Source organism: Streptomyces caeruleatus (assembly GCF_001514235.1).
GTDB classification, from domain to species: Bacteria; Actinomycetota; Actinomycetes; order Streptomycetales; family Streptomycetaceae; genus Streptomyces; species Streptomyces caeruleatus.
In genome coordinates, this window is the sequence record NZ_KQ948925.1 from 648,784 (window position 1) to 706,454 (window position 57,671).

42 protein-coding genes (2 of these 42 only partly in view) are annotated in these 57,671 nt (G+C 72.0%); 19 read left to right on the forward strand and 23 right to left on the reverse strand.

Features of this window, described 5'->3' with window-relative positions; translation table 11 throughout:
• Nucleotides 1–584: the beginning of a TerD family protein gene (locus AQJ67_RS07725; RefSeq protein ID WP_062717286.1), read on the reverse strand. 712 nt of this gene lie to the left of the window's left edge; the window shows 584 of its 1,296 coding nt (coding positions 1–584); the start codon lies at nt 582–584; its stop codon lies beyond the left edge, outside the window.
• Between the two features lie 296 nt (nt 585–880).
• Here AQJ67_RS07725 and AQJ67_RS07730 point away from each other — a divergent pair, with 296 nt between their 5' ends.
• The 4 genes from AQJ67_RS07730 (at nt 881) to AQJ67_RS07745 (ending at nt 5,521) form a co-directional block, all read left to right on the forward strand.
• Nucleotides 881–1,318 carry a DUF6643 family protein gene (locus AQJ67_RS07730; RefSeq protein WP_062717287.1) on the forward strand — a complete coding sequence of 146 codons (438 nt, stop codon included), beginning with the start codon at nt 881–883 and terminating at the stop codon, nt 1,316–1,318.
• A 43-nt stretch (nt 1,319–1,361) separates the two neighbouring features.
• Nucleotides 1,362–2,189, forward strand: coding sequence for an MOSC domain-containing protein (locus AQJ67_RS07735; protein ID WP_062717288.1), 828 nt, complete (start codon nt 1,362–1,364; stop codon nt 2,187–2,189).
• Nucleotides 2,190–2,367: 178 nt separating this feature from the next.
• Nucleotides 2,368–2,973, forward strand: a complete 606-nt coding sequence (locus AQJ67_RS07740) for an Rv1733c family protein (protein WP_062717289.1) — start codon at nt 2,368–2,370, stop codon at nt 2,971–2,973.
• Nucleotides 2,974–3,082: 109 nt separating this feature from the next.
• Nucleotides 3,083–5,521, forward strand: coding sequence for a right-handed parallel beta-helix repeat-containing protein (locus AQJ67_RS07745; protein ID WP_062717290.1), 2,439 nt, complete (start codon nt 3,083–3,085; stop codon nt 5,519–5,521).
• Between the two features lie 30 nt (nt 5,522–5,551).
• Here the strand turns inward: AQJ67_RS07745 and AQJ67_RS07750 are convergent, their stop codons facing one another.
• Entirely contained in the window at nt 5,552–7,768 is a 2,217-nt protein-coding gene (locus AQJ67_RS07750) for an alpha/beta hydrolase family protein (RefSeq protein WP_244190383.1), read from the reverse strand.
• 375 nt (nt 7,769–8,143) lie between these two features.
• Here AQJ67_RS07750 and AQJ67_RS07755 point away from each other — a divergent pair, with 375 nt between their 5' ends.
• Both AQJ67_RS07755 and AQJ67_RS07760 read left to right on the forward strand, forming a co-directional pair.
• A complete protein-coding gene (locus AQJ67_RS07755) occupies nt 8,144–8,974 on the forward strand; it encodes a DeoR/GlpR family DNA-binding transcription regulator (protein ID WP_062717292.1) in 831 nt (276 codons plus the stop codon).
• 58 nt (nt 8,975–9,032) lie between these two features.
• A complete protein-coding gene (locus AQJ67_RS07760) occupies nt 9,033–9,512 on the forward strand; it encodes an SRPBCC family protein (RefSeq protein ID WP_062717293.1) in 480 nt (159 codons plus the stop codon).
• On the opposite strand, the gene AQJ67_RS07765 is transcribed toward AQJ67_RS07760, so the two are convergent.
• The 3 genes from AQJ67_RS07765 to cds1 all read right to left on the reverse strand — a co-directional run bounded on the left by AQJ67_RS07765 (nt 9,509) and on the right by cds1 (nt 12,839).
• Entirely contained in the window at nt 9,509–10,354 is an 846-nt protein-coding gene (locus AQJ67_RS07765) for an arginase family protein (RefSeq protein ID WP_244190384.1), read from the reverse strand. The two genes, AQJ67_RS07760 and AQJ67_RS07765, sit on opposite strands and share 4 nt — an antisense overlap.
• 32 nt (nt 10,355–10,386) lie before the next feature.
• A complete protein-coding gene (gene argJ, locus AQJ67_RS07770; RefSeq protein ID WP_062717516.1) occupies nt 10,387–11,562 on the reverse strand; it encodes a bifunctional glutamate N-acetyltransferase/amino-acid acetyltransferase ArgJ in 1,176 nt (391 codons plus the stop codon).
• 152 nt (nt 11,563–11,714) lie between these two features.
• Nucleotides 11,715–12,839 (reverse strand): L-cysteine desulfhydrase Cds1, encoded by a 1,125-nt coding sequence (gene cds1, locus AQJ67_RS07775; RefSeq protein WP_062717295.1) that lies wholly within the window; start codon nt 12,837–12,839, stop codon nt 11,715–11,717.
• Between the two features lie 336 nt (nt 12,840–13,175).
• Between cds1 and AQJ67_RS07780 the strand changes: the two genes are divergently transcribed.
• Nucleotides 13,176–13,496, forward strand: a complete 321-nt coding sequence (locus AQJ67_RS07780) for a hypothetical protein (RefSeq protein WP_062717296.1) — start codon at nt 13,176–13,178, stop codon at nt 13,494–13,496.
• Nucleotides 13,497–13,679: 183 nt separating this feature from the next.
• Nucleotides 13,680–14,252, forward strand: a complete 573-nt coding sequence (locus AQJ67_RS07785) for an ATP-binding protein (protein ID WP_079055823.1) — start codon at nt 13,680–13,682, stop codon at nt 14,250–14,252.
• A gap of 69 nt (nt 14,253–14,321) precedes the next feature.
• On the opposite strand, the gene AQJ67_RS07790 is transcribed toward AQJ67_RS07785, so the two are convergent.
• From AQJ67_RS07790 to AQJ67_RS07800, 3 genes are read right to left on the reverse strand one after another with little or no spacing between them, the layout of a single operon-like run.
• Entirely contained in the window at nt 14,322–16,892 is a 2,571-nt protein-coding gene (locus AQJ67_RS07790) for an ABC transporter permease (RefSeq protein ID WP_107122823.1), read from the reverse strand.
• Between the two features lie 23 nt (nt 16,893–16,915).
• Nucleotides 16,916–17,674, reverse strand: coding sequence for an ABC transporter ATP-binding protein (locus tag AQJ67_RS07795; protein WP_062717298.1), 759 nt, complete (start codon nt 17,672–17,674; stop codon nt 16,916–16,918).
• Nucleotides 17,671–17,952 (reverse strand): SHOCT domain-containing protein, encoded by a 282-nt coding sequence (locus tag AQJ67_RS07800; RefSeq protein WP_062717299.1) that lies wholly within the window; start codon nt 17,950–17,952, stop codon nt 17,671–17,673. The genes AQJ67_RS07795 and AQJ67_RS07800 overlap by 4 nt, the downstream gene beginning before the upstream one ends.
• Before the next feature lie 185 nt (nt 17,953–18,137).
• On the opposite strand from AQJ67_RS07800, the gene AQJ67_RS07805 reads away from it, so the two are divergent.
• The 3 genes from AQJ67_RS07805 (at nt 18,138) to AQJ67_RS07815 (ending at nt 19,867) form a co-directional block, all read left to right on the forward strand.
• Nucleotides 18,138–18,743 carry a TetR/AcrR family transcriptional regulator gene (locus AQJ67_RS07805; RefSeq protein ID WP_062717300.1) on the forward strand — a complete coding sequence of 202 codons (606 nt, stop codon included), beginning with the start codon at nt 18,138–18,140 and terminating at the stop codon, nt 18,741–18,743.
• A 68-nt stretch (nt 18,744–18,811) separates the two neighbouring features.
• On the forward strand, nt 18,812–19,384 hold the full coding sequence (locus AQJ67_RS07810; protein ID WP_062717301.1) for a DUF4865 family protein: 573 nt from the start codon (nt 18,812–18,814) through the stop codon (nt 19,382–19,384).
• A 30-nt stretch (nt 19,385–19,414) separates the two neighbouring features.
• On the forward strand, nt 19,415–19,867 hold the full coding sequence (locus AQJ67_RS07815) for a tautomerase family protein (protein ID WP_062717302.1): 453 nt from the start codon (nt 19,415–19,417) through the stop codon (nt 19,865–19,867).
• A gap of 3 nt (nt 19,868–19,870) precedes the next feature.
• Here the strand turns inward: AQJ67_RS07815 and AQJ67_RS07820 are convergent, their stop codons facing one another.
• Complete coding sequence (locus AQJ67_RS07820; protein ID WP_062717303.1) at nt 19,871–20,320, reverse strand: RpiB/LacA/LacB family sugar-phosphate isomerase; 450 nt, start codon at nt 20,318–20,320, stop codon at nt 19,871–19,873.
• 84 nt (nt 20,321–20,404) lie between these two features.
• Between AQJ67_RS07820 and AQJ67_RS07825 the strand changes: the two genes are divergently transcribed.
• Nucleotides 20,405–20,692 (forward strand): hypothetical protein, encoded by a 288-nt coding sequence (locus AQJ67_RS07825; RefSeq protein WP_062717304.1) that lies wholly within the window; start codon nt 20,405–20,407, stop codon nt 20,690–20,692.
• Between the two features lies 1 nt (nt 20,693).
• On the opposite strand, the gene AQJ67_RS07830 is transcribed toward AQJ67_RS07825, so the two are convergent.
• Together AQJ67_RS07830 and AQJ67_RS07835 are read right to left on the reverse strand one after the other, a co-directional pair.
• Nucleotides 20,694–21,935 carry an ROK family protein gene (locus tag AQJ67_RS07830; protein WP_062717305.1) on the reverse strand — a complete coding sequence of 414 codons (1,242 nt, stop codon included), beginning with the start codon at nt 21,933–21,935 and terminating at the stop codon, nt 20,694–20,696.
• A 36-nt stretch (nt 21,936–21,971) separates the two neighbouring features.
• Nucleotides 21,972–22,628: an alpha-ketoglutarate-dependent dioxygenase AlkB family protein gene (locus AQJ67_RS07835; RefSeq protein WP_062717306.1), complete on the reverse strand. Its 657-nt coding sequence runs from the start codon at nt 22,626–22,628 to the stop codon at nt 21,972–21,974.
• Nucleotides 22,629–22,740: 112 nt separating this feature from the next.
• Here AQJ67_RS07835 and AQJ67_RS07840 point away from each other — a divergent pair, with 112 nt between their 5' ends.
• Nucleotides 22,741–23,886, forward strand: a complete 1,146-nt coding sequence (locus tag AQJ67_RS07840; RefSeq protein WP_244190385.1) for a methyltransferase — start codon at nt 22,741–22,743, stop codon at nt 23,884–23,886.
• Nucleotides 23,887–23,897: 11 nt separating this feature from the next.
• Here AQJ67_RS07840 and AQJ67_RS07845 read toward each other — a convergent pair whose 3' ends face one another.
• Both AQJ67_RS07845 and AQJ67_RS07850 read right to left on the reverse strand, forming a co-directional pair.
• Nucleotides 23,898–24,746 carry a class II fructose-bisphosphate aldolase gene (locus AQJ67_RS07845; RefSeq protein WP_062717308.1) on the reverse strand — a complete coding sequence of 283 codons (849 nt, stop codon included), beginning with the start codon at nt 24,744–24,746 and terminating at the stop codon, nt 23,898–23,900.
• Nucleotides 24,747–24,784: 38 nt separating this feature from the next.
• Entirely contained in the window at nt 24,785–25,666 is an 882-nt protein-coding gene (locus AQJ67_RS07850) for an SIS domain-containing protein (RefSeq protein WP_062717518.1), read from the reverse strand.
• 153 nt (nt 25,667–25,819) lie between these two features.
• Between AQJ67_RS07850 and AQJ67_RS07855 the strand changes: the two genes are divergently transcribed.
• Together AQJ67_RS07855 and AQJ67_RS07860 are read left to right on the forward strand one after the other, a co-directional pair.
• The gene (locus tag AQJ67_RS07855; protein ID WP_062717309.1) at nt 25,820–26,599 is read left to right on the forward strand and encodes a DeoR/GlpR family DNA-binding transcription regulator; all 780 of its coding nucleotides are present in this window, start codon (nt 25,820–25,822) and stop codon (nt 26,597–26,599) included.
• A gap of 106 nt (nt 26,600–26,705) precedes the next feature.
• A complete protein-coding gene (locus AQJ67_RS07860; protein WP_062717310.1) occupies nt 26,706–28,541 on the forward strand; it encodes a glycoside hydrolase family 15 protein in 1,836 nt (611 codons plus the stop codon).
• A 209-nt stretch (nt 28,542–28,750) separates the two neighbouring features.
• Here the strand turns inward: AQJ67_RS07860 and AQJ67_RS07865 are convergent, their stop codons facing one another.
• Nucleotides 28,751–30,076 carry a lysine N(6)-hydroxylase/L-ornithine N(5)-oxygenase family protein gene (locus AQJ67_RS07865; RefSeq protein WP_062717519.1) on the reverse strand — a complete coding sequence of 442 codons (1,326 nt, stop codon included), beginning with the start codon at nt 30,074–30,076 and terminating at the stop codon, nt 28,751–28,753.
• Nucleotides 30,077–30,160: 84 nt separating this feature from the next.
• Between AQJ67_RS07865 and AQJ67_RS07870 the strand changes: the two genes are divergently transcribed.
• Entirely contained in the window at nt 30,161–31,114 is a 954-nt protein-coding gene (locus tag AQJ67_RS07870; protein ID WP_062717520.1) for a methionyl-tRNA formyltransferase, read from the forward strand.
• Between the two features lie 86 nt (nt 31,115–31,200).
• On the forward strand, nt 31,201–32,217 hold the full coding sequence (locus AQJ67_RS07875; protein WP_062717311.1) for an iron-siderophore ABC transporter substrate-binding protein: 1,017 nt from the start codon (nt 31,201–31,203) through the stop codon (nt 32,215–32,217).
• 72 nt (nt 32,218–32,289) lie between these two features.
• Here the strand turns inward: AQJ67_RS07875 and AQJ67_RS07880 are convergent, their stop codons facing one another.
• The 9 genes from AQJ67_RS07880 to AQJ67_RS07920 are packed head-to-tail and all read right to left on the reverse strand — an operon-like array spanning nt 32,290 to nt 55,643.
• On the reverse strand, nt 32,290–35,757 hold the full coding sequence (locus AQJ67_RS07880) for a non-ribosomal peptide synthetase (protein ID WP_062717312.1): 3,468 nt from the start codon (nt 35,755–35,757) through the stop codon (nt 32,290–32,292).
• Between the two features lie 26 nt (nt 35,758–35,783).
• A complete protein-coding gene (locus AQJ67_RS07885; protein ID WP_062717313.1) occupies nt 35,784–43,616 on the reverse strand; it encodes a non-ribosomal peptide synthetase in 7,833 nt (2,610 codons plus the stop codon).
• Nucleotides 43,613–48,256, reverse strand: coding sequence for a non-ribosomal peptide synthetase (locus AQJ67_RS07890; protein WP_244190386.1), 4,644 nt, complete (start codon nt 48,254–48,256; stop codon nt 43,613–43,615). The genes AQJ67_RS07885 and AQJ67_RS07890 overlap by 4 nt, the downstream gene beginning before the upstream one ends.
• Nucleotides 48,253–51,450: a non-ribosomal peptide synthetase gene (locus tag AQJ67_RS07895; RefSeq protein WP_062717315.1), complete on the reverse strand. Its 3,198-nt coding sequence runs from the start codon at nt 51,448–51,450 to the stop codon at nt 48,253–48,255. The genes AQJ67_RS07890 and AQJ67_RS07895 overlap by 4 nt, the downstream gene beginning before the upstream one ends.
• Complete coding sequence (locus AQJ67_RS07900) at nt 51,450–51,668, reverse strand: MbtH family protein (protein ID WP_062717316.1); 219 nt, start codon at nt 51,666–51,668, stop codon at nt 51,450–51,452. Before AQJ67_RS07900 ends, AQJ67_RS07895 begins: the two co-directional genes overlap by 1 nt.
• Before the next feature lie 3 nt (nt 51,669–51,671).
• The gene (gene panD, locus AQJ67_RS07905; RefSeq protein ID WP_062717521.1) at nt 51,672–52,124 is read right to left on the reverse strand and encodes an aspartate 1-decarboxylase; all 453 of its coding nucleotides are present in this window, start codon (nt 52,122–52,124) and stop codon (nt 51,672–51,674) included.
• Between the two features lie 32 nt (nt 52,125–52,156).
• Entirely contained in the window at nt 52,157–52,993 is an 837-nt protein-coding gene (locus AQJ67_RS07910; RefSeq protein ID WP_062717317.1) for an alpha/beta fold hydrolase, read from the reverse strand.
• 32 nt (nt 52,994–53,025) lie between these two features.
• On the reverse strand, nt 53,026–54,321 hold the full coding sequence (gene entS, locus AQJ67_RS07915; protein ID WP_062717318.1) for an enterobactin transporter EntS: 1,296 nt from the start codon (nt 54,319–54,321) through the stop codon (nt 53,026–53,028).
• Nucleotides 54,318–55,643 (reverse strand): salicylate synthase, encoded by a 1,326-nt coding sequence (locus AQJ67_RS07920; protein WP_062717319.1) that lies wholly within the window; start codon nt 55,641–55,643, stop codon nt 54,318–54,320. Before AQJ67_RS07920 ends, entS begins: the two co-directional genes overlap by 4 nt.
• A gap of 147 nt (nt 55,644–55,790) precedes the next feature.
• On the opposite strand from AQJ67_RS07920, the gene AQJ67_RS07925 reads away from it, so the two are divergent.
• On the forward strand, nt 55,791–57,419 hold the full coding sequence (locus AQJ67_RS07925) for a (2,3-dihydroxybenzoyl)adenylate synthase (protein WP_062717320.1): 1,629 nt from the start codon (nt 55,791–55,793) through the stop codon (nt 57,417–57,419).
• Nucleotides 57,409–57,671, forward strand: partial view of a FecCD family ABC transporter permease gene (locus AQJ67_RS07930; protein WP_062717321.1) — the 5' end (the start) only. 820 nt of this gene lie beyond the right edge of the window; the window shows 263 of its 1,083 coding nt (coding positions 1–263); the start codon lies at nt 57,409–57,411; the stop codon falls past the right edge of the window. Before AQJ67_RS07925 ends, AQJ67_RS07930 begins: the two co-directional genes overlap by 11 nt.

The following is a 57,671-nucleotide window of genomic DNA, read 5'->3' on the forward strand; positions in this document are numbered from 1 at the left end:
GGCGGAGGCGGGGGCGGGGGCGGGGTCATCGGGCCGGCGACCGGCGCGGCGGGCGTCGCCTGCTGGGGTTCGTCGACCGTGATGCCGTAGTCGGTGGCGAGGCCTTCGAGGCCGCTGTCGTAACCCTGGCCGACGGCGCGGAACTTCCAGGCGCCCTGACGGCGATAGAACTCACCGAGTACGAAAGCGGTTTCTACGGTGGCGCCCGTGCTGTCGAAACGAGCGACGACCGTGCCCTGACCGCTGTCCTTCACCTCGATATAAAGCTCCGGAATGCGGCCGAACGAGCCGCCGTCGGACGAGGCGGCGACGATGACGGTCTCGATCGAGGGCTCCACGCGCGCGAGGTCGATGAGCAGGCTGTCGGTCACCCGGCCGCCGGCGTCGCGCTTGCCCTCGTGGCGGACGGCGCCGGAGGAGTGCGCGGGCTGGTTGTAGAAGACGAAGTCCGCGTCGGAACGGACCTTTCCACTGACCAGCAGCAGCGCCGAGGCGTCCGCGTCGGGCACACCCGGCCCGGAGCGCCAGCCCAGTTCGACCCTCAGCGCCGTCGTCGGCACCGGAACGTTCGACCCTTTCGGCATTGACATGTCCGCCCCCATCACGGGTCACCGCGCCAGGGATGTCCCGGCAGCTCATCGGGTTTCTACAGGGTCAACCTATTCCCCGCGCCGGAGAACTCCCGTGAAGGGCGGGGGAACACCGACGGTCAACCCCCGGTAACCCGCCCGGAGCTCGGCATTTACACGATCAGGGCGCGGATTGGCGTCCCTTTTTGCCAAGTTCGCTCGCATTGGGGATCCGGCGTCACTGCGGGCACATAAAACAACCCTCTTATCGGTCTCCCCAACCAGCACATCGTGGGCTTAACGTATGCGCCATGACCTCCCCCCGCTCCACCTATGGCGGCGGCTACTACTCCGCCTCCTTCCCGGACACTCCGATCTACGACTCGCTCGTGGCCGAGCGGGGCACCCCGCAGATCGCCCCGATCCGGGTCCCCGCCGCGTACGACATGCCGGGCAGCAATCTGCCCGCCCTGCCGTCGGCACTGCCCGCCCTCCCGGCGGCTCCGACCCAGCCCTCCTACGGTTATCCGCAGGCGCAGCAGCCCGCTCCGCTACAGCAGGCGCCCGCGGCGTACATCCCGCAGCAGGCGGCCGCGCCGCGCGGCTATCCGGGTCCGCAGTCACAGCAGCAGCCCCGGCCGGTGGCGCCCGGAGGCATGGGCTACGAGGCGATGCGCCCCGCGGCTCCCCGCCCCGCCCCGACTCCTTACCAGGACCCGTACAACAACCAGCAGTATCGCGGCTACTGACCCGTTCCCCTGGACTGTCGGTGCCACCTGGCACGATGGCTCCATGGGGCACGCACTGTTGCAGTCGATACACGTTCATCCGGTCAAGGCGTTCCGGGGCACCGCGCCCCGGGAGGCCGTCGTGGAGCCCTGGGGGCTGGCCGGAGACCGACGCTGGGCGCTGATCGACGACGGGGGAAAGGTCGTTACACAGCGCCAGCAGCCGCGCCTCGCGCTGGCCGCCGCCGAGCTGCTGCCCGGCGGCGGCATTCGGCTGTCCGCACCCGGCATGGATCCGCTGACCGTGGCCGTGCCGACCGCGTCCGTCACCGTGCCGATGCAGATCTTCCGGGACAAGGTCGAAGCGGTCCTCGCCGAGGACGGCGCCGCGCACGCCTGGTGCACCGCCTTCCTCGGTGTCGACGCGCGCCTCGTGCACATGGACGCCCCGGGCACCCGCCGCCCCGTCGACCCGGAGTACGCGCTGCCCGGCGAGACGGTCAGCTTCGCCGACGGCTTCCCGCTGCTGGTCACCACCACGGCCTCCCTCGACGCGCTCAACTCCCTCATCGCGCGGGGTGATCACGCGGACGAGGGCCCGCTTCCGATGAACCGCTTCCGCCCGAACGTGGTCGTGTCGGGCACCGACGCCTGGGCCGAGGACGACTGGTCGCGCATCGCCATCGGCGAGGTCACCTTCCGTGTGCCCAAGAAGTGCGGGCGCTGCGTGGTGACCACGACCGACCAGGCCACCGCCGAGCGCGGCCGGGAACCCCTGCACACCCTGGGCCGGCACCGCCGTCTGGACGGCAAGCTGATCTTCGGCCAGAACATGGTGCCCCTCTCCCCCGGCACGATCCGGGTCGGCGACCCGGTCACGATCCTCGGCTGAGAATTCACCCCTGCGGGCGGCGGCGGGCGGGAACCGGGCCCACGGGCCCGCGCGTTGGGGCTTTCGTGAGAAGTTCATGAGAGGCCCGGCGGCGGTGATTTCGCTCTCTCTTCGCCGGACTCGCGAGTGAGCTGCTCCGTCCGGGGTTATCACGGAGCGGGAAGGGGGTGGCCGGACGATGCGGGCGATCAGCGGACTCTGGCGCTGGCGGGACAATCCGCTGCGCCGTCCGACCGATCTGGCCGAGGCCTGGCTGGCTCTGGCGGCCCTGCTGCTGATCCTCGTCGTCGTGCCCGTGGCCGGCTCGCTGATCGGTGGCCTCGCCCAGGACGCCTTACAGGCGTCCGTGCGTGAACAGCGCGCGTCGCGGCACATGGTGACGGCGAGCGTGGTCCGCACACTGGACGGCTCCCCGCTGGACGCCGATCCCGAGGCCGCCACCGGGCGGACCATGCGCACCCGGGTCGTGGCCGACTGGACCGCACCGGACGGCACCGTGCACCAGGGCCCGGTCATGACGAGCCTCGACAGCCCGCGGCCCGGCGACCGGTTCAGGATATGGACGGACGAGCAGGGCCACACCGTTGCCCGCCCGCTGGACTCCGCGACCGCGGCGACGCATGCCGTACTCGCAGGCTTCGGCGCGGCCCTGCTGGCCGCCGGCCTGATCGAGGGGGGCAGACGGCTGGTCGTCTGGCGCATGGTCCGTCGCCGGTACGCCCGTTGGGACCAGGCCTGGGACAAGGCAGGTCCGGACTGGGGCCGGACCGGCACCGGCAGCTGACGGCCTTACGGCTCTGGTCAACCCACCGCCCGCGCGCACGCTACGGTGGACCGGCCGAACTCTTCGGCAGTAAATCCCGCGTACTACGAGGTGGGGGCACATCAACGCCATGGCACAGGGCACGGTCCAGGTGACGCACACCGGTACATCGCGGTGGCGGCGCCGCACGGGTGAGTACGCGTCGCTCGCCGCCGCCCTGGAGGCCGCGGCCGACGGTGACGTCCTCACCGTCGCGCCCGGCACCTACCGGGAGAACCTCGTCGTCCAGCGAGCGGTGACCCTGCGCGGCCCGGAGGGCTCTCCGGGCTCGGTGCGGATCGCACCGCTGGACGGTGTGCCGCTGACGGTGCGCGCCTCGGCCGTGGTTCAGGACCTGCACGTGGAGGGCCAGGACGCGGCGGCGCCCGCGCTGCTCGTGGAGGAGGGCACGCCGGAGCTGTCGGACGTGCGGATCGTCACGCGGTCAGCGGCCGGGATCGAGGTGCGCGGTGGCGCGCGGCCGACGGTGCGGCGCTGCACCGTGGACAACCCCGCGGGCATCGGGATCGCCGTACTCGACGGCGGGGGCGGGGTGTTCGAGGAGTGCGAGGTCGTTGCCGCCGGCCAGGCGGGCATCGCCGTACGCGGGGGCGCGCATCCGCGTCTGGAGCGCTGCCGGGTCCACCACGCGTCGGGTTCGGGGCTGACGGCGACCGGGGAGAACTCCGCGCTGGAAGCCGTGGGTTGCGAGGTCTACGAGGTCCGTGGCTCCGGCGTCCAGATCACCGGCCGGGCCACCGCCCATCTCACGGACTGCGATGTGCACCGCACCACCGCCGACGGGGTCACACTCGACACGGACGCCGTGCTGACCCTGGCCGACTGCCGTATCCACGACATCCCGGAGAACGCGGTCGACCTGCGTTCCCGCTCGGTCCTGACGCTGACCCGCACGACGGTGCGTCAGTTCGGGCGCAACGGCCTTTCGGTCTGGGATCCGGGCACGCGCGTGGACGCCAACCAGTGCGAGATCTTCGACAGCACGGGCGACTACCCGGCGGTGTGGGTCAGCGACGGCGCCACCGCCGTACTGGACTCCTGCCGGGTGCACGACGTGCCGGACGCCCTGTTCGTCCTCGACCGCGGTTCCCGCGCGGACGTCGTCGACAGCGACCTGTTCCAGGTGCGCAACACTGCGGTGTCGGTGAGCGACGGCGCCACGGCCCAGCTCGACGACTGCCGGATCCGGGACGCGGCGACGGGCGCCTGGTTCCGGGACCACGGCAGCGGCGGCACCCTCAACAACTGCACGCTGGACGGCAACCAGACCGGCGTGATCGTCACCAAGGGCGCCGATCCCACCATCGAGCGCTGCACGGTCGACTCCCCCGCGGAAGCCGGGTTCTATGTCTCGGCGGGCGGTCGCGGCACCTTCCTGAACTGCCGGGTGCGGGGCAGCGCCGGATACGGCTTCCATGTGATCGACGGCTGCCGTACGACGCTGAAGAAGTGCCGGACGGAGCGATGCGCGCGCGGTGGGTACGAGTTCGCGGACGGCGGCCCGGACGCGGCCTCCGGAGTGGGTCCCGACGTGGAGGACTGCACCAGCGACGAGAGCGCGGGCCTCAGGCCGGCCCCGGCGACCGAGCCCGCCGTACAGACCGCGCACCAGTCCCCCGGCCTCCTCGGCGCGATCCCCGGCCAGCGCAGCACCGAGCAGGAGCCGCTGATCGCCGCAGCGGAGCCCGAGCAGCCGGCGCGCACCTCCAAGGCCGTCCTCGGTGAACTGGACGCGCTGGTGGGCCTGGAGAGTGTCAAGCGCGAGGTGCGCGCCCTCACCGACATGATCGAGGTGGGGCGGCGCCGTCAGCAGGCGGGTCTGAAGGCGGCGTCGGTCAAGCGCCACCTGGTCTTCACCGGCTCCCCCGGCACCGGCAAGACGACGGTCGCCCGGCTCTACGGCGAGATCCTCGCCTCCCTCGGTGTGCTGGAGAAGGGGCATCTGGTCGAGGTGTCCCGCGTCGACCTGGTCGGCGAGCACATCGGCTCGACCGCGATCCGCACGCAGGAGGCCTTCGACAAGGCGCGCGGCGGTGTGCTGTTCATCGACGAGGCGTACGCGCTGTCACCGGAGGACTCGGGCCGGGACTTCGGCAAGGAGGCCATCGACACGCTGGTGAAGCTGATGGAGGACCACCGGGACGCGGTCGTGGTGATCGTGGCGGGTTACACGGCCGAGATGGAGCGGTTCCTTTCGGTCAACCCCGGTGTGGCGTCCCGTTTCTCGCGGACCATCACCTTCAGCGACTACGGCCCCGACGAACTGCTGCGGATCGTGGAGCAGCAGGCCGAGGAGCACGAGTACCGGCTCGGTCCGGGCCTGGCCGAGGCCCTCCGGAAGTACTTCACGGCGATTCCCAAGGGCCCGGCGTTCGGTAACGGGCGTACGGCACGTCAGACCTTCGAAGCGATGGTGGAGCGGCACGCGGGCCGGGTCGCCCAGCTCGACGAACCGAGCACGGACGACCTGACACTGCTGTACGAGGAGGACCTGCCGGAGCTTCCCTGAGACGGCCCGGCAGGCCCGGCAGGCCCGGGATCAGCTCGGCACGTCGGAGTCCGGCCGCGGTGCGGGCACCTCGGGCCGCAGCCGCTTGAGCAGCCGCTGCCGCTCCTGCGCGAACGCCGGGTCCGCCTGGTAGTCGCCGTGGCCCAAGATCGGCGCGGGCAAGGGGTGCGCCGGGGTACGGCCGTAGGCCAGCGGGTCCTTGAGGGCCTCGCGGTCCACCGTGGGGGTGCAGCTGCCGGGCAGCCGGACCGGGCCGCCGATGGGGTCGGTGACGCGGTACAGGTTGCGCCAGCAGTCGACCTCGGCATGCAGGGAGGCGAGGGCGGCCGGGCCGAAGTGGGCCGGGAACCAGCGGCCGTAGAGGCGCTCCAGGGGTGAGCCGTAGGTGAGGAGCGCGACCCGTTTGCGGTCGGCGGGGGTCAGCTGCCAGGCCGCCGCGGCGGCGAGCACGCTGCCCTGGGAGTGCCCCGAGATGACGAGGCGGCGGTCGTCCTCGGCGCGGGTCCAGGTCGCCATGCGCCAGGTCAGGTCGGGCACCGCGCGCTCGGCGTAGCAGGGCGGGGCGAAGGGGTGGGCGGCGCGCGGCCAGAAGGTGCCGACGTCCCAGAGGATGCCGATGGTGCGCCGCGCGGAGGCGTCCTTGTAGGCGCGTCTGCCCCAGGTGACGAAGAGTATGAAGCCGAAGCCGATCAGCCAGGAGCCCAGCGCCTGCGCGGTCTCGGCGGCGCCGTGCACGAAGGCGTACGTTCCGTCGGCGGCCTCGCTCGGGGTCTCGTCGGTCAGGGCGCCGACGAGGGCTCCGGCACCCAGGAGCAGGGTCGCGGTGGAGGTGACGGCGACGAAGAGGGGCACGCGGTCGGTGAGCGTCGCCATCGCGCGGGTGCCGGCGATACGGCGGGTGCGGGCCGGGTCGCGGGGCTCGCCGGCGTAGTCGAGCTCCACCGTGCCCAGCTCGGTGCGGCGCAGCAGCCAGGCCCGCCATGCCAGCCAGCCGCACAGCGACAGCAGCAGTACCAGCAGCGGGGGAATCACGGAGGCCTGCCAGGTCAGCAGGACCGGCGGGCCGGCGACGGACACGCCTGTGCCGTCCAGCCAGTCGGCGACGCGCTGGGCGACCCCGCCGGACATCACCCCGCCGAGGGCGCAGGCCAGCATCACCACGGCGGGTCCACCCAGGCCACGCATGGCGGCGCGCGGGTCGGGGCGCGTGCGGTGCAGGACGTGGGCGACGACGGCGAGGACGATGACGAGCAGGCCCTGGAAGAAGGCGATGGCCCCGAAGGTGGGGTCGCCGGGGAGGCGGCCGGTCGAATGCCAGCCGGGGCGGTCCCACCCGGCGTAGACCAGGGCGAGCGCCAGCAGGACGAGGGCGGCGAGCGGCAGGCGTCGTACGAGGTGCTCGTCGAGTTCCTGGTCGAGGCGGTTCTCGCTGCGGCCCCGGCGGCAGACCACCCACACCACGACGGCGGCGCAGCAGACGAGCGCCGCGTCCAGGAGCCACCCCAGCGTGTCGAGGAGCGCGGGGCCGCCGGGTCCGCGGTCGAAGCGCGCAGCCGCCGAGCCGACCGCCGCGGCCACCGTCAGCAGGCCGGCGGCGGTGTGCGCGGCGCGCAGCCGGGCGACCAGGCGACGCCCGTACCAGAAGCCGGGGCGGCCCAGGGAGGTGCCGCCGGACTCCTCGTCGGGCTCGGCGTCGCGGGACATCGGCTGCTGGGACTCGTAGGCGCTCCAGGTGCGGCGGGACAGGTACCAGAGGAGGCCGGTGAGCGCGGCGGGCACGACGGCCGCGAGGGCGAGTCTGCGGCCGGGGTGGCTCCACCAGCCGCCGTCCGAGACGGTGGGTGAGAGGAAGCCCAGCCAGCTGTTGCGCTCGGTGCACGCGCGGGTGCCCGCGCACTGCCAGGCCGCCAGGTCCAGGGCGACCTCGCAGGCGGCGGCGACGAGCAGCACGGTCAGGGTCAGACCCGCGAGCCGTACGAGCAGGCCGTAGAGACGTACGGTCCGTGCGCGGTCGTGCGTGGTGGGGCGCATCCAGTGGGCGAGGTTGACCACCATGAACGGCAGTAACAGCAGCCACAGGGCGCGGGCGCTGTTTCCCGAGGTGAGGTTGCACCAGACGTAGGCCTCGGGCACCGGTCTGCCCCGGTAGTCGTCCGGTCGGTCCTCGGCGTCGACGTCGTCGGCCCGCCGGAACACGGCGGCCGTGTCGTCGCCGGTGATCCGTACGGTCCGCGGATCGTCGAGCATCTCCTGTGGTGTGGTGCCGCCGACGCCGTGAACCAGGAGTTCCAGTGCAATTCCGGCATTTTCGTGTCTCTGCGCACGTTCCACTGTTCGCACTTCCCCCGTGACGAGCCGTTGGCTTCTGTCTGTGCGGGCACAAGGATCTCCACGGAGAGGGCCCCCTACACCTCTCGTCACGGAATCTCCCCGATCCGTGTGAAGAACAGGGGAACGGGAGTTGTAGTCGTGACATGCGCGCGTCGTGACAGCCAGTGGCGCGAGGGGTACCGACCCGTGCGAGTATGGGACCTCCCGCGCGCCGGGAGGGGTGAGAATCTCCTCATCAGAGCAGGTGCGCGGGTGTGGCGGACAGCTTGAGGCGAAAGGACCGGAGCGTACGTGAGTGAGAATCAGAACCTCCTCGCGGAGCAGCGGCGTGCCCTGATCCTTGACGAGGTTCGGCGCCGGGGCGGGGTACGCGTCAACGAGCTGACCCGCAAGCTCGGCGTGTCGGACATGACGGTGCGGCGCGATCTCGACGCGCTCGCCCGGCAGGGCGTCCTGGAGAAGGTGCACGGCGGCGCGGTCCCGGTGGTCGAGGCCAGCACGCACGAACCTGGCTTCGAGGCCAAGTCCGGTTTGGAGCTGACGGCCAAGGAGGACATCGCGCGGGCGGCGGCCGAGCTGGTCGCGCCGGGCAGCGCGATCGCGCTGTCGGGCGGTACGACCACGTACGCGCTGGCCCACCAACTGGTCGAGGTACCCGATCTCACCGTGGTCACGAACTCGGTGCGGGTGGCCGACGTCTTCCACGCGGCGCAGCGCACCTCGGGCCCCCGGCAGGGCGCGGCCACGGTCGTACTGACCGGCGGGGTGCGCACGCCGTCCGACTCGCTGGTGGGGCCGGTGGCCGACCAGGCCATCGCGGCGCTCCACTTCGACGTGCTGTTCCTGGGTGTGCACGGCATATCGGTGGAGGCCGGCCTGTCCACGCCGAACCTCGCGGAGGCCGAGACGAACCGGCGCCTGGTGCAGTCGGCGCGGCGGGTCGTGGTGGTCGCCGACCACACCAAGTGGGGTGTGGTGGGGCTGAGTTCGTTCGCGACGCTGGAGCAGGTCGACACGCTGGTGACGGACGCCGGGCTCGACAGCGAGGCGCGCTCGGAGGTCTCCGAGCAGCTGCGCCGGCTGGTGGTAGCGGGCGAGCCCGATGAGGGTGCAGACAGCTGACGGGTCGCCCGCTATGGTGACGCTGCCCGGAGCGGCGTCGGCATAGGGGGTTTCGTCCATGGCTCACCTGCTGCGTGAGGTGCGGCTCGACTTCATCGGGACAGCGCCCGTACGGCACGTCTTCGCGCGCGAGGTCACCGCTCCCCCGGAGACGGTGTACCGGGCGCTGGCCGAGGACGTGCCGGGCTGGACGGAGTGGTTCTCGGCGGTGACGCTGGCCCGTCCGCTGGACGACGGAGCCCGGCGCGAGATCCGGCTCAAGGGCGGCACGCGCTTCGAGGAAACGATCCTCGCGGCGAAGAGCCCAGAGGTGTACGCCTACCGGGTCGACGTCGCCAACGCGCCGGGAGCGCGGGCCATGGTCGAGGAGTGGCGGCTCGCCCCTGCCGGGGCGGGCACGCGGGTGCAGTGGACGTTCGCGGTGGACGGCACCACACCCTTCCGGTTCGCCTTCGGCATCGCCCGGCCCGGTCTGGGCCGGGCGTTCCGGGACGCGGTGACCGCACTGGACCGGCGACTCGCGGCCGCGGCGCGCTAGGACGGCCCTCCGGGGAACGACGTCCGGAAACCGACGCCGTCGAGGATCCTTCTCAGGACGTGGTCACCGTCGGCCGTATCGGCGGCGGGGGCGTGTTCCGTGATGCCCATGCCGGCGATGTCGAAGCGTCGGGTGAGCGCGTGCAGGGCGGTGTGCAGCTGGTCGGGGTGCAGGCCCCCGGGTTCGGGGCAGGACAGGCCGGTGAAGTGCGCGGGGTCCAGCACGTCCAGGTCCAGGTGGACGTAGACGTGCGTGGCCCCGGTGGCCGCTACCGCGGCGAGCAGTCGGTCCGGCTCCCCGAGGGCCCGTACGGACAGGGCTCGGATTCCTTCGGAGTCGATGAAGTCCCGCTCCGCTGGATCGAGGGCGCGGACGCCCGCGAGCACGATCTGCCGGGCGGAAAGCCGCTCCTGAGGTTCGGGCACCAGTGGTGCGGGCCCTTGGCCGAGCAGGGTGCGCAGCACCATTCCGTGAAAGCCCCCTGAGGGGGACGTGTCGGGGGTGTTGAGGTCGGCGTGCGCGTCGAACCAGACGACGGCCAGGTTGTCGCCGTGGCGGGCGACGGCGCGGGCGACGGGCGCGAGCTCGATGCCGCAGTCGCCTCCCACGGCGAGGAGAGTTCCGTCGTCGCCGGTCCGGCGCAGCGCGGTCCTGGTTGCTTCCAGTGAGCGGCTCAGCGCATCGAGGTGGCGTACGCCGTCATGGTCCCGTCCGGGGCGGGGGTCGATGTCGACGACGGTGCGTGAGGCCGCGGGGAGCAGCGCGCTCAGCCGGTGCGCGCCCTCGGCCAGCCGTCGGGGATGGCGGGCGGCCGATCCCTGCCACTGAGGGATCACGAGCACCGTGGGGGATCCCGGGCCTCGGTCGTGTCCGGTCATGTGGTGTAGTCCGCGTTGACGCGGACGTAGCCGGCGGACAGGTCGCAGCCGTAGACCGTGGCTTCGGCCGCCCCGAGGCCGAGCGTGATGACGATGTCGACCTCGTCCTGGCGCATGTGGGCGACGAGTCGGTCGAGGGTGTCGGCCTCGGGTTCCTCGGGATACACCTCGATGTCGCCGAAGCTCACGGTGACCTTGCCGGGCACGATGGCGGTGTCGTCGGTGTTCTTGCCGATGGCCATCAGCACTCGGCCCCAGTTGGGGTCGGCGCCGTGGACGGCGGTCTTGACCAGCGGGGAGTTCACCACGCTCTTGGCGATGCGTTTGGCCTGTGCGGGGTCGCCGGCGCCGCCGACCGTGACGCGCAGGAGCTTCGTGGCGCCTTCGCCGTCACTGGCCAGTTGCCGGGTGAGGTCCAGGCACAGGTCGGTGAGGGCTTCGGCGAACCGGACGGGATCGACCGGCCCCGCGGCGCCGTTGGCGATGACCGCCACGGTGTCCGAGGTGGAGGTGTCGGTGTCGACACTCAGGCAGTTGAAGGTGCGGTTCACCGCTGTGCGCAGGGCGCTGTCCAGGTCGGCCGGGGGCAGCTCGGCGTCGGTGAACACGTAGGCCAGCATGGTGGCCATGTTGGGCTCCAGCATGCCGACGCCCTTGGCCACACCCACGATGCGGGCCCGTCCGACGGTCCGTACGGCGGTCTTCGGCCGGGTGTCGGTGGTCATCAGCGCGCGGGCCACGTCCAGCGGTGCGGCCTGGAACGCCGCGAGGCCGTGCTCGGCGGTCTCGTCGAAGTGGGCGCGGATGGTGTCCATCGGCAGGGGGCGTCCGATGACGCCCGTGGAGCCGATCAGCACCTCGTCCTGCGGGACGCCCAGAATCCCGGCGACACGGCGGACGACCTCGGCGGCGTTCTCCTCGCCCTGACGGCCGGTCGCGACGTTCGCGTTGTTCGCCAGCGTCGTCACGGCACGCAGTTTCTGTCCCTCGGCGTGGACCCGGCTGAGGAGCACGGCCGGGCCCGCGAAGAGGCTCTGGGTGAACATCGCGGCACTGGTGGCCGGCCGGTCCGAGGCGACCACGGAGATGTCGTCGCCGTGCTCACGCAGTCCGCCGTGCCCGGTGTAGGCCCGGAAGCCGATCGGCCATGTCAAAGGGCCTGAGTCCTGAATCGATGAATGATCATGCGGCATGAGGCATATGTTTGCATGACGGGCGTGGGCTGTCCACGCACTTCCAAAGGCCTCCCGAAGAAACGCCGTTCAGGCGGGCGGCGGGCTGATCCGCACAGGCCGGTCCGCCGTCCGGGCCCGGGGGTCGCCGGTCACTCGGGCCAGACCCCCGTGTCCAGCAGGTGCTCGATGGCCGTCGAGTACGGCGCGATGTCCAGGCCCTGCTCGGTCAGCCAGGCGTCCGAGTAGTACTTGTCGAGATACCGGTCCCCCGGGTCGCACAGCAGCGTCACCACGCTGCCCTGACGCCCGTCGGCGACCATCTCGGCGACGATCTTCAGCGCGCTCCACAGCCCGGTGCCGGTGGAGCCGCCCGCCTTGCGGCCGATGGCCTGCTCCAGGGCCCGCACGGCGGCGACGCTCGCGGCGTCCGGCACCTTCATCATCCGGTCGATGGCACCCGGCACGAAGCTCGGCTCCATGCGTGGCCGGCCGATGCCCTCGATGCGCGAGCCGCAGTCACAGGTGACGTCCGGATCGCCGGTGGTCCAGCCCTCGAAGAAGCAGGAGTTCTCCGGGTCGGCGACACAGATGCGGGTGTCGTACTGCATGTAGTGGACATACCGGGCGATGGTCGCCGAGGTGCCGCCGGTGCCGGCCGTGGCGACGATCCACGCGGGCTCCGGGAACCGCTCCAACTCCAGCTGCCGGAAGACGGATTCGGCGATGTTGTTGTTGCCGCGCCAGTCCGTGGCCCGTTCGGCGTAGGTGAACTGGTCCATGTAGTGGCCGCCGGTCTCCACCGCGAGACGGGCGGACTCCTCGTACATCTTCCGCGAGTCGTCCACGAAGTGGCACTGTCCGCCGTGGAACTCGATCAGACGGATCTTCTCGGCGCTCGTCGTGCGCGGCATGACCGCGATGAAGGGCACGCCGATCAGCTTCGCGAAGTACGCCTCGGAGACGGCCGTGGAACCACTGGACGCCTCGATCACCGGGCGGCCCGGCCGGATCCAGCCGTTGCACAGGCCGTAGAGGAAGAGGGAGCGGGCGAGCCGGTGCTTGAGGCTGCCGGTCGGATGGGTCGACTCGTCCTTCAGGTACAGGTCGATGCCCCACTGCTCCGGCAGCGGGAAGCGCAACAGATGGGTGTCGGCCGAACGGTTGGCGTCCGCCTGGACCTTGCGTACGGCCTCTTTCAGCCAGGTGCGATAGGTGGCGTCGCTGTGGTCGACGTCGAGGGTCACGCCGGACGGAGTCTGCTGGACGGTGCTCACGGCGCTGCTCCTCATGCTGTGCGGCGACGGCGGCTCACACGGCCGTCGCTTCGAGCATAAACACCTTTCACACGCTTCTCACCTGCATAAACACACCTTTGAGAGCCTCAAAGGCACCACTGGGGCGACCGTCTCATCCGATGGCCGGGGGCGCATTCGCGCGAGTGCTCCGAACGGCCCGCTCAGCGGCGACATGCGCACTGGTGCTCGACGCGGCACGCGGGCAGACTGCACCGGACGGGACGCGATCCCGAACGGGGTGCACACTGGATCACGACCAGAGCCGGCACCCGCACAGGACGAGCCGGCACACCGACGCGCACAAGGGGGCGGGGCATGGCGGAGCCGGAGTTCAGGGCCACTGGCGTGCGGATCGGGAAGCGGCTGCGCTCGCTGACCCGGGCCGGACAGGTGCGCATCAGCGACGGCAGGGTGCAGCTCCTCACCAGCTACGGCAGTGAGATCGACAGCGCGCCGGTGCAGGCCGTCCGGGCGTCCAAGCCCTGGTTCTCGGACGACCGGGCGCTGGCGGACCTCAACGGCAAGCGCTACTCCCTCACCCTCGGCGATCACGACCCCGCCCCGGGAGAGCCGGGTCCGCCGGCGGCGCGCCGGTTCATAGAGGCCGTACGGAAAGCCGCGGGGCGTAAGGGCTGAGTCACCGCGAGTTGCGGTACCGCACCCCCTGCGTCACGCTGGTCTCACGTCACTCTGGGTTTACCGGCGATAACGCTGCGAACCAGCCCGCCGGCCACGACAGCAGGCGGCCGTTTGCTCAAGCGCTCTGCTGGATCCGTACTCCGTGTTCTTCCGGACCTCTTCAGTCGGGGAGTCGCAGCCGTGATCAGTTACCCAAGCAGGCACTGCACGGTGGAGCTCCAAGCCCTGCCGTCGCGGATCGGCCAGGTCCGCAGAATCGTCTCTGCGCAGTTGCGCTACTGGCATCTGGACGCCTTGATAGACCGCGCCGCGCTCGGTGTGACCGAGCTGCTGACCAACGTCCACCAGCACGCCCAGCCGGACAAGATGTGCACCGTCGAGATCGAGCTGCTGCTCGACCGGCTCATGGTCTCGGTGCGCGACCACGACCCGCGGTTGCCGGTCGTGGCGGACGTCAAGGCCGCCGAGGCCAAGGACGCCGACACGCTCGCCACCTGCGGGCGCGGGCTGGCGATGGTGGCCGCCGTCAGCGAGAGCTGGGGCGTGCGGCCGGACGGGGAGTCCGGCAAGGTCGTGTGGTTCGCGCTGCCCACGCCGGTGACGGCGCGGGGCGCGCGGGCGCGGACACCGCAGCGGACGGCGACCGTGCCCGTCGCGGTGGAGGAGCCCACGCGGCGGTTCGCGGAGGTCGGAGCGCGGGTTGATCTGCGCCGGCCCGAGCATGCTCCCGCCCGGTCGGCCGTTGTCGGTTGACCGGGCGGTGAGGGGGTTGGTTGGCGGGTGGTGAGTGAGCTGGGCCATGGCCACTTGTGCCGGGACGGATTACTCGGTGGCTATGGCGCGCAGGACGTCCAGGCGTGCGGCTCGGCGCGCCGGGCGTAGGCCTGCGAGGGCTCCAGCGGTTACGCCGACCAGGGCTACCACCAGGAGTTGCAGGGACGGCATCGCGAAGGCGAAGGCGCTGTCGCTCGCACCGTCGGAGGCCTTGACCAGCACCCAGCCGAGGAAGGCGCCGAGGGCTATGCCGCCGGCCGTGCCGAAGGCAGCTACGAGGACCGACTCCCAGCGGATCATCGCGCGCAGTTGGGGGCGGGTCTGGCCGACGGCCCGCAGGAGGCCGAGTTCGCGGGTGCGTTCGTGGATGGCGAGGGTGAGGGTGTTGGCGATGCCGAGGAGGGCGATGAGCACCGCGAGGGCCAGCAGTGCGTAGACGAGGGTGAGCATCATGTCGATGCCGCCGGCCGAGGACTGCGCGTACTCGTCGCGGGTCTGGACCTCGGGGTTGCCGTACTGGGCCGCGACCTTTTCCACCGCCGCCTTGCCCGTGTCCGTGCTCACGCCGTCCTTGAAGGAGACGGCGAGGACGGTGTCGGCGTCCTGGGTGCGGTGCGGAGCCCACGCTTCGCGGGTGATGACGTAGTCGCCGGCGAGTTCGGACCGGCCGTAGACCGCGCGGACCGTGAAGGTCTCGGTACGGCCGTCGGTGAAGGTGAGGCGGGTCTGGTCGCCGGTCGTCAGGTGTTGTTCGTCGGCCTCCTTCTGGGTGATGGCCATGCCGTGGGTGCCGAGGTCGGCGAGGGAGCCGTGGACGGTGCCGAGGTCGAAGGTGCGTTCCAGGGCGACCGGATCCGTGACCGTCAACGCCCTTCCCTTGCCGTCCACTTCGGCGACTCCTCGGCCCAGGCCGACGGCCGTGTCCACCTCGGGCAGCCGCTGGACCGCGTCGGCGAGGCGCGGGCTCAGACCGCTGCCGCCGGCGCCGAACGACGGGGTGCTGACGGCCACGTCGCCGGCGAACGACCTGGACACCGTCTGGTCCATCGTCGCCTTCAGCGAGGCTCCGAAGACCGTGAAGAGGGAGACGACGGCCACGCCGATCATCAGGGCGCTCGCGGTGGCGGCCGTGCGCTTCGGGCTGCGCAGGGCGTTGCGCCGGGCGAGGCCGCCGGTGACGCCGCGCAGTCGGTCGAGGGGGCCGCCGAGGATCCGTACGGCCGTTGTGGAGGCGACCGGGCCGAGGGCCACGAAGGCGGCCAGGGCGAGGACGGCTCCGGTGCCCGCCAGCCAGAGGGACGGGGTCAGCAGGACGCCGCCGAGCGTCACGCCGAGCGCCAGGGCGATCAGGGCCGCGCCGGTGACGGCTCGGGTCCGGGAGGCGCCGGAGGTGTCGACGGCCGTCTCGCGCAGGGCGGCCAGGGGTGCGGTGCGGCCGGCCCGGCGGGCGGGGAGCAGGGCGGAGCCGAGGCAGACCACGACGCCGACCGCGAGCGGCAGGGTCATGGAGAGCGGCTTCAGCACCAGGCCGGCCTCAGGGAAGGGGAATCCGATCGCCGGGAACAGGGCCTGGAGACCGGCCGCGATACCGATGCCGCCCGCGAGACCGGCCCCCGAGGCGGTGACGGCTACGGCGGTCGCCTCGACGAGGGTCGACGCGGTGACCTGGCGGCGGGAGGCGCCGAGGGCGCGCAACAGGGCGTTCTCGCGGGTGCGTTGGGCCACGACGATCGCGAAGGTGTTGTGGATGGAGAAGGTCGCCACCAGGAGGGCCACGCCGGAGAAGACCAGCAGGAAGGTGGTGAAGAGGGTCAGGAACTGGCTGGAGATCATGTCGGTGTTCTCGGCGGCCGACTCCTGGCCGGTGATGGCCTCGACGCCGTCGGGCAGCACGGTCGTCAGCTCGTCGACGAGTTCCTGCTGGCTGGTGCCGGGAGTGGCCCGTACCTGGATGCTCGCGGCCTCCCCGGGGCGGGCCGTGAGGTACTTCTCGGCGTCGGCCTGGGTCATGCCGGTGAAGGTCACCTGGGCCATGCCGTCCTCGCCGCCGAAGGTCGCGAGGCCGACGACGGTCACCTTGACCGGGTCGGGTGTGCGCAGGGTCGTGGTGTCGCCGATCTTCAGGTCGCCGCGCTCGGCGGTCCCCCGGTTCACGACGACCTCGCCGGACTTCTCCGGGGCGCGGCCCTCGGCGAGGCGGTACGGGTTGAGCTTCGGGTCGGTGATCCAGTTGCCGGCGAGGGTGGGCGGGCCCTGGCCGCCGATGGGGTCGCCGTTCCTGCCGACGAGTTGGCCGGCGCCCTGGATGTCGGGGGCGGCGGCGGCGACGCCGGGGGCCCGCTCGATCGTGGTGACGAGGTCGGTGCCGACCGGTTCGCGTACGCCCTCGCTCTCGCCGGGCGTGGTGATGGCGTCGGCGCTGCGGACGACGGCGTCCGTGCCGCTGGTGGCGTTGCCGAACATGGTGTCGAAGCCGGCGCGCAGGGTGTCGCCCATGACGAGGGTTCCGGCGAGGAAGGCCACGCCGAGGAAGACCGCGAGGAACGTACCGGCGAAGCGGCGCTTGTGGGCGCGCAGGGAGGAGACGCTCAGGCGGACGGAGGCGTGCGTGCCGTTCATGGCGTTCATGGCGTTCATGGCGTTCATGAGGGCACCTCGAAGGCCTTCATGCGGTCCAGGACCTTGTCGGCGGTCGGGGCTGCCATGCGGTCGACCAGGCGCCCGTCGGCGAGGAAGACGACCTCGTCGGCGTGGGCGGCGGCCACCGGGTCGTGGGTGACCATGACGACCGTGCGGGACGTCTGGCGCACCGTGCGGCCGAGCAGGCCGAGCACCTCCTCGCCGGAGCGGGAGTCGAGGTTGCCGGTGGGCTCGTCGGCGAAGACGACGTCGGGCTGTCCCGCGAAGGCCCGGGCCACGGCGACGCGCTGCTGCTGGCCGCCGGAGAGTTCGCCGGGGCGGTGGTGGAGCCGGTCGCGCAGGCCGACCACGTCGATCAGCGCGTCGATCCACTCCCGGTCGCCCTTGCCGCCCGCGAGGTCCAGCGGCAGCGTGATGTTCTCCGCGACGGTCAGCGTCGGCACCAGGTTGAAGGCCTGGAAGACGAAGCCGACGCGGTCGCGGCGCAGGAGGGTCAGGCGGCGGTCGTCGAGGCTGCTCAGCTCGGTGTCGCCGATGTGGGCGGTGCCCGAGGTGAGCGTGTCGAGGCCGGCCGCGCAGTGCATCAGGGTGGACTTGCCGGAGCCCGAGGGCCCCATGATCGCGGTGAAGCGGCCGACCGGGAAGTCGACGCTCACCCCGTCCAGGGCCCTCACGCTGGTGTCGCCGGTGCCGTACACCTTCACGGCGTCGACGACTCGGGCGGCCGTCGGCACGGTCGTCGTGACGGTCGTGGTCGTCATGCCGCACCGCCCTTGCCGCTGCGGCCGAACTGCTCGTCCAGGACGGACAGTCGGCGCCAGTACTCGTCCTCGTCGATCTCGCCGGAGGCGAAGCGGTGGCCGAGCACGGTGATGGGTGAGTTGTCGTCCGCGGCCGGCCGCCAGGGGCCGCGGCGTCCGCGCCACACGGTGCGGCGCAGCAGGGTGATCCCGCCGATCACGACGGCCGCCCAGATCAGCGGGAAGAGGAGGATCCAGGGGCCGGGGCCGCCGTCGGCGAAGTGAGCCAGGGTCTGCATCTCGAGTCATCTCCCGGGTCGGTTCCGAAGAGTTCGGTTCGATGGGTCGTTCGGTGATGCTTCGAGACTCGCGCCGGAAGGGGGTCCGGGTCGTCGTACGGCCAGCGGCAGTGGCCGTACCTCGCGGGGAGTACGCAGAGCCGATGGTGCTGCTCCCGAAGGGCTCGACTTCTGTAACTACTAGTATGTACAGTGAGGGCATGAGCGCATCGGACACCTCGGAGCGGCTGATCGAGTCCACCCGTGAACTGCTCTGGGAACGCGGATATGTGGGCACCAGCCCCAAGGCGATCCTGGAGCGCGCGGGCGCCGGGCAGGGCAGCATGTACCACCACTTCAAGGGGAAGCCGGATCTCGCTCTGGCCGCGATCCGTCGTACCGCCGAGGAGATGCGGGCTACCGCCGCGGGAGTACTCGACGGGCCGGGCACGCCGTACGAACGCATCGAGGCGTATCTGCGGCGGGAGCGCGATGTGCTGCGCGGCTGCCCGGTCGGGCGGCTGACGATGGACCCGGACGTGATCGCCAGCGACGAACTGCGGGCGCCGGTCGACGAGACGCTCGACTGGCTGCGCGAACGGCTCGCCGGGATTGTCGAGGAGGGCAAGGAGCGGGGGCAGTTCGCGTCGGGGCTCGACGGTGAGTCGATCGCTGCGACGATCGTCGCGACGGTCCAGGGCGGCTACGTCCTCGCCCGGGCGTCCGGTTCGCCCACCGCCTTCGACGTGGGTGTCCGGGGTCTGCTGTCCCTTCTCGCACCGCGCCAGGACCAAGACCAGGACCAGGACTAAAGCCAGGACCAAGACCAGGACCAAAGCCAGGGCCAGGACCAGGAGCAGGACCGCTAGGAAGGCGCCCGATGCACGCGATGCAGTACGAGCTCACGCTGCCTGCCGACTACGACACGGGAATCATCCGCCGTCGCGTCGCGAGCCGGGGGCATCTGCTCGACGACTGGCCGGGCCTGGGCATCAAGGCGTACCTGATGCGCGAGCGCGGTGTGCGCGGATCGCCGGTCAACCAGTACACGCCGTTCTATCTGTGGAACACGGTCGCTGGGATGAACGCCTTCCTCTGGGGAGGCCCCTTCCAGGGCATCGTCGACGACTTCGGGCGGCCGTCGGTGCGGCAGTGGCCCGGGCTGGCGTACGAGGAGGGCCGCGCCGCCGGCTCCCCCGCACGGGTCGCGGTGCTGCGGCGCCAACAGGTGCCGGGCGAGGGGCAGTTGGGCGACGCCATGGCGGACGCGGCGCGGGAGACCGAGCGGATCGCCCGCGAGGGCGGCTCGGTGCTCTCGGCGGCCGCCGTGGACGCGAGCCGCTGGGAGCTGATCCACTTCTCCCTCTGGGAGAACGACACGCCCAAGGCCGACGGCGACATGTACGAGGTGCTGCACATCTCCGCGCCGGGGCGGGAACGGCTGCGGGGCTGACAAAGAAGTTCACAGCGAGGAGACCCAGACATGCCCTTCGTTCGCATCGACGCCCTGGGAGCCGATCCCGAGCGGCTGGACGCGCTCGGCCGTGCCGTGCACGACGCCCTGGTGGAGGCCGTCGGGATACCGCCCGACGACCGGTTCCAGGTACTGGTCGGCCATGACGGCACCCACAGCACGCTCCGCTACGACCCCGACTACCTGGGCATCCACCGGGACGACGGCCTCGTGTACGTCACGATCACTCTGCGCTCCGGGCGGACCCCCGCGCAGAAGCGGGCCCTGTACCGGAGGATCGCCGAACTCGCCCACAGCTACGCGGGGACCGAGCCACGCAACGTGTTCGTCAACCTGATCGAGAACGAGCCGATCAACTGGTCGTTCGGCGACGGGGTGGCGCAGTACGCCGACTCCCCTGCCGCCGCCGACTCGCCTGCCGCCGCCGACTCCCCTGCCCCCGTCGACTCCCCGCTCCCGTAGACCTCACGTCTCCCTGAGGTCCAGGCGTCCGATCCGGGCCACGTTCTCCCGGTCCTCGGCGTCACGGCTCGCCTCGCCGGCGAACCAGGCGTCGAGGATCTCCTTGAGCAGGGGCCCGGATGTCAGGCGCAGGCTGAGGGCGAGCACGTTGGCGTCGTTCCAGCGGCGGGCGCCGTCCGCCGTGTAGGCGTCCGTACACAGGGCCGCCCGTACGCCCGGCACCTTGTTCGCGGCGATCGACGCGCCCGTGCCGGTCCAGCAGCACACGACCGCCTGGTCCGCCGTACCGTCGGCGACCTCGCGTGCGGCGGCCTCGGAGCAGGCGGCCCACTGGGGGTCGGCGCCGGGGCTGAGGGCGCCGTGGGTCACCACGTCGTGGCCGCGGCCGCGCAGCTCGGTGACGAGGAGGCGGGCGACGGGTTCGTCCATGTCCGAGGAGACCGAGATCCGCATGTGGCGAGCCTACCGCTGGGCATGCGCCCGCCCGGCGTGCGGCCGAGCATGGAGATGAGCGGTGGGAACGGCCGAGGAGGCACCATGCCGACCCTGCACATCGAGCATACGATCACGGACTTCGCCAGGTGGAAGACGGCCTTCGACCGGTTCGCCCCGGCACGCGCGGACGCGGGCGTACGCCACTACCGCGTCCAGCAGCCCGTCGACGACCCGGCCTATGTCGTCGTGGACCTCGACTTCGACGACGTGGCCGAGGCCGAGCGGTTCCTGGGGTTCCTGAGGTCGAGGGTGTGGTCGTCGTCCGAGAACGCGCCCGCGCTGGCCGGGGCGCCCCGGACGCGGATCCTGGAGACCGCCGACGAGCGGTGACCTACGGCGCCAGCGCCCCGAGCGGGTCGTCCAGCACCGGCTGCCACGCCAACTCGGCCGCGCCGACGAGGCTGTTGTGGTCGAGGGTGCAGGCGAGGATCGGGACGCCACCGCTCTGGCCCCACAGGCTGCGGTCGGCGACGACGGCACGCAGGCGGTCGGGGTCGGTGTCGAGGAGGGTGCGGTGCAGGCCGCCGAGGATGATGCGGTCCGGGTTGAGGATGTTGACCAGGCCGGCGAGGCCGAGGCCGAGGCGGTCGATGAGCGCCTCGGTGGCCGTACGGACCGCGGGGTCGTCGTACTGGGTGCGGATCAGTTCGTCGGCCTGCTTGATCAGGGAACCGTCGGGACCGGGCTCGCGGCCGGCCGCCGTGAGGAGCGCCAGCGGGTCGGCCTCGACGTCCAGGCAGCCCCGGCTGCCGCAGTGGCAGGGTCTGCCCTCGGGGTTCACGGTGAGGTGACCGACCTCCAGGGCCAGGCCCGAACTGCCGGTGTGCAGACGGCCGTCCAGCACGAGCGCGCCGCCGACGCCCCGGTGCCCGGTGGCCACGCACAGCAGATCGCGGGCGCCGCGGCCCGCGCCGTGCCGGTGCTCGGCGAGCGCGGCGAGGTTGACGTCGTTGGCGGCGAAGGCCGGTCCGGTGATGCCGACCGCGCGCACGCACTCGGTGAAGGTGCGGCGCACCGGCGCGCCCACGGGCCAGGCGAGGTGAAGGGGGTTCAGCGCCAGGCCGTCGGGTTCGGCGACCGCCGAGGGGACGGCGAGGCCCGCGCCGACGCAGCGCCGGCCCGTCGTGCGCAGAAGCTCGGCGCCGGCCGCGACCACGGAGCCGAGGACCTTCGCCGGATCGGCGTCGACCGTCTCGCGGCCGGCCGCGGTGGCGACGATACGGCCGCCGAGGCCGACCAGCGCCGCCCGGAACCCGTCGGCGTGCACCTGTGCGGCGAGGACGACCGGGCCGTCCTCGGCGACCGCCAGCCGGTGCGAGGGCCGCCCCTGCGAGCCGGCCGCCGCGCCGGGCCGGGCGTCGACCCGGATCAGCCCGAGAGCCTCCAGCTCGGCGGCGACCGCGCCGGCGGTGGCCCGGGTCACGCCGAGTTCGGCGGTGAGCACGGCGCGGGTGGGGGCGCGGCCGGTGTGCACGAGCTCCAACGCGGGTCCGAGCGCACCGCGCCCCCGGTCCAACCGCGCCCTCGAGGTGGTCCCTTCCCCCGCCGTCCGGGGGTCCGCCTTGCCGCTCATGAGGGCGAGTCTCCCATGATCCGCAGGTGCGGGGCCCTACCGGCCGCTCACTCTGAGCGTGATGTTCAGCCGCCCGGTCAGCCCCAACTCCGGCGGTGCGGTGCCCGGCTGCACCTTCGGCACACCGTGGTGGGCGAGCCGCGCCGGGCCGCCGAACACGAACAGGTCGCCGCTGCGCAGCTCGACGTCCGTGTACGGCCGGGTCCGGGTCTCGGGGTTGCCGAAGCGGAAGACGCAGGTGTCGCCGAGGCTCAGGGACACCACTGGGGCGTCCGAGTTCTCGTCGCTGTCACGGTGCATGCCCATGCGGGCGTCGGCGTCGTAGAAGTTGATCAGGGCGATGTCGTACGCGGCCTCGGCGTAAGCGGCCTGCGGTTCGCCCAGGGCGTCCCGTACCGCGCGGCGGCCCAGCTCGCCCAGCCAGTCGGGGAAGGGTTTCACCGGGGAGCCGTCGCCGTCGACGACCGTGCGGGCGTAGCCGTAGGGGTACCAGTGCCAGCCGAGGCAGACCTGGCGGGCGGTCATGGTGCCGCCGCCGGGGGTGCGCACCGTGCGCAGGCCGGCCGGTGGGCGGGCCCACGCGCGGCAGGCCTCCAGCAGCTCGCGCTGGCGGCCCGGGTCCAGCCAGTCGGGCACATGGACCGCGCCCGGCGCGACCTGCGTGCGCTGCCTGGGGAACAGCTCGGTGTCCATGCCCCCATCCTCCCCCACCGGCCTTGAGCTGCGGCTCTGTAGCGGCGTCGGGAAGAGCGGCGGCGTGGGGGCGTGCCTGCTCTTCCCCGGGGTCGCTTAGCCTTGACGCACGATGAACGACCGTATGACGACGCCCTGGGGCGAGCTCGCGCTGACCCGTTTCCCCGAGGACCCGCGTGAGAGGCTGCGTGCCTGGGACTCCTCCGACGAGTACCTCCTGAGGCATCTCGCGGAGCGGGAGGTGCCGCTGTCCGGGACGGTCGTGGTCGTCGGTGACCGTTGGGGCGCCCTGGTCACGGCACTCGCGGCGCACGGCCCGGCGCAGATCACCGACTCCTACCTGGCCCAGGAGGCGACCCGGGCCAACCTCGCCCGGCACGGCGTCGAGCCCGGCACCGTCCAGCTCCGCACCACGCAGGACGCGCCGCCGGAGCGCGTCGACGTGCTGCTCGTGCGGGTGCCGAAGAGCCTGGCGCTGCTGGAGGACCAGCTCCTGCGGCTGGCGCCCGCGGTGCATGAGGGCACGGTGGTGGTCGGTACCGGGATGGTGAAGGAGATCCACACCTCGACGCTCCAGCTGTTCGAGCGGATCCTCGGCCCGACCCGCACCTCGCTCGCCGAGCGGAAGGCCCGGCTGATCTTCTGCACACCCGAGCCGTCCGTGGCACGGCCCGCGAACCCGTGGCCGTACGCCTACGACCTCCCCGACGGCATCGGCCCGGTCTCGGGGCGCACGGTCGTCAATCACGCGGGCGTCTTCTGTGCCGACCGGCTCGACATCGGTACGCGGTTCTTCCTGGGGCATCTGCCGGACAGCAAGGGCGGCCGGCGGGTGGTGGACCTGGGGTGCGGCAACGGTGTCGTCGGTACGGCGATGGCGCTGGCGAACCCGGACGCCGAGGTGCTGTTCGTGGACGAGTCGTTCCAGGCCGTGGCCTCGGCGGAGGCGACGTACAGGGCGAACGGGGTGCCGGGGCACGCCGAGTTCCGGGTCGGGGACGGGCTGGCGGGGGTGCCGGCCGGGAGTGTGGACCTCGTGCTGAACAATCCGCCGTTCCACTCCCATCAGGCCACGACCGACTCGACGGCGTGGCGGATGTTCACGGGGGCGCGGCGTGCGCTGCGGCCGGGCGGCGAGCTGTGGGTGGTCGGCAACCGGCATCTCGGCTACCACGTGAAGCTGCGGCGGCTGTTCGGCAACAGTCAACTCGTGGCCGGGGACCCGAAGTTCGTGGTGCTGAGGGCCGTCAAGAGGTAGCCGTCCCGGTCTCAGGCCAGCACCCGGATGATGTCGGCCACCGCCCGCACCATCGCCTCCCGGCCGACGCTCAGGTACTTGCGTGAGTCGACCGCCTCGGGATGGGCGGCGAGGAAGTCCCGGATCGCTCCCGTCATGGCGATGTTGAGGGCCGTGCCGACGTTGACCTTGGCGATGCCGCCCGCGACGGCCGCGGTCAGTTCGCCGTCGGGGACGCCGGAGGAGCCGTGCAGGACGAGGGGGACGTCCAGGGCGCCGGCCAGGCGCTTGAGGAGGTCGTGGTCGAGGGTGGCGGTTCGGGTGGTCATGGCGTGCGAGCTGCCGACGGCCACGGCGAGGGCGTCGACGCCGGAGTCGGCGACGAAGGCGTGGGCCTCGGCCGGGTCGGTGCGGGCTCCCGGGGCGTGGGCGTCGAGGGGCGGCTCGCCGTTCTTGCCGCCGAGCCGCCCCAACTCGGCCTCGATCCACAGCCCTTGGGCGTGCGCCCAGTCGACGGCGGCCTTCGTCGCGGCGAGGTTGTCGGCGTACGGCAGCCTGGCCCCGTCGTACATCACCGAGCTGAACCCCGCGTCCGGCGCCTGGCGCAGCAGGTCGTCGCTCTGGATGTGGTCGAGGTGCAACGCGACGGGTACGGCGGCGTGTTCGGCGGCGGCGACGGCGGCGCGGGCGAGCGGGAGGAGACGTCCGTAGCGGAACCTGACGGCGTTCTCGCTGACTTGGAGGACGACGGCTGAACCCATCGACTCCGCACCGGCGATGACGGCCTCGACGTGCTCCAGGGTGATGACGTTGAAGGCGGCGACGGCGGAGCGGGCCGCGGCGGCGCGGGTGATGAGCTCGCCGGTGGTCACGAGGGGCACGGACTGTCCTTTCTCGGCGCGTGAGTGCCTGGGGCGGGTCAGGGAGCGAGGATCACCGAGCGGGTGAGGTGGCGCGGCCGGTCCGGGTCGAGGCCGCGGGCCGCGGCGACGGCGACCGCGAGGCGTTGGGCGCGGACCAGTTCGGCGAGCGGGTCGAGGCGGCCCTCGATCCACAGTCCGCCGGTGGACCGCACCTGTTCGGCCAGTCCCGCGGGTGCCGCACCGAACATCCAGGTCGCCGTGCCGCTCGTGGTGATGCTGATCGGGCCGTGCCGGTACTCCATGGCCGGGTAGGCCTCGGTCCAGGCGAGGGACGCCTCGCGCATCTTCAGCCCGGCCTCGTTGGCGAGCCCGACGGTCCAGCCCCGGCCGAGGAAGGTGAACTGCCCGCATTCCACGAGCCCTTCGGGCAGACCGTCGGCGAGGGCGGTGCGGGCGTCGGCCACGACGGTGTCGGTGTGCAGGCCGATGTGGGCGCGGAGCAGGGTGAGGGCGGTGGTCGCGAACCGGGTCTGCACGACGGAGCGTTCGTCGGCGTAGTCGAGGACGACGACCTCGTCGGCGGCCGTCATGACGGGCGTGTCCGGGTCGGCGGTCAGTGCCGTGGTGGGCGTACGGCCCTTCAACTTCCCCAACAGGTCGAGCACTTCGGTCGTCGTGCCGGAGCGGCTGAGGGCGAGGACACGGTCGTAGGCGCGTCCGTGCGGGAACTCCGAGGCGGCGAAGGCGTCCGTCTCGCCCCGGCCCGATCCCTCGCGCAGTGCGGCGAAGGCCTGTGCCATGAAGTACGACGTCCCGCAGCCGACGACCGCGACCCGCTCCCCCGGCTGCGGCAGGGCCCCGCCGAGGCCGGTCGCCTCGGCCGCCGCGCGGGCCCAGCACTCGGGCTGGCTGTTGAGCTCGTCCTCGACATGCGTCATGCCGCCGTCCTTCACGCTCTCGTTGAGCATCGCAGGTGCTGATGATTGTTCTTGCAAGATATCGCTAGCTTTCGAGCAGAATCAAGCATTACGCGGGAGAGGGGTGCGCTAAGGTCGCCGGAGATCGGGGAATGATCGAGGAATGGAGGGCGGATGTCGCGCGACGCCCGCTGGAAGGCGCTGCTGGAGCTGCTCGTGGAGCGGGGCCGGCTGGACGTCGAGGAGGCGGCCGCCGAGCTGGCGGTCTCGGCCGCGACGATCCGCCGCGACTTCGATCAGCTCGCCGAGCAGCAGATGCTCGTCCGTACGCGGGGCGGCGCGGTCGTGCACGGAGTGTCGTACGAACTGCCGCTGCGCTACAAGACCGCCCGGCACGCCTCCGAGAAGCAGCGCATCGCCAAGGCGGTGGCCGACCTCATCGCGCCCGGCGAGGCGGTCGGGCTGACCGGCGGCACGACGACCACCGAGGTGGCGCGCGCCCTGGCCGTGCGCAGCGACCTGGTGTCCGGTACGCCCGCGCTGACCGTCGTCACCAACGCGCTCAACATCGGCAACGAGCTCGCCGTCCGCCCCCAGTTCAAGATCGTGCTCACCGGCGGGGTCGCGCGCCCGCAGTCGTACGAGCTGATCGGACCGCTCGCGGACGGGGTGCTGTCTCAGATCACCCTCGACGTGGCGGTCCTCGGCGTCGTCGGCTTCGACACCACGCACGGCGCCGCCGCGCACGACGAGGCGGAGGCGGCGATCAACCGGCTGCTGTGCGAGCGCGCCGAGCGGGTGATCGTGGCCGCGGACTCCAGCAAGCTGGGGCAGCGGGCGTTCGCCCGGATCTGCGCGGCCGACGCGGTGGACACGCTGGTCACGGACACGGCGGCCACGGCCGAGACCGTACGGCACTTCGAGGAGGCGGGCCTGCGGGTCATCGCGGTCTGAGCCCGCGCGGTCCGGGCCCCGGATCCCGCTCCCGCACGTCCGATTCCACCTACGCTGGGAGCGAGGCGCACTGCGGTCAGGGACTCGGCGGGCCAGGGAGGCTGCGATGAGCACAACCCCGATCGGTACGGACGCATCCACGGCATCGCGCTATCTGCCGATCGCCGAGCACGGGCTGATCGGCGATCTGCGCAGTGTGGCCCTGGTCGGGACGGACGGCACGATCGACTGGTACTGCTGCCCGGCGTTCGACGCCCCGAGCGTCTTCGCGGCGATCCTGGACGCGGAGCGGGGCGGCTGCTTCGAGCTGGCGGCGGCGGTGCCGGCCCGGACCAAGCAGTTCTACTTCCCGGACACGAACGTCCTGATCACCAGGTTCTTCACCGAGGACGGCGTCGGCGAGGTGCAGGACTTCATGCCGGTGGACGGCAGCTCGGTCGAGTCCGAACGGCACCGGCTGATCCGGCGCGTGGTGTGCGTGCGCGGGTCGCTCCCGTTCCGTACGCGGGTCGCGCCGCGCTTCGAGTACGGCACCCAGCCGCACACCGTCCGTATGGTGGGCGAGGTCGCGGTGTTCGAGTCCGAGAAGCTGTCGCTCGGGCTGACCTCGACCATGCCGCTGGAGGTCGACGGGCCGGACGTACGCGCCGAGTTCAAGCTCGCGCAGGGCGAGTCGGCGGTGTTCGCGCTGGACCGGCTCGGCGCCGAGGTGACGCTGCGCCGGTGCGCGCGGACCGAGGCCGAGGAGCAGTTCAACAGCACGGTGGCGTACTGGCGGAAGTGGCTGTCCGCCTCCCAGTACCGGGGCCGCTGGCGGGAGATGGTGCACCGCTCCGCGCTCACCCTGAAGCTGCTCACCTACGCGCCGACCGGCGCGATCGTGGCCGCTCCGACGACGAGCCTGCCCGAGCAGCTCGGCGGGGAACGCAACTGGGACTACCGGTACGTATGGATGCGCGACGCCGCCTTCTGTGTGTACGCGATGCTGCGCCTGGGCTTCACCGAGGAGGCCGAGGCGTTCATGAACTTCCTGACCGAGCACGTCAGTCGGGGCGACGGCTGCCGGACCGGCCCGTTGCAGATCATGTACGGCATCGACGGCCGCGCCGAGCTGCCCGAGCGCGAACTTGGCCATCTGGAGGGGCACATGGGCTCCGCGCCGGTGCGCATCGGCAACGCCGCCGCCGGTCAGCTCCAGCTCGACATCTACGGCGCGCTGATCGACTCGATCTACCTCTACGACAAGTGGGCCAAGCCGATCTCCAGCGACCAGTGGGACGACGTGTGCGCGCTGGTGGACTGGGTGTGCGCCCACTGGGACCAGCCGGACGAGGGCGTCTGGGAGACCCGCGGCGGCCGTAAGAACTTCCTGTACTCGCGGCTGATGTGCTGGGTGGCGATCGAGCGGGCCATCCGGATGGCCAACCGGCGCGGCCTGCCGGCGGATCTGCCGCGCTGGGGCGAGTGCCGGGACACGATCTACCGGCGGATCATGAAGCGGGGCTGGTCCGAGGCCCGGCAGGCCTTCGTCCAGCACGAGGACGACGACGTGCTGGACGCGGCCGTGCTGATGATGCCGCTGGCGAAGTTCATCGCGCCGACCGACCCCAAGTGGCTGTCCACGCTGGACGCCCTCACCGAGGACCTGGTGTCCGACTCGCTGGTCTACCGCTACGACCCGCAGGCGAGCCCCGACGGGCTGCGGGGCGACGAGGGCACGTTCTCCATCTGCTCGTTCTGGTACGTCGAGGCCATGGTCCGGGCCGGCCGGGTCGACGAGGCGCGGCTCGCCTTCGAGAAGATGCTGACGTACGCCAACCATCTGGGCCTGTACGCCGAGGAGATCAGTCACTCGGGCGAGCAACAGGGCAACTTCCCCCAGGCGTTCACCCATCTCGCCCTGATCAGCGCGGCCTTCAATCTGGACCGCGCCCTGGGGTGAGGGCCGTTCACAGGGCTCAACGACAAGACATCCAACTTAGGCGAGGCTAGCCCTTCGTCGTCGCGGACGCGGTCGCCGACGCGTCGGCCGGGAGCCATGAGTTCGCGTTGGAGTGGATCGCGGACACGTGCGGGGCGGTGACGTCCACCGATGGCGTGGTGGCGGTGTTCGACCCCGCCGTGCCCGCGGCGGAAGCGGTCTGACCCCGCTCAGACGGACGCCGTGCGGCGGGCCAGCAGGGAGCGGTGGATCTCCCCCGCGCGGATCGCGGTCGTGGACAGCAGGGTCGAGGTGAGTCCGTGGGTGTGCTCGGTGCCGCCCTGGAGGTAGATCCCCGCGGTGACGTCGTTCGCGGTCTCCACGCGGTGGTCACGGGAGACCCGGATCGCGTCGCCGTCGTCCCGCAGACAGACCTTCGCCGCCTCGCCGAGCAGGGCGGTGAGGTCACGGGGCCGGTAGCCGGTGGCGTGCACGAGCAGATCGGCCCGGAGGGTCTGCTGCTCCCCCGTCGGCAGGAACTCGACCGCCACGTCGAGCGCGCCGTCGCCGCGTTCTCGTACGTCGCGGATGCGGGAGACGTTGAGGAAGCGCAGCCGCTCCCGGCCGGTGACCTTCTCCTGGTACGCCTGGGCGTACAGGGCCTCGATCAACTCCATGTCGACCACGGAGTAGTTGGTGGAGCGGTGGTAGTCGAACAGGGACTGTTTGACCTCGGAGGGGGCGGCGAAGTACACGTCCACCGCCTCCGGGTCGAAGATGCGGTTGGCGAACGGGCTGTCGTCGGCCGGGGTGTAGCCGTACTTGGCGAACACCGCACAGACCTCTGCCTCGGGGAACGAGCGGTGCAGATAGTCGACGGTCTCCGCGGCGCTCTGCCCGGCACCGAGGACGACCGCGCGGCGCACCGGCGCACCGGTGGTGGCGAGTTCGGTCACGCGGGGCAGTAACTGGCTGTTGTGCCAGACGCGTTCGGAGAGTTCCACGCCGGGCGGCACATGGGGCTCCAGGCCGACCGCGACGCTGATGTCACGGGCCCGGCGGGTGACGGTCCGGCCGGGGCGTTCCGGGTCGCGGCAGACCACGTCGAAGTGCGTGACCGTGCCCGTCTCGTCGCGGACGGGGTCGATGGCGGTCACCACATGGCCGTACGCCACCAGGTGCCGCACCCGCTCGGCGGCCCACTCGAAGTATTCGTGGAACTCCACGCGGAGCGGGAAGAGGGTCTTCTGGTTCAGGAAGTCGACCAGCCGGCCGCGCTCGCGCAGGAAACACAGGAAGCTGAAGTCGCTGGCCGGATCGCGCAGCGTGACAAGGTCCTTGAGAAACGACACCTGCATCGTGGCGTCGTCGATGAGCATGCCCCGGTGCCAGCCGAAACCCGACTGCCGTTCCAGGAAAAGGGCGTTGATCCGACGGTCCGCCGGAAGGTTCGCGTTGTGTTCGTCAATCGCTATGGCCAGGGCGAGATTTGACGGCCCGAAGCCGATTCCGAGGACGTCGTAGGTGGTGTCCGATCCCGTGAGCGGTGACTTCACCGTGGCATCGCCTCCCTCAGGCAGCCACATGTTAGATAAGGTTAGCCTTACCTTGCAATGGAGCCCGCCGAAGGGGAGAACCGCATGCGCGTCGCCATGTTCGGCTACCAGACCTGGGGCCACCGCACACTCCAGGCCCTGCTGGACTCCGACCACGAGGTCGTCCTCGTGGTCACCCACCCCAAGAGCGACCACGCCTACGAGAAGATCTGGGGCGACTCCGTCGCCGAGCTGGCCGAGAAGCACGACGTCCCCGTCCTCCTGCGCAACCGACCCGACGACCCCGAACTCCTCGCCGCGCTGCGCGAGGCCAGGCCCGACATCCTCGTGGCCAACAACTGGCGCACCTGGCTGCCGCCGGAACTCTTCGACCTGCCCCCGCACGGCACGCTCAACGTCCACGACTCGCTGCTGCCGTCCTACGCCGGCTTCTCCCCCATCATCTGGGCGCTCATCAACGGCGAGGAGCGGGTCGGCGTCACCGCGCACCGCATGAACGCCGAGCTGGACGCCGGGGACATCCTGGTGCAGCGCTCGGTGACGGTCGGGCCGAACGACACGGCGACGGACCTGTTCCACCGCACGGTCGACCTGATCGCACCCATCGTGCGCGAGTCGCTGGACCTCATCGACTCCGGCCGGGCGGCCTCGCACTGGCAGCCCCAGGACCGCAGCCGCGCGACCTTCTTCCACAAGCGGTCCCTGGAGGACAGCCGCATCGACTGGCACTGGCCCGCGGAGCGCCTGGAGCGACTGGTGCGGGCCCAGTCGGACCCGTATCCCAACGCGTACACGTTCCATCGCGGGCAGCGCATCAGGATCGTCTCGGCCGCCGTCTCCGAGGGCCGCTACGGCGGCACTCCGGGCCGCGTCTTCATTCCCGAGGGCGACGGCGTGGTCGTCGTGGCCGGCGCGGACGCGCACAGCGGCCGCCACCCGGGTCTGGTCATCCGGCGGCTGCGCACCGACGACGGCATGGAGTACGCGGCGAGGGACTACTTCCGCACGATGGGGGGCTATCTCTCCAGCCACCCGTGACCAAAGAACGCCAACTGCCGCCAAAAGCGAAGAAGTTGTCCGAAACTCATTGCTAAGGCAAGGCTTACCTTGCTTTACTGGCGCGCATGTCGAGAAAGCTCCTCAGCACCCTTCTCACCGCCGCCCTGGCCGCCGCCCTGGCGGCCTGCGGCTCCGTCAAGGACGACTCGAACACCTCCTCCGACACCTCCGGAGACGCGAAGGCGGACTCCTCGTCCGCCTTCCCGGTGTCCATCAAGCACAAGTTCGGCACCACGAAGATCGCCAAGGCGCCCGAGCGGATCGTGGTGATCGGCAACGGCGGCACCGACGACATCGACGCGCTGTACGCCCTGGGTGTCACACCGGTCGCGGTCTCCAAGGACGCCCTCAGCAAGGACGGCGTCTACCCCTGGCTGAAGGACAGGATCGACACCGGGAAGACCGAGCTGCTCGACACGCTGACCGCCGTCGACTACGAGAAGGTCGCGTCCCTCCAGCCCGATCTGATCCTCGCCACCTCCGACTTCACCCTGGACAAGGACTACAAGAAGCTCGCCGCGGTGGCGCCGACCATCGGCTACGAGACGGCCTGGGGGCAGCAGACCTGGCAGGAGCACGTCCAGGTGGTCGCGCAGGCCGTCGGCAAGGAGGAGCGGGGCGCGCAGGTCATCAAGGAGACCGAGGACAGCATCGCCGCGGTGCAGGAGAAGCACCCGAAGCTGCGGGGCAAGACCTACAGCCTGTCCATCGGCAACACTCCGGCGAAGATCTTCACGATCGCCTCCGAGGACGACTTCGCCGCCAAGCTGATGAGCCAGGTCGGGATGGGTCTGACGCCGTCGGTGAAGAACATCAAGACGGTCAACGGCAGCCCGACCGGCGAGCTGTCCTTCGAGCAGCTCGACAAGCTCGACGCCGACCTGGTCGTCATCGCCTTCACCACACCGGATCTGAAGAAGGCGTTCGAGTCCAGTGACCTGGTGAAGAACATGGCCGCGGTGAAGGACGACCGGTACGTCGTCACCGACGTCGCGACCATCAGCCAGCTCCGCAGCCCGTCCGCGCTGGGCATCCCGTGGGCACTGAACAACCTGGAGCCGGGCTTCGAGAAGCTCGACTGACCGCCCGAGGGGGGCGGCGGAGGAGGGGCTGGGGCACCTGCGGGCACCCCAGCCCCTCCTCCTCGTGTCTCCTCAGGTGTCCCGCAGCGCGGAGTCGATCTCCTCCGCCGACATGTCCTCGATCTCCAGGTGGATCGCGGCGACCTGTTCGAGCCGCCCGGCCGTCTCCTCCTCGGCGGAGAGCCGCTTGGCCATGCCACCGGCCGTGAGGGTCGCGAACAGGGAGCGTACGGACACCTCCGAGGTGTCCAGCGCCTCCCGCAGCCGGCCGACGATCACGGTCGCGAGGACCGAGTCGCCGCCGAGGGCGAAGAAACCGTCGTCGAGGCCGACGCGTTCGACGCCGAGGACGTCCTGCCAGACACGCGCCACGACCGTCTCCAGGGCGGTGCCGGGGGCCCGGTGCCGCTCCGCCTCGTCCACCTGCCACAGCTCCCGCACCGCACGCCGGTCGAGCTTGCCGTTGGGGGTGAGCGGGAGCTCCTCGGCCACGGTGATCCGGGCCGGGACCATGTGCGGCGGCAGCACGGAGCGCGCCCAGTCGCGCAGCTCCTCCTCGGCCGTGCCGGCGTCGGCGGCCACCGCGGCCGCCAGCTGGACGCCCTGCCCCCGGGTCAGCCCGGCGACGGCACGCCGTACGGCGCGGTGGCCCGCGAGCGCCGACTCGACCTCGCCCAGTTCGATCCGGAAGCCACGCAGCTTGACCTGGTGGTCCCGGCGGCCGAGGAACTCCAGGGTGCCGTCCGGCCAGTACCGCGCCAGGTCACCGGTGCGGTACCAGCGCAGCCCGTCGGCCTCGGTGAACTTCTCGGCCGTACGGGACGGATCGGCCCGGTAGCCGAGGGCCACCCCGTCCCCGCCGATCCACAACTCACCCGGTACCCAGTCCGGACAGTCCCGCCCGTGGCCGTCGACGACCCGGCAGCGGACGTTGCGCAACGGAGTCCCGTACGGCACCGCCCGCCAGTGCGCCGGGACTTGCCCCTCGGTCACCTCGCAGACCGTGGAGTGGATCGCGGTCTCCGTCGTCCCGCCCAACCCGGTGAACCGGCACCCGGGGGCCCGCTCCGCCAGCCGCCCCGGCAGGTCGGTGCCCACCCAGTCGCCGCCGAGCAACACGGCTCGCAGGCCGACGAGTTCGCCGGGCGCGGTGGCGAGCAGAAGCATGTCGAGGAGCGGGGGTGCGCAGTTGAGGACCGTCACTCCATGGGTGCGGACGAGGTCGGCCCACTGGCTCGCCTCGCGCCGGTCGTCCTCGTCGACCAGCACGACGGCGCCGCCCGCGCTCAGCAGCCCGAAGACGTCGTAGACGGAGAGGTCGAAGTCCAGGGCGGACAGGGCGAGACAGCGGTCCGAAGTACCCACGCCGTAACGGTTGTTGAGGTCGTCGACGGTGTTCATTGCGGCCCGGTGCGGGACTTCGACGCCCTTGGGTTCGCCGGTGGAGCCGGAGGTGAACAGCACGTACGCGGGCTGTTCCTCTTCCACGGTGAGCGGCTTCGCGACGGGTGCGGCGGTGCGCAGGGCCTCGGCGACGGGCAGGGCGTGGACGCCGGCGTCCTCGAACGGGCGTCCGTCGGTCAGCGCGACCCGGAACCCGGCGGTGGCGCGGATGCGGTCGCGGCGGGCGGGCGGCTGCTCGACGCCGATCGGCACGTACGCGGCGCCGGCGGCCAGCACGCCGAGGACCGCGGTGATCTGGTCGGGCCCCTTGGGGAGGCTGACCGCGACGGTGTCGCCGGGCCGCACGCCATGTGCCACGAGGACGGCTGCCGTACGCAGGGCGCGGTCCGCCAACTCGCCGTAGGACAGGGCTCCTTCGGTGGCCCACAGCAGGGCCGGAGCATCCGGCTGCTCGGCGGCGCGTTCGAAGAAGCCCTGGTGGAGCAGCCGGTGGCTGCGCGGGCCCTCGGTGGAGTTCACCTTGGCGCGGACCGCCGACTGCTCGGCGGGCAGCAGAGCGGGGAGCGGGCGGTCCCAGACCGTGTCGTCGGTGCCGAGCCGGGTGACGAGCCCGTGGAAGGCGGTGAACATCGCGTCGACCAGTCCGGCCGGGAAGGCGTCCTCGCGGACGTCCCAGTTGACCAGCAGTCCGCCGTCGACCTCGGTCACCTGGGCGTCGAGGAGCACCTGCGGCCCCTGGGAGATGATCCAGACGGGTTTGCCGAAGCACTTCCGTACGCCCGTGTCGAACAGTTCACCGAGGTTGAGGGCGCTGGTGAACACCACGGGCGCCAGGACCTGCTCGCCGCCCAGCCGGGACAGGTCGCGCAGCACCTCCACACCGGAGTAGTCGGAGTGCGCCGCGTCGGTGTGCATACGGTCCTGCAGGCGCCGTGCGTGATCGGTGAACGAGCCCGGTTCGGTCAGGTCGACGTCGAGCAGCACCGAGCTGGTGAAGTCGCCGACGAGCAGGTCGACGTCGGGGTGGGAGCCCCTGCGATCGAACATCGGGACGTTCAGCAGGAAGCGCGGCTGTCCGCTCCAGGCCGCCAGCACCTCCGAGAAGGCGGTCGCCACCGCCATGGCCGGGGTCAGCCCGTGCTGGTGGGCGCGGGCGGTCAGCCGCCGCTTCTCGTCCGGCGGCAGCCAGTGGTGCCGGCGGGTCACCCGCGTCGGGTCGGTGCGCTCGGCCTCGGGGACGAGCGGGAGTTCGGGGGCGCTGGGCAGTCCGGGTATCCGCTGCTGCCACCACCGCTGTGCCTGGTCGCGGCTCAGCCGCCGTACGTCCGCGCGCTCGGCGAGGTACTCCGGATAGCTGGTGCGGATGGCCGGGAGCGGTGTGCCCGGGTCTTCGTACAGTTTGGCGAGGTCGGAGAGCAGCACCCGGTAGCTGAGCGCGTCGGCGGCGAGCATGTCGACGTCGACGTGCAGTCGGCTCGTGCCGTCCGGCAGCAGCGACAGCCGCACGGAGAAGACCTCACCGGCCGCGATGTCCAGGCGGGCGTGCGAGGAGGAGTGGCGGACGTCCTCCAGCGCGGCCGCGGCCGCGTCGGCGTCCAGCGTGCGCAGGTCGTGAAGGACGGTCGCGGGGCCGGTGAGGTCGGGCAGGATCTGCTGGCGGCCGTCGTCGGTGAAGCGGGCGCGCAGCATGCCGTGGCGGGCCGCGAGGGCCCGTACGGCCGTGTCGAGGCGGCTTGGGTCGACGCCGGTGCCGTCGAACTCGACGTAGAGGTGGGCGGCGACGGAGCCGAGGGTGGTCGCGTCGCCGCGGCCGATCCAGTACGCGTGCTGCATCACGGCCAGCGGGAACGGCTCGCGGGGTTCGGGCGCGGCGGGCGGCGGGGGCGGGGTCCGTTCGGCGGCCGGGACGTGGGCCGCGAGCAGCTCCCGCCAGGCGCGCAGGGTCGGTTCCTTGGCCAGTTCGGCGAAGCTGACCCGGACGCCCCGCTTGCGCCAGCCACCCGCGATCCTCATCAGGGTGATCGAGTCCAGGCCCCAGGCGATGAGGCTGTCGTCCTCGCTCGGCGCCGCCTTCGAGCCGAATGTGTCGGTGACCGAACGGAGCAGCTCGTCCGCGGTCGGGTGGTGCTGCGTCACCGGTTCCTCCGAAGTCGTCCGTTGGCTCAGAATTCGTCGAGGTCGTGCTCGAAGTCGTCGAGGTCCTCCTGCGTCAGTTCGACCAAGGGGAGGTCCGACGGGGTGAGGCCACCGGCCGGCGTGTGCCGGGCCAGGCCGTGCAGGGCGTGTTCCCAGAGGCCGAGCAGGTCCCGTGCCTCGGCCTCGGTCAGGAAGGAGTCCGGCCAGGAGGCGGAGACGTGCAGCCGGACACCGTCCGTCTCCTCTACGGCGACGGCGTTGATCTCCAGGCCGAGAACACTGGCCGGAGTCGGCACCCGGAGCATGGGGGCTTCGGGAGCGAGCTCCCATGGCTCCTCCCGCGAGCCGGAGGCGGTGAAGCGGCCCAGGTAGTTGAAGAGGATCTGCGGCTGCGACAGTTTCTCCAGAACTGGTGCAGTGTCGGGGTTGAGGTGGCGCAGGAGGCCGTAGCCGATCCCGTGGTCGGGTACGGCGCGCAACTGCTCCTTGATCCGCTTGAGCGCGCTGCCCGCGGCCGGCCCTCCGGACAGCGCGTCGTCCACGTCCAGCGGGCCGGGGTCGATGCCGACGGGGTGGAAGGTGGTGAACCAGCCGACGGTGGACGACAGATCGACGCCCTCGACGATGCCGTCCTCGCGCCCGTGCCCCTCAAGGCCGACCAGCAGCGCACGCCCGCTCAGGTCACCACGCCGCTCCCGCCAGGCCGTGGCGGCGAGGGCGAGGGCGGTGAGCAGGACGTCGGGGACGGCGGCGTGATAGGCGGCGGGCACGTCGGCCAGCAGGGGCTCGGTGAGGGCGGGTGGCAGCACCAGGCTGCGCTCCTGTGACGTGGCCCCGGCGCCAGGGCTGCGGTCGATCAGCGGACGTGCGTCGTCCAACGCTCGTGTCCACCAAGCCAGTTCGTGTATCCGGTCGGGCTTGCGGGCCTCCTCGCCGAGGAGTCTGCTCCAGGTGCGGAAGGAGGTGCCGCCGCGCGGCAGGGGACGGCCGGACTGCCAGGCCTCCGCCAGGTCGGCCATGATGATCCGCCAGGACACACCGTCGACGACCAGGTGATGGGCCACGAGCAGCAGCCGTCCCGGGTCGGTGAACCAGACGGCCTGGAGCATGCGCCCGGCCGCCGGGTCGAGCCGGGCCACCGCGGCGGCCAGCTCGTCGTCGAGTGCCGCGTCCCGCACCTGGCTGAGCAGGTCGCCCGCACGGACCGCTCCTTCGGCCGGTACGACCAGCTTGTCCGTCAGCCGGGCGCGGAGCACGTCGTGGCGGTCCAGCACCGCTTGGAGTACGTCGACGGCGGTGTCGTACGTCAGATCCGGCGGGGTCACGAGCAGCACCGCCTGGGCGAGCCCGGCGTAGGAGCCGTCGGGGCCGGCCGTCCAGTGCATGATCGGGGTCAGGTCCGCCTCGCCGGCCGGCTCGTCCACGGGGGCGGTGTCGGTGCGCTCGGCGGAGGCTGCCGCCGCCAGACCGGCCGGGGTCGGGGTCTGGAAGACCTGACGGGGGCTCAGGGCCAGGCCGGCCTTGCGGGCCAGGGTGACCAGTCGGATGGAGACGATGCTGTCGCCGCCGAGCTCGAAGAAGTTGTCGTCGACGTCGACGCTGCTCAGCCCGAGCACGGAGGCGAACAACTCGCAGAGCAGGCGCTCGCGTGGGTCGGCGGGTGCGCGGGTCGGTGTACCCGAGGCCGGGGTCCGGGGTGCGGGCAGGGAGGCTCGGTCGACCTTGCCGGAGGGCAGGAGGGGGAAGGCGTCGAGGGCGGTGAGGGTGCGCGGCACCATGTGTTCGGGCAGCCGTTCACGGAGCCAGCCGTGCAGGTCCCCGAGGTCGTCGACGGCCAGGTAGTACCCGGCGAGCTGCTTGACGCCGGGGGCGTCCTCCCGGATGACCACCACCCCGCGCCGGACGCCGGGATGCTGTTCGAGGACGGCCTCGATCTCCTCCAGCTCGACCCGCATGCCGCGGATCTTCACCTGGTTGTCCGCCCGGCCGAGGAACTCCAGGGTGCCGTCGCGCTGCCACCGCACCAGGTCGCCGGTGCGGTAGAGCCGTTCGCCGGGCGGGCCGAAGGGGTCGGCCACCCAGTGGTCGGCGGTGCGGCGCGGGTCGTTCACATAGCCGCGGCCGAGGTAGACGCCCCCGGCGTACAACTCGCCGGGCACGCCGACCGGCACCGGCTGCAGGCGGTCGTCGAGGACGTGGAGCCGCGTGTTGCCGTTGGGCCGCCCGATGGAGACGGCGCTGCGGATGGCGCCGGTGCGGTACACGACGTGGCTGACGCCGATGGTGGCCTCGGCCGGTCCGTACCCGTGGTACATCACAGCCCGGCTCGCCGTGCGGAAGCGGGCGAACAGCTCGGGGGTGAGCACCTCGCCGCCGCACCACACGTGCCGCAGCGAGCCGGCCCGGCGGGCGAAGCCGTCCAGCTCCAGGAGCAGGTCGAGCATCGAGGAGACGAGGTAGGTGAAGGTGACCCGGTGGCGCTCGACGGTGTCGAGGAGGTAGTCGACGTCGCGTTCGCCGCCCGGTTCGGCGATCACCACGCGGCCGCCGTTCACCAGCGGCAGGAAGAACTCGTTGATGGAGATGTCGAAGCCGAGCGGCGCCTTGAACAGGGCGGCGTCGTCGGTCCCGAAGCCGAGCAGCCCGCGCTGCCACAGCAGGCGGTGCGCGATGGCCCGGTGCCGGATCATGGCGCCCTTGGGGACGCCGGTGGAGCAGGAGGTGTAGATGACGTAGGCGAGGCCCTCGGGATCGACGGCGACGTCAGGGTTCTCCGGCTGCTCCGGACCGTCCAGGCGCACCTCCACGAACGGCGGGGCGTCGTCCCCGAGAACGGCTCCGTCGCCGCCCTGCTTTCCCAGGACCGCCGTCAACGCCGCGCTCCGGCAGACTTCGGCCACCCGGCGCGCCGGCCACGACGGCTCCAGCGGCACGAAAGCCCCGCCCGCCTTCAGCACGGCGAGCAGTCCTACGACCATCTCCACCGAGCGGTCCAGATGGATCCCGACGCGGCGCTCGGGCCCCACGCCCAGTGAAGTCAGCTGCCGGGCGAGGCCGTTGGCGCGATCGTTGAGCTCGGCGTACGTCAGTCGCGTCCCGCCCTCGATGCCGTACTCCACGGCCGTGGCGCGAGGGGTCCGCGCCGCCTGTTCCTCGAACAGCGCGGTGAGGGTGGTGGCCGGCATGGGGTGCGCGGTGTCGTTCCACTCCCCCAGCATCAGGGCCCGCTCGCGCGGGGTGAGGACGTCGGCGAGGGAGACGGGCAGATCCGGGCGCCGGGCCAGGTCGCCTGCCAGCCGCACGAACCGCTCGACCATGTCCTGGGCGGTTTCGCCGTCGTACAGGTCGCGGTTGTACACGAGCGCACCGGTTATGCCGTGGCCGTCCGGCTGTTCGAAGACATGGAAGGCGAGGTCGGTCTTCGCCGTGTAGAAGTCGACGCGTGGTTCGCTCAGCGTCAGGCCCGCGAACTCCCTTGTCTCCTGCGGGACTTGCTGATGCGCGAGCATCACCTGGAACAGCGGGTGCCGGCCCATGGAGCGGGTCGGGGCGAGCGCGTCCACCAGCCGTTCGAACGGCAGGTCCTGGTGGGCGTAGGCGTCCACGTCCGTCTCGCGCACCCGGGCCAGCAGGGTGCGGAACGTCGGGTCGCCGGAGACGTCGGTACGCAGGACCAGGGTGTTGACGAACAGGCCCACCAGGTCGTCGAGGGCCGCGTCGCCCCGGCCGGCGACGGGGGTGCCGAGGGGGATGTCGTCTCCGGCGCCCAGCCGGCGGAGCAGGACCGCCAGGGCGGCCTGGAGCGCCATGAAGACGGTGCCGCCGGCCTCAGCGGCGAGGTCGCGCAGCGTGCGGTGGACCTCGGCGTCGAGGGTGAAGTCCACGGCTCCGGCCCGGTAGCCGGCGACGGCCGGCCGAGGGCGGTCGACCGGGAGCTGGAGTTCTTCGGGTGCCCCGTCCAACTGCCGTGACCAGTAGTCCAGTTCGGCGTCGGTGAGGCCGCCTTCGTCGAGCAACTGGCGCTGCCACAGCGTGTAGTCGGCGTACTGCACGGGGAGCGGAGGCCATTCGGGACGGGTGCCGCGCAGCCTGGCCGCGTACGCCGTCTCCAGGTCGCGCAGCAGTGGCTCCGCCGACCAGCCGTCGGTGGCGATGTGGTGGACGAGCAGGAGCAGGACGTGCTCGTCGGGGGCGAGAGCGTACAGCGTGGCCCGTACGGGGATCTCGGCGTCCAGTGCGAAGGAGTGCGCGGCGGCCTCGCGCAGCAGGGCGTCGACCTCCCCGGCCCGGGTCGGTACGACCTCGAAGGGCACGGTGGCCTGCGGCAGGATCCGCTGGTAGGGCGTGCCGTCGTCGTCCGGGTAGATCGTGCGCAGCACCTCGTGGCGGTCGACGACGTCGTGGAGGGCCGTGCGCAGGGCGGCTGCGTCGAGCGGTCCGGTCAGACGCACGGCGGTGTGGATGTTGTACGTCGGGCTGGGTCCCTCCAGCCGGTACAGGAACCACAGCCTCGCCTGCGCGGAGGACAGCGGCACCGGGTCCGGGCGGAGGGCCGGCCGTAGCACGGGGCGCTGTTCGGCGGCCGGGGCCTCCAGGAGCGGGGCGAGCTCGGCCACGGTCGGTGTGTCGAAGACCGCCCGCAGGGGGACGACGGCCCCCAGCTCGGCCCGGGCGCGGGCGACCAGGCGGGTGGCCAGGACCGAGTGGCCGCCGAGGGCGAAGAACTCGTCGTGGATGCCGACCGCAGGCAGCCCGAGCAGGTCGGCGAAGAGGGCGCAGAGGGCCGCTTCCGCGTCGGTGCGGGGAGCCGTCGCGGTGGTGAGGTCGGAGAGGTCGGGGGCGGGCAGGGCCGCTCGGTCGAGTTTGCCGTTGGGGGTGAGCGGCAGATCGGCGAGGATGACGACGGCGGCGGGCACCAGGTGCTCCGGGAGCTTCGCCTTGAGGTCCTGCCTGACCCGCAACGGCTCCAGCGGGGCGCCGGGTTGGGGTACCGCGTAGGCGACCAGCCTCGGTTCGCCCGGCTGGTCCTGACGTACCGTCACGACCGCTTGGGACACGCCGGGCAGTGCGGCCAGGGCGGCCTCGGTCTCGCCGGGCTCGACGCGGAAGCCGCGTATCTTCACCTGGTCGTCGGACCGGCCGAGGAACTCCAGCACGCCCTGCGCGCTCCAGCGCACCAGGTCACCGGTGCGGTAGAGGCGGGTGCCGGGTGGGCCGTAGGGGTCGGCGACGAAGCGGTCCGCGGTGAGGCCGGGGCGGCCGAGGTAGCCGCGGGCGAGCTGGGCGCCGCCCAGGTAGAGCTCGCCGGAGACGCCGGGCGGTACCGGGCGCAGGTGTTCGTCCAGGACCAGGGTGCGGGTGTTCCACACCGGGCGGCCGATCGGTACGGACCCGGCGGCGGACCTGGTCCCGGCGGCGCACGGCCAGGCGGTGACGTCGACGGCGGCCTCGGTCGGGCCGTACAGGTTGTGCAGCTCGGTGCGGGGCAGCAGCTCAGCGCACCGGTCGGCGAGTTCGGTGGGCAGGGCCTCGCCGCTGCACACCAGTCGGCGGAGCACTCCGCGTGCCCGCCCGGCGGCCGGGTCGTCGAGGAAGACACGCAGCATCGAGGGGACGAAGTGCGCGGTCGTGACGCGTCGGTCGTGGATCAGCTCGGCGAGGTAGCCGGGGTCGCGGTGGCCGCCGGGGCGGGCGAGCACGAGGACGGCCCCGGTGATCAACGGCCAGAAGAACTCCCACACGGAGACGTCGAAGCCGGCCGGCGTCTTCTGCAGTACCCGGTCGTCCGGGCCGAGTCGGTACGTGTCCTGCATCCACACCAGCCGGTTGACGATCCCGGCGTGCGGGACGACGGCTCCCTTGGGCCGGCCCGTGGAGCCGGAGGTGTAGATGACGTAGGCGGGGTGCTCGGGGCGCAGGGGCTGAAGGCGGTCGGCGTCGGTGAGTTCGGTGGGGTCGAAGGCGGTGGTGTCCGTGTCGAGCAGGAGGAGGGGCACGCCGGGTGGCAGGATCCGTGCGGTGTCCGGGGCGGTGAGGACGAGGGCCGGCGCGGCGTCCTCCACCATGAACGCCAGCCGCTCGGCCGGGTACCCGGTGTCCAGCGGGACGTAGGCCGCACCGGCCTTGAGTACCGCGAGCAGCGCCACCACCAGGTCGGTTCCGCGGTCGAGGGCCACCGCGACACGGGCCTCGGGACCGACTCCGTGGGAGATCAGCAGGCGGGCGAACCGGTTGGCGCGGGCGTGCAGCTCGGCGTAGTCGAGAGCGGGCCGGTCGTCGTCGGCGATGAGGGCGGGAGCGTCAGGGGTGCGGGCGGCCTGCTGGGCGAGGAGGTCGGTGAGGTGGGGGGCGGCCGGGACCGGGCGGTCGGTGGCGTTCCACTCCTCCAGCACCCGGTGCTGCTCGGTGTCGCCCATCAACGGCAGGCGTGACACGGGAAGTTCGGGCTCGGTGAGGGCTGCCGCGAGGAGTGTCTCCAGGTGGCGGAGCTGCCGGTCGACGGTGTCCGGGATGAACAGGGCGCTGCGATAGGTGGCCTCGATCCGCAGCCGGCCGTCGGTGAGGAACGCCTCCAGGGACAGGTCGAACTGGGTCGTGTCGTTGTGGACGGTCTGCCATGCGGCGGTCACCCCCGGGAACTGCGGCCCTTCGAGTCCCTGGGTGAGGAAGAGGAGCATGACGTCGAAGTAGACGGCGCGTCCCGGCTGCCGTTCCGGCTTCAGCTGCTCGACCAGCTTGTCGAAGGGCATGTCCTGGTGGGCGTATCCGTCCGTGCACAACTGGCGTACGCGCTCGACCAGTTCCACGAATCCGGGGTCGCCTTCGAGGTCGGCGCGCAGGGCGAGGGTGTTGCCGAAGTTGCCGATCAGCTTTTCGAGGCCGGGTAGGTCGCGGTTCATCACGGCGGAGCCGATGGGGATGTCGGTGGCGCCGGTGGTGCGGTGCAGCAGGGCCGCCAGGCCGGCGAACAGCACCATGAAGGGGGTGACGCCCGCGTTGCGCGCGAAGGCGGTGAGGCGTTCGGTGACGTCGGGGGCGAAGGTGTGGAAGCGGCGGTCGCCGTGCGCGGTGGGGCGGGCGGTGCGGGGGGCGTCGGTGGGCAGGGCTAGGGGGCGGGGTGCGGGGGTCAGGGCGGCGCGCCAGTGGTCGAGATGCCCGGCCAGGCGTTCGTCGGTCCAGGTGGTGTGCTGCCAGTGCGCGAAGTCGCCGTATTGAACGGGTAGTTGTTCCAGATCGGCGGGCTCACCGGTGGCCGCCGCGCGGTAGAGGGCGGTGAGGTCGTGGGAGAGGGCGTTGAACGTCCCGCCGTCCCAAGCGATGTGATGGACGGTCAGGACGAGGGTGTGGTCCTGCTCCGCCCGCTGGATCAGCAGGGTGCGCAGGGGGTGGTGGGCGGCGAGGTCGAAGGGGGTGGCCGAGGCGGTCCGGGCGAGGGCCGACGCCTGCCGGTCCTGCTCCTCTCCTGTCAGCCCGCGCAGGTCGGCGGTGGCGAACTCCAGCTCCGCGCCCGCGTCCACGATCTGTTCCGGCGTGCCGTCCTCGGCGGCCGGGTAGCGGGTGCGCAGCACCTCGTGGCGGTCGATCAGGTCCTGCAAGGCCGTGCGCAGGGCGGGCGTGTCGAGGGGGCCGCGCAGACGGATCGCGAGGCAGACGTTGTAGGCGGGGCTGGCCGGGTCGAGTTGCTGGAGCAGCCACATCCGGGACTGGGCGTACGACAACGGCAGCCGGGCCGTGTCCGCCGGGCGCCGGGGGATCCGCTCGGAGCGGTCGGCCGTGCCGGCCAGGCCCGCGCTCTCCAGCCGGCGGCGAAGGAGTTCGCGCTTGCGTGCCGCGAGGTCGGCGGTGGGGGTCTGCGTCACTGGTCGCCGCCTTTCAGGAGCAGTTCTAGGGACGTGGTCCACAGCGCGGCGAGCCGTTGGATCTCCGGCTCGGGGAAGAGCCGCTGCGGCCACTGCCAGCACACCGACAGTTCGGTTCCGGTGATCACCGCGTCGACGACGAGGGCGTAGGGGGCGGGCATCTCGGGGTCGGCGCCGCTGCCCATGGCACCGGTCTCGGGTGCGCTGGTGAACACGGCGTTGTCGCGCCGCTCGCCCAGGGTCATGCGTCCCAGGTAGTTGAACTGGATCTGGGGCTCGGCGAGTTGAGCCAGCTGTCGGCTCGCCTCCGGGTCGAGGTGGCGGAGCAGGCCGTAGCCGATGCCCTTGTCGGGCAGGGCGGCGAGCTGGTCGCGGACGCGGCGTACCTGGTCCGCTCCGGGCGGGGGACCGGGATCCAGCCGGACCGGGAAGACGCTGGTGAACCAGCCGAGGGTGCTGGAGAGGTCGGCGCCGGGGACGAGGTGCTCCTCGCGGCCGTGGCCCTCCAGGGCGATCAGTACGGAGGGGTCGGGTGCGGGTGCGCCGCGCCAGGCCGGTACGGCGAGTGCCAGGGCGGTGAGCAGCACGTCCTGGAGGGAGGCGGTGGTCGTCAGGGGTTCGGTGATGTCGGGGCCCAGGGTGGTCCAGTGCCTGCGGACGGTGGCCCGGGTGTCGTGGGCGGAGTCCAGGGGGCCGGTTCCGAGGGGTGGTTCGGGTCGGTCCAGCACGCCCTTCCAGAAGGCGAGTTCGGGCGACCGGTTCGGCGCCAGCTCATGGAGCGCCCGCGCCCACTCCCGGAAGGAGGTGCCGACGGGCGACAGGTCCCTGCGCTCCCAGGCGGCGGCCAGGTCGGCGACGAGCACGCCCCAGGACGCGGCATCCGTCACCAGGTGGTGCAGCACGACCAGGAGCCGACCCTCGCGACCGCCTCCGGCGTCGAACCACAGGAACCGCGCCATCGCCCCGGCGGCAGGGTCGAGTTCGGCGACGAGCTCGTCCATCGCCTCCGGCACGAGGGTGCCGGTCGCCGTGTGATCCAGACGCTCGGCGTCGATACGGCGTACGCAGCCGGCGGCGCTGGTCGACCCCGGGGATGCGGCGTGGAAGCGCCAGGAACCGTCGCCTGCCCGGGTGAAGGTGGAGCGCAGCAGGTCGTGCCGGTCCAGGACGGACTGGACGGTGCGGTGCAGGCCGTCGAGGTCCATGTCGGGCGGGGTGCGCAGGAAACGGGCCTGGCTGAGGGCGCGGAAGGGGCCGTTCTGTTCGGTGAGCCAGGTCAGGACGGGGGTGAGGGGGATGTCACCGGTTCCCGCGTCGGGGTCGCTCGTGCGGCGTTCGGTGGCTTGCGCGAGGTGCTCGGTGGTGGCCGCGTGATCGGCGAGTTCCGCGAGTTCCGCGAGTTCCGCGATTGTGGGCCGCTCGAAGACGTCGCGGGGTGAGATCGCCAGCCCGGCGGCCCGTGCCTGGCTGACCAGCCGCATCGACACGATGCTGTCGCCGCCCAGCGTGAAGAAGCTGTCGTGCACGCCGACCGCGTCCAGTCCGAGCACCTCGGCGAACAGCGCGGCGAGCCGCTGCTCGACCGGGTTCCGGGGCGGCTGCGCGGCCGGCCCCGCGGAGCGGGAGGGTGGTGGGAGGGCGGCGGTGTCCAGCTTGCCGTTGAGGGTGAGCGGGAAGCCGTCCACCGGGACGAAGGCCGACGGGACCATGTAGTCGGGGAGTACGGCGGCGACGGCGCGGCGCAGTAGTTCGGCCGTCTCCTCGGCCGTGTCCTCATCCGGGGGTGCGGGCGAGGTTACGGAGGGCGCGGCGAAGATGACGTAAGCCACCAGGCGCCGTACTCCGGGCGTGTCCTCGCGGACGACGACGGCCGCGCGCTCGACCAGGTCCTGTTCCAGCAGCACCGCCTCGACCTCGCCGGGTTCGATCCGGTATCCCCTGATCTTGACCTGGTCGTCGACCCGGCCGAGGCACTCCACCAGTCCGTCCGCGGTCCAGCGGGCCACGTCGCCCGTGCGGTACATGCGGGCGCCGGGGCTGTCGGCGAAGGGGTCGGCGACGAAGCGGCTCGCGGTGGCGGCGGGTTGGCCGAGGTAGCCCCTCGCCAGGCCGGCGCCGGCCATGTACAGCTCGCCCTCGACACCGACGGGCACGGGGTTGAGGTGGCCGTCCAGGACGTAGAGGGTGCCGCCCGCCACGGGGCGGCCGATCGCCGGTCGCTCGGTGAGGGCGAGGTCGCAGTCCGCCGAGTCGACGGTGCATTCGGTGGGGCCGTAGAGGTTGTGCGCGGCGAGACCGGGGGTGGCACGCAGGGTGCGCCACAGGTCCGGGGGTACGGCCTCGCCGCCGACGCCGAGCACCTTCAGCCGGGCCCGCCAGTCGCCGCCCTGGGCGACGAGTTCGCCCAGCAGGGACGGGGAGAGCTCGATGAACTCGATGCGCTGCCGGGCGAGGAAGTCCCGCAGGGCTGTGGGGTCGCGGCGGATGTCCTCCGGGACCAGGTGGAGTTCGTGGCCGGCGAACATCCACAGCATGGGTTGCCAGGAGGCGTCGAAGGCGGTGGGCCAGGCGTGGCCTACGCGGAGGGCTCCGCCGGTGGCTGTGGAGGCCGGTTGGTGGAGGGCTTTGTTGTGGGCGGTGAAGAGGTTGGTTATGGCTCGGTGGGGGATGACCACGGCCTTGGGGCGACCAGTGGAGCCGGAGGTGTAGATGACGTAGGCGGGGTGTTCGGGGAGGAGGGGTTGGAGCCGGTCGGTGTCCGTGAGGTTGGAGGCCGGGATGTGTTCGAGGCGCTTGCGGGTGTCGGGGGCGTCGAGGACGACGCAGCGGTCGGGTGGCAGGGCCGGCGGGCGGCTGCGGGTTGTCTGTGGCTGGTCGCGCCCACGCGGCGCAGCCGCATATGTCACAGCCCCGCGCCCCTTGAAGGGCGCCGCAGTGGACGTCGTGATGAGCGCGACGGGGCTTGCGTCCGCCAGCATTGCGGCGATGCGCTCCTTTGGCCATGCCGGGTCCAGGGGCAGATAGGCCGCGCCCGCCTTCTGGATGGCCAGGATCGCTGTCATGGTGTCCGGAGTGGGCGGCAGCGCGAACGCCACGATCTGTTCCGGGCCCGCACCCAACTCGACGAGTAGTCGGGCCAGTTGGTTAGCGGCGGTGTTCAGCTGGGCGAAGGTCAGGTGCCGGCCCTCCCCCACCACGGCCACGGCGTCCGGGGTTCGGGCCTCCTGGGCCTCGAACACCTCCGGCATCGTGCGGTACCACGGGGTCGGCAGCCTTTCGCCGAGGCCTCGCGTCAGCAGGGCGGCCCGCTCGCCGGGGGTGAGGACGTCCAGGGCGGCCAGGGGGGCGTCCGGGTCGGCCGGCACCGCGTGCACGAGGCGCTCGAAGCGCCCGGCCAGCTCCTCCACCGCCGTACGTTCGTAGCAGTCGGGGCGGAACTCGAAGACGACACCGAGCCGTTGCTCGGCCAGTACGGCCAGGGTCAGGGGATAGTGGGTGGCGCCCGATCCCTTGACGTCGGCGATGCGCAGCCCGGCCGAGGACTCCGCCTGGGCGACCGACGCCTCGTCGATGGGGTAGTTCTCGAAGACCAGCAGGGTGTCGAAGAGGTCACCGGTGCCCGCCAGGCGCTGGATCTCGGTGAGACCGAGGTGCTGGTGGTCCATCAGGCGGGACTGTTCGTCCTGGACGCGGCGCAGGAAGGCTCCCGCCCGCTCCGCCGGGGGTACGGTCACCCGGACCGGCACGGTGTTGATGAACAGGCCGATCATGGACTCCACACCGGCGAGTTCCGCGGGCCTGCCGGCCACCGTCGCGCCGAAGACCACGTCGTTCCGGCCGGTCAGGCGGGCCAGGAGCAGCGCCCACAGGCCCTGTACGACCGTGTTGACCGTGACGCCCCGGCGCCTTGCGAACTCCTGTATCCGGCCCGTGAGTTCCTCCGTGAACCGCAGGGTGTGCAGCTCAGGGAGTATCGGGACCAGGCCGGCGGCCGAGGGGGACAGTACCGTCGGTGCCGCCCCGGCCAGCGCCCGGCGCCAGGCGTCGGCGGAGGTCTCGCGGTCGCGGGAGGCGAGCCAGGCCAGGAAGTCGCGGTACGGGCGTACGGCGGGCAGCGGGGGTGTGGTGCCGGGGGCGAGCTGGGCGGCGTAGAGCTGGAGGAGTTCGCGGGCGAGGAGGGGGATGGACCAGCCGTCCAGCAGGAGGTGGTGGTTGGTGAGGATCAGCAGCCAGCGGTCGGTGGCGCGGCGGAGCAATGTCAGGCGGAGAAGGGGCGGGTCGGTGAGGTCGAAGCGGGCGGTGGCGTCGGCGGCGATCAGCCGGGCCGCCTCGTCCTCGTCGGTGGCGTCCGCGTCCAACCAGTGAACCGGGACCTGTTTGAGAACGACCTGCACCGGTTCGTCCAGGTCCTCGTGGAGGAAGGCGCTGCGGAGGTTGGCGTGGCGGGCGAAGAGTTCCTCGGCGGCGGTGCGCAGCAGGGCGGGGCGCAGGGGGCCCTCGATCTCCACCAGGGACTGCATGGTGTAGACGTCCTGGGCGCTCTCGTCGAACAGGGCGTGGAACAGCAGGCCCTGCTGGAGCGGGGAGAGCGGCAGAACGTCCTCGACCAGGGAACCGTCGTCCCCGGGTGCCTTGCTCATCGAGTCCTCCACCTCGCCTTGACGTTGTCGAGCTGCGACTGGCTGAGCGACACGAGCGGGGCGCCGGTCGCAGTGAACTCCTCGGGCGCCGGGGCGGCTTCGTCGGGCAGGGCGGCGGCGAGTCCGGCCGGGGTACGGTGGGTGAACACGTCCCGGGGGGACACGGTGAGTCCGGCTCTGCGGGCTCGGTCGGCCAGGCGGACCGAGACGATGCTGTCGCCGCCGCCTTCGAAGAAGTCGTCGTGGATGCCGACCCGTTCCAGCCCGAGCACCTCGGCGAACAGTCCGCACAGCACCTTCTCCGGTTCGGTGCGGGGAGGTTCGTAGGCGGACGTCTGCGTGAAGTCGGGGGCGGGCAGGGCGCGTCGGTCGAGTTTGCCGCTGGGGGTGAGCGGCAGTTCCTTGAGGATCACCACCGCCCAGGGGACGAGGTGGGCGGGGAGCCGTTCGGCCAGGGCGCGGCGCAGGGCGAGGGCGTCGAGTGCGGCGCCGGGGACCGCTACGACGTAGGCGACCAGGCGTCGTGGTGCCGGGCCGTCCTGTCCGGGTCCGCCCGTCGTGGCCACGACGGCCGCCCGGCCGACGTCCGGCAGTGTGCGGACGGCCGCCTCGATCTCGCCGGGTTCGACCCGGAAGCCGCGGATCTTCACCTGGTCGTCGGCCCGGCCGAGGAACTCCACCGTGCCGTCGGTCCGGAGCCTGGCCAGGTCGCCGGTGCGGTAGAGGCGGCTGCCCGGGGGGCCGAAGGGATCGGCGACGAAGCGTTCGGCGGTGCGGCCGGGCCGGCCGAGGTAGCCGCGGGCCAGGCCGGCTCCGGCCAGGTACAGCTCGCCGACCGCCCCGGCGGGCGACGGGCGGAGGAACGGGTCGAGTACGTGGACGCGTGTGTGCGCGATCGGCCGCCCCAGCGGCACCGTGCCCTCACCGCCGTCGTGGACGTGGATCAGGCTGTCGCCGGCCGCCTCCGAGCAGCCGTAGAGGTTGACCAGGCGGGCCTGTGGCCAGCGGCGGGTGAGGGCGCCGGCCAGTTCGCCGGGGAGGGTCTCGCCGCTGGAGATCCAGGTGCGGACGGTGGAGAAGGCGTCCGGCGGGGCGGATTCGACGAGGGTGGTGTAGAGGCTGGGGACCGCCGTGAGGAGGGTCGCGCCGTGGCGGTCGGCCAGTGCGGCGAGGGCCTTCGGGTCGCCGGTCGTCTCGTCGTCGGCGAGCGCCACTGCCTCGCCCGCGACGAGGGTGCCGAGCAGCTCGGTCAGCCCGTCGATGAAGCTCAGCGGGCTCTTGGAGACGCGGACACCTCCGGGGGACCCCAGCTCCCGCCCCCAGTGCAGACGGTTGGCCAGGGCGCGCTGGGTTCCGATGACGCCCTTGGGGCGGCCGGTGGAGCCCGAGGTGAAGATGACGTATGCCGGGTGGTCGGGCGACAGGAGTGGGCGCCGGCGCTGCGGTACGGCTGCCTCCGCGTTCGGCGGGCACACCAACTCCTGCTGGATGCCCAGCTGTTGTGCGGTCGGCGCATCACAGATCACCAGTGCGGGGCGGGCGTCGTCGAGCATCAGCGCGATGCGGCCGGGCGGGTAGCCCGGGTCGAGCGGCATGCACGCGGCGCCCGCCTTCAGTACCGCGAGGAGTGCGGTGACCAGGTCGGGGCCGCGGGGCAGGGCGACGGCGACCACGGCCTCCGGTCCGGCGCCGCGTACGGTCAGCGCGGCGGCCAACCTGTCGGCGCGGGCGTCGAGTTCGGCGAAGGTCAGGGTGGTGTCGCCGTGGAGCACTGCGGGGGCGTCGGGGGTACGGGTCGCCTGGTCCTCGAAGAGGGCGCGGACCGTGGGGTGTGGGAGGGGGGCCTCGTCCGGGGTGGGGAGCTCGTCGGCCGGAGTGACGGCCAGGCGCGCGACGGGGGTCGCCGGGTTCTCGCTGAATTCCCTTATCAGCAAGTCGAGTTGCGCGGCGATGGCACTCACTGCGGCGGTGTCCAGCGCGGACGGGCGGTGGCTGAGTGTCAGGGTCAGCCGGGTGCCGGGCAGGGCGGTGAGGGTCAGGGGGTAGTGAGTGGCGTCGTGGACCGAGACGTCGGTCATGCGGAGGTCTTCGGAGCCGAGGGCCCGGGCGATGCCCGCGTCGTCGATGGGGTAGCTCTCGAAGACGAGCAGCGTGTCGAAGAGGACGGTGTGGCCGGTGGCGCGCTGGATGTCCGCGAGGCCGAGGTGGCGGTGGTCGAGGAGGGCGGACTGCTCGGACTGGAGTCGGGTGAGCAGGTCGGCGAGGGTTTCGGCGGGGCGGAGCCGGACGCGGACCGGCAGGGTGTTGATGAAGAGGCCGACCATGGACTCGATGCCGGGGACGTCCGCGTCGCGGCCGGAGACGGTGGCGCCGAGGACGACGTCCGTGCGGCCGGTCAGGCGGCTCAGCAGGACGGCCCACAGGCCCTGGAGCACGGTGCTGACCGTCACTCCGTGGGCGCGGGCGGTGGCGGTGAGCGCCTCGGTGTCCTGCTCGGAGAGTTCCCACGCATGCCGCTCGGGCTCCTCGGCGGGCAGGTCGCGGGCCTCCGGTGCGATGAGTGACGGCTCGTCAAGTCCGGCCAGGGCGGCCTGCCATGCGCGTTCGGCGGCGGCACGGTCCTGTCGGGCCAGCCAGGCGAGGTAGTCGCGGTACGGCCGGACGCGGGGCAGGGTGTCGAGGTCGTGGCCGCCCCGGGCGTAGAGCTGGAAGAGTTCGCGCACCAGGACGGGTGCGGACCAGCCGTCCCAGAGCAGATGGTGGGAGGAGATCACCAGGCGGTGGTCGCGCTCGTCGAACGTGACCAGCCGGAAGCGGACGAGGGGCGGCCGGGCCAGGTCGAACCGTTCGCCGCGGTCGTCGGCGAGCAGCCGCTCGAAGGCGGCCTCGCGCTCCGGTGGCGTCAGCGCGGAGAGGTCGGTGACCTGCCACGGGGTCCGCACCGCCCGCCTGATCACCTGGACCGGACGCCCGGAGCGCTGGGTGCGGAACGCGGCCCGCAGGTTGGCGTGGCGGGCGAGCAGTTTGGCGACCGCCACGCTCATGAACAGCTCGTCCACCGGCCCTTCGAGGCGGAGGGTCATCTGTCCGGCGTAGACGTCGTGGCCCTGTGCGTCGTACAGCGCGTGGAAGACCATCCCCTCCTGCATCGGCGACAGGGGGAGAACGTCCTCCACGGCCGGGCGGCCGGCCATCAGCCCTCGGCCCGGCGCATGGCCTCGGCGAGGCTGCGCGGGCGCATGTCCGTCCAGTGCCGCTCGACATACTCGAGGCAGGCTTCCCGGGCGGCGGGGCCGTGCACGGACGACCAGCCGGCGGGTATCGGCGCGAAGTCCGGCCACAGGGAGTGCTGGCCCTCGTCGTTGACCAGGACACGGAAGACGCCGCTGTCGTCGTCGAAGGGGTTGGCCATGGCTCAGTTCCTCTCCTGCTCGCCGGACGGGCGTGGCGCGGTGGGGGTGAAGGCTCCGGTGAACTGGTCGGCCGCGCCCGGTACCGGTTCGGCGGGGTCGGCGCCGAGCGCGACGATCCGGTTGGCCTTGTCGACGTGGACGACCCGGGGCCGGTGGGCGGCGCGCTCGGACTCGTCGAGCCCGGCGAAGGACATGATGATCACCAGATGTCCGGGGTGGACGAGATGGGCGGCGGCTCCGTTGATCCCGATGACTCCGCTGCCGCGTTCACCGGTGATGGCGTAGGTGGTGAGTCGGGCGCCGTTGTCGATGTCGACGACCTGGACGGCTTCGCCCTCGACGATGTCGGCGGCTTCCATGAGGTCCTGATCGATCGTCAGGGATCCGACGTAGTGCAGATCGGCTTGAGTGACGGTGGCTCGGTGGATCTTGCCGTTCAGCAAGGTGCGGTGCACCATGACCCCCTGAGGAGACTACTTAGGTGAGGCTAACCTAATTCAGCAAGAACGGTCGTGGAAGAGCGGTCACGGAAGAACTCCAGCAGCACCCGGTTCACTTCGTCGGGCCGCTCCAGATAGCCGTAGTGCCCGCAACCCTCGATCTCCCGGTAGACGGCGCCCGGGACGGCGTCGGCGACCTCGCGCCCGAGGTGCGGCGGCAGGACGACGTCGTCCGCGAAGCCGACGACCAGACAGGGCACGTCGATCGCCCGGTACGCCGCCAGCCGGCCCTCCGGGACCTCCAGGTCCAACTGGGCCCGGGCGCCGGGCCCCTCGGGCTGCGGTGAGAACTCGAAGAGCGCCAGCCAGTCCTGGAACCGCCGGTCGTCGCCCAGGGTGGCCGGGGACAGGTTCTGCAGGGCGCGGATCCAGGCGGAGTAGGCGGGCGGCAGCTTCGAACCGCTGTCGTACAGGGCGCGTTCGGCACGGGTCATCGCGGCGCGCAGCACGTCCGTACGTCCCCGGGTGGCCATCAGCACGCCCTGCCGGACGAGCCGGGGCCGGGCGAGCATCAGCTCCTGGACGACGTACGCGCCCAGGGAGACGCCGACGAACCGGCACGGCGCGAGGTCGAGGTGCTCGGCCAGACCCGCCGTGTCGGCCACCAGGTCCCCGACGGTGAAGCCTTCGGGGCACTCGTCGGTGGGGGGTGTGCCGCGGTTGTCGAAGGTGACGACCCGGTATCCGGCGTCGACCAGGGCCGGCACCTGGTGCAGGTGCCAGGCCCGGCCCGCGGCGCCCTGGCCCATCACCAGGACCACCGGCTCGCCCTCGCCGGTGTCCTCGTAGTGGAGCCGGATTCCGTTGATGCGCGCGCTCGGCATGGTTCTCCGCCCTGTCGTGGGGAGGTTCTGCGTCAGTCGGCTGCCGGGGAGGCCTCGGCGGGCGTCTCCCGGTCGTTCCCGTCGGCATCCGGAGGCCGGCTGAGCGTGGCCTTCCGCAGGGCCGGCATGGCGAGGGCCAGGGCGCCCACGCCCGCCAGACAGACCACTCCGCCGACCACCACGGCCCCGCTCGACGAGCCGAGCGCCCTGGCCACCAGGCCCGCCTCGACGTTGCCGACGGAGGGGCCGGCCGTGGCCTGGGCCAGCCACAGGCTGCCGACGCGGCCCTGGAGCCGGTCCGGCGTGTAGTGCTGGAGCAGGGCCCGGCGCAGGATCTCCGAGACGGTGTCCCCGAGTCCGGCCAGGGCGAGGAAGACCAGCGCGAGCCACAGGTTCGGGCTGAGCCCGAAGCAGGTGATCGCCACGCCCCACACCGCGACCGCGCCGATCAGTGCCCGTCCCGTGTGGTGCACCCTGCCGGTCCAGCCGCTGGTCAGCGCGCCGAAGAAGGAGCCCACGGCGGGCGCGGTGTAGAGCAGTCCGACGGTGGACGGGCCGCCGCCGAAGTGCTCGGTGCCGAGTTCGGGGAAGAGGGCGTACGGCATCGCGAAGACCACCGCGCAGACGTCGATCAGCAGCAGTCCGGCCACGACCTGGTTGCCGCGCAGGAACCGCAGCCCCTCCCCCATCGCCTTCAGCGGGTGCTGCGGCTCGGCCGTGCCCTCGGGAGCGAGCTTGGGCAGGGGGGCGAGGAGGGCGAGCCCCACGACGTAGACGGCCGCGTCGATGGCGAAGCACCAGGCGACGCCGGGGCCGGCCGCGATGACGCCCGCGAGGGACGGTCCGATCATGCCGCCGAGCTGGGCGGTGAGGGTGGTCAGCGCGCCGGCGGCGGCCAGTTGCCCGGGGGTGACCAGGGCGGGTGTGGCCGCCATCAGGGCCGGGCCGCCCAGTCCGGCGGTGAAGCCCGCGAGCACGGCCGCCACGAAGACGAACCACACCTGCGGGTCGGGCAGCGCGGCGTTCACCGCGAGCCCCGCGATCACCACCGCGGTCGCGGCGCGGGTGACGAGCATGACCTTGCGCCGGTCGGCCCGGTCGGCGAGCAGGCCGCCCGTGACCAGACCGACCAGCAGCGACAGGCCCAACACCAGGCTCATCAGGCCGACTTGGACCGACGATCCGGTGAGGTGGTAGATCTGGAGGCTGGCCGCCACCGAGGTGAGATGGGTGCCGACCATGGAGATCGCCTGGGTGGCGAAGATCAGTCTGAAGTCCCTGCTGGAGCGCAACGGCGCTACGTCGACGACGACTTCTCCCAGCTTCACGCGCGCCCCTGCCCCTGTGCCGGGATGATGTACGGGGCGACGCTGCGGAGCTTCTCGCAGGTCTCCTCCAGTTCGCGGGCCGGGGTCGACCCGGCGAGGATGCCGGCGCCGGCCCGCAGCCAGGTGCGGTCGCCCTCCTCGAAGACGCTGCGCAGGACGAGCGCCGCGTCGAGGGCACCGTCGCTGCCGGCCCTCAGTACCGCGCCGCTGTAGATGCCGCGTGGCTCCTTCTCCAGCCGGGCGATGCAGTCGTAGGCGGGCGCCTTGGGGATACCGGAGGCGGTCACGGCGGGGAACACCGCGCGCAGGACGTCCCAGGCGGTGGCGGACTCGGCCAGGAGGCCGTGCACGCTGGAGCCGAGGTGCTGCACGCTGCCGCGTCGGCGGACGGTCATCAGGTCGCGCACGGAGACCGTGCCCGGCCGGCAGACGGTGGCCATCTCCTCCTCGGCGAGTTTGACCGACAGCACGTGTTCGGAGATCTCCTTGGGGTCGGCGAGGAGTTCGGCGCGCAGGCGCTCGTCCTCCTGGTCGCCGAAGCCGCGGGCGCGGGTGCCGGCGAGGGGCTGGGTGACGACCTCGCCGTCCGCGCCGACCTCGGCGACGGTCTCGGGGCTGAAGCCGGCGACCCGGCGCCCGCCGAGGTCCAACAGGAAGGAACGGGCGGGGGTGTTGTGCGAGCGGCCGTGGACGTAGGTGGCGACGAAGTCGACCGGGAAGGGCACGTCCACGGTCCGCGAGAGGATGACCTTCTGGAGCTCGGTCGTCCGTATCTCCTCGATGGCCTGGGCCACCATGTCGGGGTAGCGGCCCTCACCGTCCGCGACCTCGACGGGGCGGGAGGCGGCGGCGCGGTCGGCGGGGGCGCTGTGGAGTAACCCGGTCAGTGCCTCCAGCGTCTCCTGGTCCGCGCTGCGGATGAGGACGCCGTGCCGACCGAGCCTCACTTCGCTGTGCGGGACGATCAGATGGAGCAGTTCGTCGTCGCCTGCCCGGTCGGGGCGGGCGGTGTGGAGATGGGAGAACTCGAACGCCATCCAGCCGTAGGCGTTCCAGCCCTCGGCGGCCATCCGGCCCAGTTCCTCGTGGACCTGGCGCAGTGGGTGCGGCCCGAGCGGGGCCGCGGACTCCTCGTCGAGCCATCGGCGGCGGACCTCGGAGCGGTCGACTTGGATCTCGCCGAGCGCCCCGCCGGCGAACCAGAAGTCGCCGTTCTGTTCGTAGATCACGTACTGGTCGAACAAGCCCGACTCCGCCAGCTCTGCCGCCAACTGGACGGGGTCTCCCGGCAGTTCCGTCTCCGCGCTCCGATAACGCAGCAAGGACCCACCTCCCTGGACTTAGGTTAACCTAACCTAATTCGCTACGACCCTAGCCTCCCCGGCGCGGTGCCGTCCAGATCGCACCGCAGGCTTGACCCCGATACGCGATTAGGTAAGCCTTTCCTAAACAGCAGGCGGGAGTTGAGGATGCTCGACGGTTGGGTGCCCTGGCCGGAGCCGTTGGCCGAGAAGTACCGCGCAGAGGGCTACTGGGAGGGCCGGCCGCTGGACCGGCCGCTGAGGGACAGCGCCGAGCGGGCGCCCGGGCGGACCGCACTCGTCGACGCCGACGGCAACCGGTGGACGTACGCCGAACTCGATCTGCGCGCCGACCGGATGGCGGCGGGGCTGCGACGGCTCGGCATCGGGGCCGGCGACCGGGTGGTGGTCCAACTGCCCAACACCGACGCGTTCGTGGTGCTGTTCTTCGCGTTGCTGAGGGCGGGCGCGATACCGGTGCTCACGCTGCCCGCGCACCGCGAGAGCGAGATCGTGCATGTCGCCGAGGTGTCCGGCGCTACGGCGTACGCGATCCCGGACCTGCACGACGGCTTCGACCACCGGGTGCTGGCCCGGGCCCTGCGCAAGACGGTGCCCGGAGTCGAGCACGTCCTTGTGGCAGGCGACGCCGCCGAGTTCACCGCGCTCGCCGGCCTCGACGCCGACCCGGTCCCGCTGCCCGTGCCCGACCCCGGGGACGTGGCCGTCCTGCTGCTGTCCGGCGGCACGACCGGCAAGCCGAAGCTGATCCCGCGCACCCACGACGACTACGCCTACAACGTCCGCGCGAGCGCCGAGGTCTGCGGCTTCGGCGGCGACACCGTCTATCTGGTGGTGCTGCCGACCGCGCACAACTTCGCGCTGGCCTGCCCCGGTCTGCTCGGCACGCTGATGGCGGGCGGCACCGTGGTGCTCGCCCCCACGCCGAGCCCCGAGGACGCCTTCGCGCTGATCGAACGGGAGAAGGTCACCGCAACCGCCGTGGTCCCGCCGATCGCGCTGCTGTGGCTGGACGCGGTGGAGTGGGAGGAGGCCGACCTCTCCTCGCTGGGCCTGCTCCAGGTCGGCGGCTCCAAGCTGGGTGCCGAGCCCGCCGCCCGGGTCGCACCGGCCCTCGGCTGCACCCTCCAGCAGGTCTTCGGCATGGCCGAGGGCCTGCTCAACTACACCCGGCTCGACGACCCGGCCGAGCTGGTGATCGGCACCCAGGGCCGCCCGCTGTCCCCCGCCGACGAGGTCCGCGTGGTCGACGAGGACGATCACGACGTACCGCCGGGCGAGAGCGGCGAGTTGCTCACGCGCGGCCCTTACACCCTGCGCGGCTACTACCGCGCCGCCGAGCACAACGCCCGCGCCTTCACCACCGACGGCTACTACCGCACCGGCGACCTGGTCCGGGTCCTGCCCTCGGGGCATCTGGTCGTCGAGGGCCGGGCCAAGGACCAGATCAACCGGGGCGGCGACAAGATCTCCGCCGAGGAGCTGGAGAACCACATCCTCGCCCACCCCGGTGTGCACGACGCGGCCGTGGTCGGCATGCCCGACGAGACGATGGGCGAGCGGACCTGCGCCTACCTCGTAGCGCGCGGGCAGGCCCCGGCGCAGCGGGAGTTGGCGGCGTTCCTCACCGAGCGCGGGGTCGCCGCGTACAAGCTGCCCGACCGGGTGGAGGTCGTCGAGGCCTTTCCCCGCACCTCGGTAGGCAAGATCGACAAGAAGACGCTCGGCCGGCTGATCGCCGAACGCCTGCGCGCGGAGGGCAGTGGTGGCAACTGAGGCCGGATCGGCGCCTCTTGTACGGACGGACAGGGCGAGAAGGCAGTCCAAGCAGTCCAAGCAGTCCCCCGGGCGCCGCAACTCGACCCGCACACTGGCCGTGCTCGGTGCCCTGCTCCTGCTGATCACCGCCGCGACGCTCAGCCTCGCGGTCGGCTCGCGTGCCCTGTCGCCGGGCGTCGTCTGGGACGCCCTGCTGCACGACGACGGCTCGACCGCGGCCTCCGTCGTCTGGGACGTCCGCGTGCCGCG

Bases quoted from the DNA above. Each gene is read 5' to 3' on its own strand.
- AQJ67_RS07730 (WP_062717287.1), top strand. From the start codon at position 881: ATGACCTCCCCCCGCTCCACCTATGGCGGCGGCTACTACTCCGCCTCC.
- AQJ67_RS07735 (WP_062717288.1), top strand. From the start codon at position 1,362: ATGGGGCACGCACTGTTGCAGTCGATACACGTTCATCCGGTCAAGGCG.
- AQJ67_RS07740 (WP_062717289.1), top strand. From the start codon at position 2,368: ATGCGGGCGATCAGCGGACTCTGGCGCTGGCGGGACAATCCGCTGCGC.
- AQJ67_RS07745 (WP_062717290.1), top strand. From the start codon at position 3,083: ATGGCACAGGGCACGGTCCAGGTGACGCACACCGGTACATCGCGGTGG.
- AQJ67_RS07750 (WP_244190383.1), bottom strand. From the start codon at position 7,768: ATGCTCGACGATCCGCGGACCGTACGGATCACCGGCGACGACACGGCC.
- AQJ67_RS07760 (WP_062717293.1), top strand. From the start codon at position 9,033: ATGGCTCACCTGCTGCGTGAGGTGCGGCTCGACTTCATCGGGACAGCG.
- AQJ67_RS07780 (WP_062717296.1), top strand. From the start codon at position 13,176: ATGGCGGAGCCGGAGTTCAGGGCCACTGGCGTGCGGATCGGGAAGCGG.
- AQJ67_RS07790 (WP_107122823.1), bottom strand. From the start codon at position 16,892: ATGAACGGCACGCACGCCTCCGTCCGCCTGAGCGTCTCCTCCCTGCGC.
- AQJ67_RS07795 (WP_062717298.1), bottom strand. From the start codon at position 17,674: ATGACGACCACGACCGTCACGACGACCGTGCCGACGGCCGCCCGAGTC.
- AQJ67_RS07800 (WP_062717299.1), bottom strand. From the start codon at position 17,952: ATGCAGACCCTGGCTCACTTCGCCGACGGCGGCCCCGGCCCCTGGATC.
- AQJ67_RS07805 (WP_062717300.1), top strand. From the start codon at position 18,138: ATGTACAGTGAGGGCATGAGCGCATCGGACACCTCGGAGCGGCTGATC.
- AQJ67_RS07810 (WP_062717301.1), top strand. From the start codon at position 18,812: ATGCACGCGATGCAGTACGAGCTCACGCTGCCTGCCGACTACGACACG.
- AQJ67_RS07815 (WP_062717302.1), top strand. From the start codon at position 19,415: ATGCCCTTCGTTCGCATCGACGCCCTGGGAGCCGATCCCGAGCGGCTG.
- AQJ67_RS07820 (WP_062717303.1), bottom strand. From the start codon at position 20,320: ATGCGGATCTCGGTCTCCTCGGACATGGACGAACCCGTCGCCCGCCTC.
- AQJ67_RS07825 (WP_062717304.1), top strand. From the start codon at position 20,405: ATGCCGACCCTGCACATCGAGCATACGATCACGGACTTCGCCAGGTGG.
- AQJ67_RS07830 (WP_062717305.1), bottom strand. From the start codon at position 21,935: ATGAGCGGCAAGGCGGACCCCCGGACGGCGGGGGAAGGGACCACCTCG.
- AQJ67_RS07835 (WP_062717306.1), bottom strand. From the start codon at position 22,628: ATGGACACCGAGCTGTTCCCCAGGCAGCGCACGCAGGTCGCGCCGGGC.
- AQJ67_RS07840 (WP_244190385.1), top strand. From the start codon at position 22,741: ATGAACGACCGTATGACGACGCCCTGGGGCGAGCTCGCGCTGACCCGT.
- AQJ67_RS07850 (WP_062717518.1), bottom strand. From the start codon at position 25,666: ATGACGCATGTCGAGGACGAGCTCAACAGCCAGCCCGAGTGCTGGGCC.
- AQJ67_RS07855 (WP_062717309.1), top strand. From the start codon at position 25,820: ATGTCGCGCGACGCCCGCTGGAAGGCGCTGCTGGAGCTGCTCGTGGAG.
- AQJ67_RS07860 (WP_062717310.1), top strand. From the start codon at position 26,706: ATGAGCACAACCCCGATCGGTACGGACGCATCCACGGCATCGCGCTAT.
- AQJ67_RS07870 (WP_062717520.1), top strand. From the start codon at position 30,161: ATGCGCGTCGCCATGTTCGGCTACCAGACCTGGGGCCACCGCACACTC.
- AQJ67_RS07875 (WP_062717311.1), top strand. From the start codon at position 31,201: ATGTCGAGAAAGCTCCTCAGCACCCTTCTCACCGCCGCCCTGGCCGCC.
- AQJ67_RS07890 (WP_244190386.1), bottom strand. From the start codon at position 48,256: ATGAGCAAGGCACCCGGGGACGACGGTTCCCTGGTCGAGGACGTTCTG.
- AQJ67_RS07895 (WP_062717315.1), bottom strand. From the start codon at position 51,450: ATGGCCGGCCGCCCGGCCGTGGAGGACGTTCTCCCCCTGTCGCCGATG.
- AQJ67_RS07900 (WP_062717316.1), bottom strand. From the start codon at position 51,668: ATGGCCAACCCCTTCGACGACGACAGCGGCGTCTTCCGTGTCCTGGTC.
- AQJ67_RS07910 (WP_062717317.1), bottom strand. From the start codon at position 52,993: ATGCCGAGCGCGCGCATCAACGGAATCCGGCTCCACTACGAGGACACC.
- AQJ67_RS07925 (WP_062717320.1), top strand. From the start codon at position 55,791: ATGCTCGACGGTTGGGTGCCCTGGCCGGAGCCGTTGGCCGAGAAGTAC.